The sequence below is a fragment of the Stenotrophomonas sp. YJH_SMC_131 genome (assembly GCF_059367975.1).
Window position 1 is genome coordinate 57672 of record NZ_JCAFRJ010000001.1, and the last position, 57671, is coordinate 115342.

Genomic DNA, 57671 nt, shown 5'->3' on the forward strand with positions numbered 1-57671 from the left:
CTCTACTGATATCAGCTTGCGGATTCCGGCGCATCGATAGAGGGACGGTCTACCGTCTTCACCCATCAGGCGGCCGCTCGGATCCTCATACCCGCGAGCAAGCGCGTTTGCATTCTCAAGAGCGCGCTCGCCGTTATCGGCACTGATCAGGTACACGTTCTCATGCACCAGGAACGAGTCCTGCCCTTGGCTCTCGTAATAGAGGATGGCGTGTGTGCAGTCCCACATGCATTACCTCAACAGCACTCTGGTCAATCAACCTCATCGACCTTTGATATGCGCGATATGAAAGGCGCCCTCAGTTCGCCCACGCAGGCACCGTTCACTGCCCCCCCGCGCAATACATCCCCTGGACCATGACAAAGTACAGGCCTGGCTCGATGCCACGCACGGAGTCCTCGTACTCCGCGCCACTCAGATCGACCGCGGTACATCCCCTATGAAGTCGATTCTGCGTAGCGTATCGGCGGAGGGGCCGAGGGCATCACTGCTCCCACCCTCATGGAGCAGGTAGCCGAACGCAGCAACGTGCCCGCCATCATAGCCGCCCGAGTTCGCAAGAAGCGCCTGCAGCGGTGTCCGGCAGGACTGCACATCATTGGGCGACCCACTCATTCCTTGGCAGATGCCTGGATGCTTGTCTCTGGCAAAGGCGGGAACCAGACCCGTCCCACCCGCTGCCAGCAGCAGGGATATACCAAGTGCTCTATTCAAACCGTTGCACGTCGACCACTTTCCGTTGTGATGGGCAGACCCCTTTGACAGCCATCAGCCACCGACGGATTGATGACCATATGACCCTTCAGAGCTGAGCCGACTCTCGATCACCGATCTGACATAGGCAGCCCTCGCTGTGCCAGACCCGGAGTACTCAGCCAGGAGCTCCATCGCCTCAGACCTCATCTCAGCGCCGCCAGTGGCCACGAACACAGAAAATGCTGGCTCCAGGTAGCCAGCTGCCTCACAGATGAACCGCTTGCGTTCATCAAGCGGGAAATCGATGGCGTAGTCCGCCCACTCGATGTAGCGCTTCCAGAACGCTGGCGCCGCGCGCTGCTGATCCTGCTGATCCTCCATCCGCATCAGCAGGGATAGCTGATCAGCGCACGCGTCCACAACGTCCCCAGGCAAGTCCAATGCGGCGACGCGCCCGGGATCAACGGCCTGCCAACAGAACACCATGAAGTCGGCGACGAACGCCGCATCGCTTCGTTCAAGCATCAAGCGCTGATACATCGCAAGCGCTTCCGCGACATCCACTGGCTCTTCGAGGCTGGCATTCCGCACATTGCCCTTGTCGTCACCAGAATCCTTCTTCGCCACCTCATGCATAGCAGACCAAGCTCTCGATCTGCGGAGATATCAGCTCGGCACCGTCCCAGCGGATGATCTCCAGCTCCAGCAGACGGCCACTTGCGTCCGCATGAAGAATCGGCGTGAGTTCAGCACCATCTGCGTCCTGCATCTGCAGCTCGACGGGATATGCGTGCTGCCCTTGATACGGCGGACGCTCATATCCAGAAATGACGAATCCCACCCGAGCTCCACCCAGACTGGTTTCCACAGCGCTTGCGGAAGCCAGGTCGGCTTGAAGCTGCGAAGCAGAGGCCGCAGGCAGACAGACTGCCACAGCTTCAATCAGCGCTCTTTCAACGCTGGAAACGGTACGCATTGGGTTGCTCATTTCGTTCTGTTGCCAGCTTCCAAACTCAGCGACGCCATCTACCCCTCAAGGCATCAACAGAATACGACAACAGCGGCCTAGCTAGGCCATGCCCGACGAGGCCGACTGCGGAACACGCATGTCGGCATTGGCCCGACTACACGGCCGAGCGATCGCCGAAAACGCTGTGCCTTACATTACGCTGCAAAGATCACTGCAGAGTGGCCAGTAGCGCTATTCGCGTGTGCCACCGCCAATTGCGACATTTTGATGCGCCGTCGTCAGTACTTTTGCGCAAGTGCGTCTTCCCGCGTCGCGTGAGGCCTGGGGGTCGCATGCAACAATAGCGCCACGCTCTCGAATCACGCGTTCTCTTTGCAATGTTCAATTGGAATTCGAGGCGAAGACGTAACCACCATGGCGCGCCACCGATAACGGGTGGCCGGGCGTCCAAACCCGAGATGAAGTTCGCGCTAGTTGTTTACGCTTGCCCGCCGGTATCACCAATACGTGGTGCCGGCGGGCAATCCGTTGGCCTCTATGGCGGGCGGTGCGTGGGGGCTTTCGGGCCCGCCGGTCAATGGCGCTACTTCATCCCGGTTTGGAACCCGCACCGTCCGCCACCTCGCTCTGCGCGGTGGCGCTGCCCAGCATTGCCACGGAAGCCATCGCCATGAATGAATCCGACGCGTTCTCCTCGTACGTTGCCACCGCCACCAATGACGGCACTCAACGTCCAGACCTCAGTACCTTCTTCGGTATCCTCAAATACCTCCGCGCTGGCGAGGCCGCCGACGGCCATCCATGGTCGGAGCACGACCTCTCTCCTGGCCGTGGCATCAGTCTGGCGCGCACCGAGCGCGCGCTGGTTGGGCTGCAGACCGTGTTGGAAATGCTGCACGCCGCCGAGCGCTGCCGCGTGGCGGCGCAGCCGGAGCAACACCTCGACGAGGGCGTTGTTGAAGGCATGTTCCTGGCCTGCCGCGGCTTGGCGGAATGGGCCTGCCATGAGATCCGGCCGGAGTGATGGCCCGGTCGAGCCGGGCTATGCCCGGCCGTACGGACACTATTCGCGATCTGCCGGGGGATCGCAAACCTGGCCGACTTGGGCAGTCGGCAAGATTCCACCGGAGTAGACGATGATGCAGTCGTCGTACTCTGCGCAAAAACCGCGCATGTCTGTGAGCGTCCGCAATCGCTCCGTCTTGAACTCCGCAAATCGTCCACCCAGCACCTGTGCGGGTACGACACCATCACCCACAATGATCTGCTGTGAGCGCTCAAATGTGGCCTAGATACGATAATGCCACTCTTCAATCTACGGCTCCCGCTGGCCCGCAACCTTGGAGAAAAATATGGCTGAGCCATACTTGTCTACAGACATCAAGCTCGCTGAGCCCTGTAATCAGTCGCGCCGAAGCGATCTCGTACAGGGCTTGCTCCATGCCCGGACCTTTGAAGGTGTAGCACTGATGCAGCAAGTGGATGTACGGCGTCGTTTCCACTGAGTGCGGCGGCCACCCACCCGCCAGGGCCGGTGGTAGGGCATGTAGCACGACTAAATCTCAGCCAGCAGCACCTTCCACTGAAGTACCTGCTCGAGTTGGACAAGGATACCTTGAGCCGGGTTCGCTCGCGTCTACCCCGGCCCTAGCATCACCAAATGTCTGCGACGTGGATAGCTTATCAACCTGTGCTTCGAGTTTCTCTCAGGTTGCAGACCAACGACTGGCAATTCCGACGCAGCTGTTCATAGCATCCCTCCATCACTCCAATGCCTTTTATTAAAGAACGAGACATACAAATCTACTGATCAGTCAATCGGCAACTGAGGCTTATCCCCGGGCAGTTCCTGCAGCCAGTAGTGTCGACCAATCACTTCAAGCTGCCCCAGCCCTCCATTTCCGGACCCTGCCCCCGGGGAATACAATCCCGCAACTGTCACCGTAGAATCAGCGCGCACCAGCCGCTTGAAACGCTTCTTCTCCGGCAAAGGAATTGCAAGAGCCACCCCCCCCTTCCCACCGGTATAAATGTACGCATCCCTGGAGGGGAACAAATAGGGCAATCCACCTATGTAAGCAACGTACCCCGAAACTTCGACGTACACGGAATCGCGACGATTCCGAAGGTCCTGAAATAGCAGCGTGCAGACACGAATAGGCTTGCCATCGCCGTCAACTTCTGAAACCGCGTAGCATTTGGCATGGTTCTCACGCACCTCAGCCATAGCACCACATGAAACAAGCAAGAGAAGGAAGGCGACCCCCCGTTCAATGATCACTGTAATAGGCCTCATTCAGGTACGATTTTCCACCGGACTCCAGATAGCTACTTGCCTTCCACTCCACCACCCTACCATTTGACAATGAAACAATGACGCTTTGATCGAACTTTCCATTATGGACCCATCCATTAGCCTTCCTATACTGACCAATGACATAGTTCAGGTCATTTCTACTGAACAGATTCGTACCCGGATGCGAGTGAACATACCCAGCAGTTATTGAATAGGGACTTGGCCCAGACGAAAAATCAGGATCAACCGAGTTCCGCAGGCCGTCACTGGTAGCGCTACCGATAACAATGCCATCCTTGCCATAGAACATTCTGGACGCTATTTCGGCGTCGAATCTATCTGCGATTCTACGAACGCGCTCGTGCCACGCTCTCCCGGCAGCCCCAGCCGTCTTGAACTCCTTCCCCCGTATTGAGCCTATTGCGCTATTGGCAGCCGCGGTCGCTGCTTTTCCCACAACCTGAGCTTGCTGTTCTGATCGCTCACTCCGCTCCCCATTGACCATTACCGCTCCACCACTGGCTCCCTGCTCCAGAGCACACGTTGTGTCCTTTCCGCACGCGCGACGTCCGTCGGGATCAATGAATTTATACGGGCCACTACTGGCATACCAGTATCGATTGAATGCCGAAAGCGGGCTGCCATATGCAGTTATCGGATCTACAGACTGGAATCGACCCATCTCAGGATCATAGTACCGCTGCTGCATGTACGTCAGACCCGTCGCCGAGTCCGACACATGCCCGGTGAACCCAGGCCGATCGCCCTTCGCGCCACCTACAACCGCACCATAGGGCTCATACACCGTGCGCTCGATGATCGCGCCGTTGGCATCAGAGATGGCGACCGGGGACCCCAGTGCGTCGGTATGCACATACTGGACGATCTCCTGCGCCGAGGCACTCACCGTCCCCAGCAACATTCCCGACAGGACAGCGACACCAACCAGAATCTTCTTGATCTTCATTTTCAGGTCACCAAGGGTTGGTCAGGTCGCCGTAATCCACGACGCTCTGCGGATACGGGTTGGACCAGGCTGAACAACCGCTGGCATTGCAGGCGCGCACAATCTGTACTTCCGCGCAGTAGACCGCGCCCTGGGCTTCGATTGAGCTCTCCGGACCGGAATACTCGAGCCTTCCGCCGTAGGCCATCATCTCGTAGTTGGTTGCACCCGGCATGCTGGTCCACTTCACCTCGCAGGAGATCTTGGTGGCGCGCCCCTCCTTCCATTGCGACTTGATGGAATGAATGAACTGCGGCGTACCCGGGGGCGGATTGGAAGCGACGACCACCGTGTTGGAGAAGTCACTGCAGCCAGAGATGTTGCATGCCCTTACGCGATAGGCGTAGTTGCCGAACACCAGACCATTGCGCTGCGACTGGGTCGAACCATCGTTCTGGACCGCCGTCCAGGTTCCGCCATTGACACTCTCATCCAGCAGGTAGCTGGCCGCCATGGCAACGCCCGTCCAATTCAACGTGACACTGCCCGACGAGGTTCCTGCGGGCGCACTCAGGCTGGGCGGTGCCGGTGGCCGGATCACTGAAACAACACTCGTCGCCGAGTACCCGCCCCACCCCGCATCGTTGCCGGCCCGGACGCGGTAGGCATAGTTGCCGGTCCCCTTGCCACCGAATGCCTGACTGGTGCTGGCCAGTGAGGCAACCTGTGCCCATGCACCATTGTTGAAGCTCTCCTCCAGTGCATAGCGCAATGCGCCGTCGACGCTGCTCCACGCAATCGTATAGTTGCCATCGAGACTCTGCCCCGGCACGTTGAGCGAAGGTGCCGCTGCAGGCGGATAGATCACCTGGGTCCGGGCAACATCTGATTCAGGACCACAGCCCGCTGGGTTACAGCCAAAGACCCGGTACCCATACGTCCCGGCCGGCTTGCCGGAGACCGCGAGACTGCGCGCCGCGCTCTCCTGCACCGTCTGCCAGGCGCCCGCTCCCACCTGCTCCTGCAGGCTATAGGTTGCCGCGCCCGCCGCTTCCGTCCAAGTAATGCTGTAGCTGCCATTGAATGCCGTTGCGGGCGCGCTTACAGCAGCCTTTGCCGCAGGAGGACGCTGCACCACGACACTGGCCGTCGCCGACCAGCCACTGCAGCTGTCCTGTTGGCAAGCGCGGACAGCATAGCCAAACGTTCCTTCCGCCTTCGCGGACGTGTTCCAGCTACGTTCGGCGCCGTTGTAGATCGTGGCCCAAGCTCCGCCAGCTGCCTGCTCTCGCAGTTCATAACGGCTGGCGTAAGACACCGCCGTCCACTGCAGTGCATAGGCACCGTTGTTGCTGAACGCGGGCGCGGTCAGGACCGGCGTAACCGGCGCGACGACCTGGATGGCCTGCGCCACCAGGCTGCCATTGAGGTGGATGTACTCGGTATTGCGGCCCTCCCGGGCATTTTCCTGCCGGCGCAGCACACCGTCGTTGCCGTACAGCGATCGAATGGTGGCACCGTCATTGGCGCCCGCCGACAGGATGCGCCGGCCATGTGCGTCGTATCGGTATCGCTCCGCGCTGGCCACACTGCGCAGGCGATTGCCGAAGTCGAAGCTGTAGCCGACGCCGTTGCGGCTGGAGAGGTTGCCCTGTGCGTCGTAGCTCAAGCCCAGAGTGGTGGCGCCTCCACTGTTCTGTACGTTGGTAAGCCGGTTATGGGTGTCGTACCAATAGACGTGATCCTTGACACCGGTCAGCGCGGCCGAACGCAGGTTGTCCACAGCATCGTAGGTGTAGCGGTACACGCCATCTCCGCCAAACGAAGGCGAGGTGGCCTGAATCAGACGATCCAGTCCGTCGTAGGCCATGGTGCGCGTGCGCTGCCCGTCCAGATTGTCGACGATACGCGCGACGTTGCCATTGGCGTCGTACTCATAGGTCGTGTCCAGCGCTCCGGCACTGTCGACCACCCGGGTAGGCAACTGGCGCTGGTTCTGCGCCATCGTGTGCACGATGCCATTGCCATAGGTGAATTGCTTCATGCCCCCATTGGCGTAGTAAGTCACCCCTGAGGCGTAGCCTCCCGCCTTGGTCGGCTGGCCCAGCGCGTTGGGCGCATAGTCAACGAAGCGCCCACTCGGATAGGTCAGGCCTGAAAGTGCGCCATTGGCGTTGTAGGCATATCCCAGCGACTGGATGCCGAGGGTACTGTCACTGGAGGTTTCGGCCGTCAACAACCCACGCTTGTTGTAGGTATAGGTGTTGATCGCCTGCGTCGTCCCCGCATCGTTTGCCGTGGTCACCGTGGCCGGCTTGCCGTCCCTTGTATACGTCCAGCCCTGGTTGCCATTCCCATCCGGGAACGCAAGTGTCGACAGCCGATTGCGCGCATCGTAGCCACGAACGATCCTGCGGGCCGCAACCGGTCCAGCATCAGCGTCGCATGCCGTGGTGCTGGAAAGGTCCAGGCCAGCTGCGCTCCAGGCAAGATTGCCCGCTGCGTCGTAACCCATCAGCGTTGCGCCGGTCTCCGGCTCCACACTCTTGCAGAGCTGCTGATGACCGTCATACACATAATTGCGGGCAATCCGGGCGCTGCCGTCCTGGTTGCGGCGCACGATCGAGCGCGGCTTGCCGAAGATGTCGCGATCGATATCGGTGAACGCGCCCGCCGGGTGAATGATCGACACCGGGGATTCCGTCGACGGCGCACCGAACGCCTGGAAAGTGGTCAGCGTCGTATTGCCCTTGGGGTCGACCACTTTCAAGCCGCCACCCGCCAGATAACTGGTCAGCGATGTCAGCAGACCGGCCTCGCTGTCGACGGACACCGAGGTCTGTCGCCCCAGCGCGTCGTAGCCGGTCCATGTACCTGTACTCAGCACAGCAGACTCGCCAGGGTGCGAGGCGAACACCTGCCGACCCGCTTCGTCGTAGGCAAACCTCTGGTAGCGCTGGGTCACGCCACGCGAGGACTCGTCATATTCCTCAGTCAGCAGCGGACGCCAGAAGGCATCGAAATAGACGTTGCGCCGCGCGTTTCCGGTTGCGACGGTCTGCCGCCAATGACCCGCTCCGATACCGTACTCGTCGCCGTTGATGGCGGTGAAACTCTGTGTCGTACGTGCCCAAGCCACACTGTCGCCCGCCGGCCAGTCGATGGTGGCCATGCGTCCCATTGCGTCATAGCCGTACTGGGTGGTTGCACCGTTCTCATCGGTAACGCTGCTGACCCAGCCATTGTCGTCCACCACCGCCGACTGCACAGCGCCGTCGGCAAACTGGATCTGCTGTGGCGTGCCGCGCTTCCAGCCGGAAAGCGTAGTGCGATTGCCACGACCGTCATCCACCATGGCCACGGTTCCGTCAGGGTTGTAGCCCAGTACCTGCTTCAACAACCCATACGAACGCACTTCCGTGGGCCGCATCAGGCCATCGAACGTCGTCTGCTCGACCACCACGCCGGTATTCTCGTTGGTGACCTTCGCGATCGCGCCCAGAATCCATCTGCTTCGGTCGTCCGCATACTGAGTGGCATCGGTGCGGCTGCCTAAAGGACTGGCGCTATTGACACGCAACGGGCGAGCCAGATCATCGAACAACAATATGCTGGTCTGGTAGGTCACGCCATCCTGCTGGATGGCCTCGGCCACGACCGGCCGCACCTGAGCTGTGCTCGGCTCGTCGCCACTGTAGATCATCCCGTGAAGCGGGGCGAATGGCTGTGATTTCACTTCGTCTTCGGTCATGTAGACCGAGGTGCTGCTCTTGACCACATTCCCGGCCGCGTCAATGACGCTGCTACCCAGCAGCCGCCCTTCATTCAGCGCGTACTGCGAGCCATAGCGGTAGGCCGTGCGGGTTCCGTCGGGATTTGAGATCGTGACCTGCTTTTCCTTCTTGCAGGTCGTGCAGGGGTAGATGGCTGCACCGCCCACGCCGCCCCAGAGCGGCTCGTAGCCGCTGCCATAGTCATAGCTCCACTGCAGCACCTTCGGCAGGCCCGGTCCCCAGATCTTCTTGGCTCTCAGCGAGACTACGTCGTAGAAAAACGGGGTGACGATTTCGTAGTAGTACGCCGACTGTGCGATCCGGCGGATGCACTCGCTGGCATGGACGCCACTGCGGTACTGGCGACCATTCGAAAACTGGAACTCACCCATCGCACCGGACGGATGCTTGATGGTCATGACCAGCGTACCGTCACGCTCCGGCGGCTGCTCCTGACAGGTCTCGTTGCTGTTGCCGTCCCAGTTCACCTTCTCCCAGGCGCGCAGCGCGCTGGAGTAGGCGTAGGACCAAGTGCTTCCATCGGGCTGGGTAACTGCGGTGAGGCGGTTCTGGCCTTCGACCTGACCGTAGCCATAGTTCCAGGTACGGCCCGCGGCAGTCACCGACACCAGAAGCGTGCCGCTGTAGGCCAGCGTGATCTCGCGGCCATCGCTGGACCAGATCCGGGTCGGGTGACCGTTGCCGTTGTACTCGTACTGTACCCAGTTGCCCGACCGGTCCTCTACACGGCTGGCCATGAGGTAGATGCGCGTGCGAGCGATCTTGGTCCTGTCTCCTTCGCCGCCCGAGCGCTCCAGCGTGCCGCCAAAGCGCGTGAACGCGGTATCGAAGAAGTACGACTCGCCCGAGGTGGTCCTGACCCGATAGCCCTCGCCAGCCAGACCCGACTTCATTGGAATACAGTCGATGGCATCGCGATGCGAGGTGCTCCACTTGCGTGCAACGCCGTCTGTCGGCATCGGCGTGTTGTTCCAGGCCCCCAACATGGTGCGATCACCACCACCCGGGACATGGATCATGTTGCCCTGCCAGACTTCGTTGAGCCGGAAGGAAATGGGCCACTGAGGCACCATGTCGCCACTGCAACGATTGTTCAGCCAGGCGCTCGCGCCGGGGAACATGCCGGTGATGTACGGCGTGTCGACCTCCCAGCCGCCCACACCATCGAGACTGGCGTTGAAGCTGCCACTCCCGACCAGGTCCATCTCGACACTGAACCGGCGCCGCATCTGCACCGGCAGGGCGTTGTTGCCTGGCAGGCTGACGTCGGTGACGGCAAACTCAGTCTTGCCGTTGTAGAGGCTGACGCTCTCGCCGAAAAGATCATCCTTCAGCGCCGTCAGGTTCTGGGCGGACTCAATGAGCTTGCGGTATTCCTGGTAGGGCTCGACTGCCGAGACCGAACCTGCGACCACGCACAGCGTCAGTGCCGTAGCAACGCGGCACTGCCAAGCAGCAACTCGCTTCACAATTTTCCCCTCGCGTCCGCATGCGTAGCCGCGCCAGGACGGCGCGACGTTGCTTCCATGCGACTCTCTCGTTCCTGATTCTAGGCGAGCGCTGCGAACAGATGGAAGGGGTCGTCAACGGCAATCATCTGGCACTTGCACGCGACCATTGAATTGCTTAATGCACCCACGCATGGCGTGGATCTACCGGTACGCCTGCACCTGCTTCCTCAGCAGATGCGGCACGATAAGCCGATGCACGGGTGCAACCGGCAGCATGTACACGCGCCCGAACGCGTTGTGCGTATGGACCACCGTCGCCACTTCCAGCACATCGCCCTGCCACTGCAGGGCCAGCTGCACACGCAGGTGGCGGTCGTCGTCTTCCAGCACGATGGCATCGTCATCCAGCGACTGCAGGGTGAAGATGCCCAGCCGTTGCCCCGGACGCGGCTGCGCGATGTCCTGTACCGCACGCAACGAGCCCAGGTGCTTCATGCCGAGCAGGCGCATGCCGCGATTGCGCAGTGCCATCAGCCCATCGAACCAGCCGGGAATGGTCGCCGCCATGTCGCGATAGGCCTGCAAGGCCGAGCGCCCATCACGACGGGTCGTCGCCTGGCAGGCGTGCACGAAGTCGGCGCCAGCCAGCTGTGGGCGCAGGATGCTGCCTGCACTCGGCGGGCCGGTCACCACCTGCGTACGGCTCACGGCTTCGGCCCCTGCCCCTCGTTGTCTTCCCAATGCAGGATGCGGCGGGTGACGAAGCGGTAGACCGGCTTGCCGGTGGCGAACCACAGCTCGCGCACCCAGGAGGTGCGCTTGAGCACCCGCTTTTCCACCGGGGTGAGCGACTCGCGGCAGTACATGCGCTTGTGCTTGAGCAGGTGGCGCAGGTCCTCACGGGCCAGCAGGCGCATCCAGCGCGAGCGCGGGTTGCCGATCACCGCCAGCTGGAAGTCGATCAGCGCCGGGCGGCCATCGTCGGTGACCAGCCAGTTGGCTTCCTTGGCCAGATCGTTGTGGGCCACGCCATTGCGATGCAGCTGCTGCAGCAGGCGACGCGCGGCGCGGAACCAGGCCAGGTCACCGCGAGGCGGACGCTGGTACATGGCGTCGCCGGCCATGAAGCTGCGGTCGAGATGACGTCCATCCCACGCCAGCAGCTGCGGCACATCGGCCATGCCGTGGATGTGGCGCAGTGCGCGTGCTTCACGGCGGGCCAGCCACCAGGCCGGCAGCCGCAACCACAGTGGTGTGGCGCCCAGATCACGGCGTACAAAGGAGCCGGCCGGCCCTTCCACAAGGAGGATGCGACCGAAGCTGTCGGCCTTCAGGGCGTGCGAGGGCGTGTCTGACGAATGCGGCATGTGCCCATTCTAGGCGATGGCGCCCGTTGCAAACGGTCACCAAGCGGCTGGGAACCAGTCACCTTCACGCCCCTATAATCGGGCAATGGACTCTTCATGGATCGACGCCACCCTCGCGTGGATTGCCGCTCACCCCGTGCTGGCGGGTGCCGTTATCTTCCTCATCGCCTTCTGCGATGCGGTGATCATTCTCGGCGCCATCGTGCCGGCCCTGCCGCTGCTGTTCGCGGTGGGCGTGTTCATCGGGCTGGGCCAGATCTCCGGGCCGTATGCGGTGGCGGCAGCCGCACTGGGCGCATTCGCCGGTGATGGCATCAGTTACTGGATCGGGCGCCGCTGGGGTGACCGCCTGCGTGGCGTGTGGCCCTTCAGCCGTTACCCGCAGCTGCTCGACCGCGGCGAAAACCTGTTCCGCCGCAATGCTTTCAAGAGCATCCTGGTAGCACGCTACGTGGGCGCGATCCGGCCGTTCGTGCCGGCCATCGCCGGCATGATGAAAATGCCGGCCAGCCGCTACATGCAGGCCAGTGGCATCGCCAGCATTTCGTGGGCGGTGCTGTTCCTGGCACCGGGCTGGGTGCTCGGCGAGGCCTACGACGCGGTAGCCGCCGTCGCAGGGCGCCTGGTGGTGGTGGTCGGCCTGCTGGCAGTGATCCTCGGCCTGGTCTGGGCCATCGTGCTGTACGGCTACCGCTGGTCGGCCGCGCGCATGGACAACTGGCTGGCGCGGCTGCTGGACTGGTCCAACCGACACCCGACGCTGGGCCGCTACACCGTCGGTGTGCTGGACCCGAAGCGCCGCGAGTCGGTGCCGCTGGCGATGCTGGCGCTGATGCTGCTGGTGCTGGGCTGGGGCTGGTTCGCGCTGCTGACCGTGGTGGTCGCCCATGGCGAGCCGCTGGCGATCGACCTGCTGGTGCACCAGGCCATGCTGGCGCTGCGCAATCCGCTGGCCGATTACCCGATGGCCGCGCTGGCATCGCTGGGCGCCTGGCAGGTGTTGTTGCCGGCCACCGCTGCAGCGATGGGCTACCTGATCTGGCGCCGCCGCTGGATGGCAGCCGCGCACTGGCTGGCCGCGCTTGCCTTCGGCCTGGCGTTGACCATGCTGCTCGGCGCAACGGTGGATGTGGTGCGACCGGTCGATGCCAGCAGTGGCTTTGGCTTCCCGTCGGTGTCGGTGACCATGGCCACCATCACCTTCGGCTTCTTCGCGGTGCTGATCGCCCGCGAGATGCCTGGCCGCACCCGTGTCTGGCCGTACCTGGTGTCGGGCATCGTGGTCAGCCTGATCGGCTTCTCGCGCCTGTACCTGGGCGCGCACTGGCTGAGCGATGTGATCGGCGGCATGCTGTTCGGTACGTTCTGGCTGCTGGTGCTGGGCATCGCCTACCGCCGCCGCTTCAACCGCTCGTTCTGGGTGAAGCCGGTGGCGTGGCTGTTCTACGGTGTCTTCGCCGTGGCGGCGATGTGGTACGCGCCGCGCCACATTCCGGTGAAGCTGGAACGCTTCGAGCCGACCCTGCCGGCGGCGCAGGCGATGGACATGCAGGCCTGGTGGCAGCACGACTGGGCGACACTGCCGGCGCGCCGCAACGAGTTCGACGACGACCAGCGCTGGCCGCTGGACGTGCAGGTGGCGGGCCCGCTGGCCCCGCTGCAGGCGCAGCTGGAAGCACGCGGCTGGAAGCGGCAGGAACAGGCCGGCTGGCAGGAGGCGCTGCTGATGCTGGACAAGAACACGGGTGCCGACGAACTGCCGGTGCTGCCAGCCACGCTGGACACGCGCGTGGAAGCGCTGTTGATGGTGCGCCCGGGTACACACCGCGATGAGCGCTACGTACTGCGCCTGTGGCCAGCCCCTGCGCAGTTGCAACCGGGCAATACGCCGCTATGGCTGGGCAGTGCGCAGACCCTGCGCTACGAGCGTCATTTCGAGTGGATCGGCATGTGGCACCCGCTGCGTGGCGTCGACCCGGCGCTCAACGCAGTGAAGGACGCCGTGCAGGACCTGCCGCAGCGCGAGGATGTGCACAGCGAAACCGGGTTGCCGGTGCTGCGGTTGAAGACCACGGCGCCCTGACCGGCACCGGTGCGCGATCACCCACTGTAGAGCCGAGCCCATGCTCGGCTGCTCTTCGCGGGAACCATCAAGCCGAGCATAGGCTCGGCTCTACAGTAGATCAGTAGATCCACGCCGTGCGTGGATGGCATTCCACGCATGCCCCAGCGTGTGCACCAAGGTGCACACCCACCCAAGGCAGGCTGCTACGGCATCCAGCCCAGCAACTGCTGCAATCGCTGGTGCGGGTCGTCCATCTGCAGCAGCTGCAGGCGCTGCTGCTCGCTCAGCGGCAACAGCTCGGCCAGCCGCCAGCCGACCCAGCTGGCCTGGTCCAGCAACGCCGGGTTGGACGGCGCATAAGCCTCGCCGGCCTGTTCGATGATGTGCCCCAGCACCGTGGCCAGCAGCGCGTGCTGTGGTCGCAGTTCGTCGTCCGGGTCTTCCTCGCACCAGCGCACGTCGGCCACCACCAGGCCGTTGTCGCGCACGCGGGTACGCTCCACATGGAAACGGCGGGTGCCGCGCAGGCGAAGCTGCAGCACGCCATCGGCACCGACATCGAAGTCTTCGATGCGCACCTGCACACCGTAGGCCGCCGGCGTCGCCGGTGCGCCGACTTCCTCGCCATCGAGGATCAGGCAGACACCGAACCCCTCACCACTGCGGCCGCTGTCGCGGACCAGGTCCAGATAGCGGCGCTCGAAAACACGCAGGCCCACCGCCGCACCCGGCACCAGCGTGGTGTGCAGCGGAAACAGCGGCAGCGGGCTGTCGACGCTCATCGGGCCTGCAACGCGGCGAGGAAGCGGCGCGGGGCGCCGTCGAAGCCACCGTTGGACATGAACACCACGTGGTCGCCGCTACGCACGCTGGACTGCAGCTGCGCCAGCAATGCGTCGGTATCCGGCACCGCGTGGGCGTCACCACGTACCGCAGCGATCACCGCAGCGGCATCCCAGGCCAGTTCCGGGCGATGCAGGAACACCACTTCATCAGCCAGCGCCAGCGACGGTGCCAGTGCCTGCGCATGTGCGCCCAACCGCATCGAGTTGCTGCGCGGTTCCATCGCAACCACGATGCGCGCATCGCCGACCCTGGCACGCAGGCCCTCCAGCGTGGTGGCGATCGCGGTGGGGTGATGGGCGAAATCGTCGTAGACGGTGATGCCGCCATGGCTGCCGATCACTTCCATGCGGCGCTTGACGCTGCGGAAGCGCGCCAGCGCCGGGATCACCGTGGCCGGCGCCACGCCCACTGCATGCGCAGCGGCCAGCGCGGCCAGCCCGTTGAGCACGTTGTGGCGGCCCAGCAGCGACCACTGCACGTCGCCCAGCGCCTGCCCACGATGGTGCACGCGGAACGCGCTGCCATCGGCGGCCAGCAGCTCGGCATGCCACTCCAGCGACGGATCGAAACCAAACCGCTCGACCGGGGTCCAGCAGCCCATCGCCAGCACTTCGGCCAGGCGCTGATCCTCGCCGTTGACGATCAGCCGCCCACGTGCGGGCACGGTACGCACCAGGTGGTGGAACTGGCGCTGGATCGCCGCCACGTCCGGGAAGATGTCGGCGTGGTCGTATTCAAGATTGTTGAGGATGGCCACCAGCGGCCGGTAGTGCACGAACTTGCTGCGCTTGTCGAAGAAGGCCGTGTCGTACTCATCGGCTTCGACCACGAACTCGCGGCCCTGGCCCAGGCGCGCGGAGACCCCGAAATCCTCGGCGACGCCGCCGATCAGGAAGCCGGGCGAGCGCCCTGCACTTTCCAGCAGCCAGGTGAGGATGGTGGTGGTGGTGGTCTTGCCATGGGTACCGGCCACGGCCAGCGTGTCGCGGCCCGGCAGCACCTGCTCGGACAGCCACTGCGCGCCGGATATATAGCGCTGGCCGGCATCGAGCACGGCTTCCACGGCGGCATTGCCGCGCGACAGCGCGTTGCCGATCACCACCTCGTCGGTGCCGGCCGGCACGCTGTCGGCACGGTAGCCCTGGTCCAGGGTGATGCCCAGCTGTTCGAGCTGGGTCGACATCGGCGGGTAGATGGCCTGGTCGCTGCCGCTGACGGAATGCCCGAGTTCCCGCGCCAGGGCGGCCACGCCGCCCATGAAGGTGCCGGCAATTGCAAGGATATGTACGCTGCTCATGACCGAGGATTGTGACCGATGACGGCTGTATAGGGCCAATGTCCGCTATCGGGTAAGACAACCCCTACACGGGATGTGAGAAAACTCCAATCAGCTGTCAGGGAATTCCCGATAGCGATGTTCTGTGAACCCGGACACAATTCGAACTGCCAGCCGCAGTACCCGAACCGGTCCTACTCCCCAAGAGGCCATCCCCAAGGGAGCTCATGCTGCGGGGCCCTGAGCAAGCCCTTCGCTGGCGCCTGTCAAACGACACAGGCCTGATCCTCGCGGACCAGGCCTGTGTTTTTTTGCGCCCGGGGAGCCGGCAATTCGCGCCGGCCCGGCCGGATCAGGCCTTGATTGCCGCCAGGATGCGGGCTTCGATCTCGTCCAGCTCACCGACGCCATCGACGCGGGCCAGGGTGCCACGGCCGGCGTAGAAATCGACCACCGGGGCGGTCTGCTCGTTGTAGACCTGCAGGCGCTGGCGCACCGCTTCCGGATTGTCGTCGGCGCGGCCCTGCTCCTTGGCACGACCGGCGATGCGATCCACCAGCAGCTCGGTGGCCACGTCCAGCTGCACCACGGCGTCCAGCGGCTGGCCGATCTTGGCCAGCAGGCCGTCCATCGCATTGGCCTGGGCCACGTTGCGCGGGTAGCCATCGAGGATGAAGCCCTTGGCGACATCAGCCTGGGTCAGGCGCGACTCCAGCATGCCCAGCAGGATGTCGTCCGACACCAGGTTGCCGGCATCCATCACCGTCTTGGCCTGCTTGCCCAGCTCGGTGCCGGCGGCGATTTCCGCGCGCAGCATGTCACCGGTCGAAATGTGGGCGATGCCCAGCTTTTCCTTCAGGCGCGTCGCCTGTGTCCCCTTGCCCGAACCGGGCGGTCCCAACAGAACCAATCGCATTTGACCTGACTCCAACGTGTTGAAAACAAAGAAGGTTCGCGTCCCGGACGGTCCGGTATCGCTGCACCGCAATAGCGCCACTTTACCGCATCCGGGTAATGTCCCTGCAATGTCCCCTCCCCCGAGCAGGTAGAAGCATGCGCAACGGTACTCTCCTTTATGCCCAGTCCGGCGGTGTCACCGCCGTCATCAACGCCACGGCGGCGGCGGTGATCGAGCAGGCGCGGGCCAAGGGCATCAAGGTCCTGGCCGCCCGCAACGGCATCCTCGGCGCCCTGCGCGAGGAGCTGATCGACACCAGCAAGGAGAGTGCCGCGGCCATCCGCGCGCTGGCCCATACCCCGGGCGGTGCCTTCGGCTCGTGCCGGGTCAAGCTGAAATCGCTGGACGCCGACCGCGCCCGCTACGACCGCCTGCTGGAGGTGCTGCGCGCGCACGACGTGCGCTGGTTCCTCTACAACGGCGGCAACGACTCGGCCGATACCGCGCTGAAGGTCTCGCAGCTGGCCAAGGCCTCCGGCTACGACCTGACCTGCATTGGCGTGCCCAAGACCATCGACAACGATCTGGCGGTGACCGACACCTGCCCCGGCTTCGGCTCGGCGGCCAAGTACACCGCCGTCTCGGTGCGCGAGGCGGCGCTGGACGTTGCGGCGATGGCCGAGACCTCCACCCGCGTCTTCATCTACGAGGCGATGGGCCGCCACGCCGGCTGGCTGGCCGCGGCCGCCGGTCTGGCTGGCAACGGTGATGACGACGCACCGCACATCATCCTGCTGCCCGAGCGCGCCTACGACGAGGCTGCATTCCTGGCCAAGGTGAAGGCCGTGGTCGAGCGCGTCGGCTACTGCGTGGTGGTGGCGTCGGAAGGTATCGCGACCGCAGATGGCCGCTTCGTCGCCGACGCAGGCGGCGGCAAGGACTCGTTCGGTCACTCGCAGCTGGGCGGCGTGGCGGCGCACCTTGCTGCACGGGTCAAGGACCAGCTGGGCCTGAAGGTGCACTGGGCGCTGCCCGACTACCTGCAGCGCTCGGCCCGCCACCTGGCCAGCAGGACCGACTGGGAGCAGGCACAGGCGGTCGGCAAGGCCGCCGTGCAGCTGGCACTGAAGGGCCAGAACGGCGTGATGCCGGTGATCGTGCGCAGCAGCGATGCGCCCTATCGCTGGAAGATCGAAGCGGCCCCGCTGTCGAAGATCGCCAACCACGAGAAGAAGATGCCAGCCGGCTTCATCCGCCGCGATGGCTTCGGCATCACCGCCAAGGCGCGCGCCTACCTGTCGCCGCTGATCAAGGGCGAAGCGCCGCTTCCCTATGGCACCGACGGCCTGCCGAAGTACGTGACACTGAAGAACGTGGCGGTGAAGCAGAAGCTGCCGGCCTTCGAGGGCTGAAGTGTGCCTGCGTCCTGTGCGGCGCACAGGGCGCATTGCGGCGGCCGCCGAAGCGCCCCACAATCGGGCTCCGGCCCGGGGCAAAGGGGCCGCTGCAAGCCAGATTCGACGCTGCCCGGCCCTCAAGGCCCGGGCCCGTGCTGCCATTCCACAAGGACTGTAACCATGAAGCACCCGATCCTGATCGCCGCGCTGCTGTGCGGTGCTGCCGCGCCGGCCTTCGCTGCGACCTGCGAAAGCAACTTCCAGAAGAAGGGCAATCCCTTCGTCGGCACTACCTTCACTTCATCGGTCACCCATCCGGACCTGACCGTGGCCAGCGCCATCGGCCAGATGCGGGTGATCGCCAAGAACGCCAACATGGACGTCCTCAGCGAGGACGTGGAAGGCGGCTCGATGCTGATCGAAGAGCCGGAATCCATGGCCCACAAGCCGATTCCGATGATCATCAGTGCCACCTCCGAAGGCGGCCAGGGCACCGTCGGCATGGTGGTGAAGGTCAACAAGGGCGCCATCGCCCCGGCCGACGGCGTGCGCGAAGAAATGTGCAAGCTGCTCAACCAGATCAAGCCAGGCAAGGCGGGCGAACAGGCGGCCAAGGCCACTCCGCAGGCCTCGGTGGTGACCATTGCCGCCGACCGCTTCGGCTTCCAGCTGCGCAACCAGAACAAGGACAACCCGGCCGCGGTCGAGCCGCGCTACAAGGGCAAGACCTACGCCATCACCGGTCGCATCACCACCGTGCTGCGCAGTGGCGGCACCTACAACACCAGCTTCGACCTGCCCAGCGATGGCAGCATCGATTTTGAGCGTGTGGCCATTTCCTGCTCGTTCGCAGCCAACCAGGCCGCGTATGCGCTGGCCCTGCGCCCGCGCGAGAAAGTAACGCTGACCGGCGTGGTCGACAGCTACGACCAGATCGGTCGGGTGTTGTGGCTGAAGGACTGCCGCGGCAACTGACCGCTGCCGGCATGGGAAAAGGCCCGGGTGCGCAGGCGCCCGGGCCTTTTCGTTTCCCCAGCGGTTCACGCCTGGCGCACGTGCATCGCAGGATGATGGACGCCCCGCCTGGAGGTCATCATGGCACTGCGTGTTGTTCGTCTCGGCAGCCCGCGCCAACCCGGTGAGGGCCTGCGCATCGGCACCGTGCGGCGACCACCGCGCGGCGTGCCCCGCAGCGAATTCGCGAAACGGGACTGGTACGACGTCTGGTTCCCGACTCTGTCACCCAGCGCGGAGCTGGTGAAACAGGCCCATGAGGCGAAGACCGCCGCCGACTGGACTGCGTTCTTCCGCCACTACAAGGCCGAGATGAAAGCGCCCGATGCCGCGCACGCGCTGGACCTGCTGGCCGCGATGTCGCAGCACAGCGACCTCAGCGTGGGCTGCTACTGCGAGGACGAAGCGCATTGCCATCGCAGGGCGTTGCGCGAGCTGCTGGTGGCGCGCGGGGCGACGCTGGCGGAGTGAGATCAGCCGGATGCCGGCCAGCGGCCGGCACTACCACCCGTGGACGACTGCGTGGGCGCAGCGCACGCATCATCTCAATTGCAGGCCTTGCCTTCCATCTGCAGCTGCGCGGCGAACATCGTCACCTGCGGAATCTGGCCGGCTGCCGCCTGCTTCTTGGCCTCTTCCAGATAGATGCGCGACTGGCCCTGCCCATCCAGCTCGACCTTGTTGCTCGACGGCAGGCGCCACACCCGCACCACCGCCTGCTGCGCCGGGCATGCCGCGTTGGGCACGCGGATCACATCGTTGAGCTTCCAGCCCTTGTCGGCACTCGGCTGTGCCTTGGTGTAGTCGACGAAGCGCGCACGTGGCTGGCACTGCTCGCTGGTACGCACGGCGGAGAAGCGGTACGGGGCGGCGGCATCGCCGGTGAACGCACCTTCCAGGCGTGCGCAGGCCTCGGGAATCTGCCGCAGCGTATGCACCGCGCCCACCGCCTGGGGTGCGCCCACGGCACGCTGCAGCTCCGGGGTTTCCGCAGCGAGTGCCGGCACGGCCGGGGCCAGGGCGGCGAGCATCAACAGGGACAGGCGCATGAGGGATCTCCATCGGGACTCCGCGCAGGCTTGCAGAGGCTGGCTTAACGGGGTGCAAAGGCCGGTGGCTCGCAAATCATGCCCTTGCCTGGCGGCGGGTCCGCGCGCATGTCGACGCGTTCATTGGCAGGGCGCCCACGGGTCATGCGGCGCGGCTCCCACGGGCCAGTCGAGCATGGCTCGACTCTACAAAGAGCGGCACGCATACTGCGGGCACCAGGGAATGCTGAACACCGCCATACGTCGGACGACCACCAAGGTCGGTACGGGTTGGTTCCAGGCTGCAGCCCGTCGTCCCCCTCGTGGTGCCGTTCATCGCCACTGGATGCCTACATCCATTCTGCGGAGGGGTCTAATGCTGGAACGTCACGGGCTGTCACTGGCGCTGGGCTGCGCCATTCTCGCGATCCTGTTCGGAATCGTCTCGGCGCGCTGGATCCTGCGCCAACCCACCGGCAATGAGCGCATGGTTGCGATCGCCACCGCGATCCAGGAAGGTGCGCGTGCCTACCTCAACCGTCAGTACCTGACCATCGGCATCGCCGGCGTGGTGCTGTTCGTGCTGGTCGGGGTGTTCCTCAGCTGGTACACCGCGATTGGTTTCGCGGTCGGTGCGGTGCTGTCCGGCGCCGCCGGCTACATCGGCATGAACGTGTCGGTGCGCGCCAACGTGCGCACCGCGGAGGCGGCGCGCCAGGGCATCAGCGCGGCGATGGACGTCGCCTTCCGCGGCGGCGCGATCACCGGCATGCTGGTGGTCGGGCTGGGCCTGCTGGGCGTGGCAGGCTACTACGCACTGCTGCTGCGCATGGGCCTGCCGATGGAGCAGGCGCTGCACGCGCTGGTCGGGCTGGCGTTCGGTTCGTCGCTGATCTCGATCTTCGCGCGGTTGGGCGGCGGCATCTTCACCAAAGGAGCCGACGTCGGCGCCGACCTGGTCGGCAAGGTCGAAGCCGGTATTCCCGAAGATGATCCGCGCAACCCGGCGGTGATCGCCGACAACGTCGGTGACAACGTCGGTGACTGCGCCGGCATGGCCGCCGACCTGTTCGAGACCTACGCGGTGACCGTGATCGCCACCATGCTGCTGGGCAGCCTGATGCTGGCCGAGGCCGGCGCCAACGCGGTGCTCTACCCGCTGGTGCTGGGCGGCGTATCGATCATCGCCTCGATCATCGGTGCGCTGTTCGTCAAGGTGAAGCCGGGCGGCTCGATCATGGGTGCGCTGTACAAGGGCGTGATCGTCTCCGGCGTGCTGGCGGCGATTGCGTTCTATCCGATCACCACCGGGCTGATGTCCGACAACGTGCATGGGCCGATGGCGCTGTATGGCTGCGCGTTGATCGGGTTGGTGCTGACCGGGCTGATCGTGTGGATCACCGAGTACTACACCGGCACCCAGTACAAGCCGGTGCAGCACGTGGCGCAGGCCTCGACCACCGGCCATGGCACCAACATCATCGCCGGCCTAGGCATTTCGATGAAGTCCACCGCGCTGCCGGTGGTGGCGGTGTGTGCGGCGATCTGGGGAGCCTTCGCGCTGGGCGGCCTGTACGGCATCGCCATCGCCGCTACTGCGATGCTGTCGATGGCCGGCATGATTGTCGCCCTCGATGCCTACGGCCCGATCACCGACAACGCCGGTGGCATCGCCGAAATGGCCGAGCTGCCCTCGGAGATCCGCGACATCACCGATCCGCTGGATGCAGTGGGCAACACCACCAAGGCAGTGACCAAGGGCTATGCGATCGGATCGGCGGCGCTGGCCGCACTGGTGCTGTTCGCCGACTACACCCACAACCTGCAGGCGGCCAATCCCGGCCAGGAGTTCCGCTTCGATCTCAGCGACCACACGGTGATCATCGGCCTGCTGATCGGCGGCCTGATTCCCTACCTGTTCGGTGCGATGGCGATGGAAGCGGTCGGCCGCGCCGCCGGTGCGGTGGTGGAGGAAGTGCGCCGCCAGTTCCGCGAGATCCCCGGCATCATGCAGGGCACCGGCAAGCCCCAGTACGACAAGGCGGTGGACATGCTGACCCGCTCGGCGATCCGCGAAATGATCGTGCCGTCATTGCTGCCGGTGGCGGTGCCGGTGGTGGTCGGCTTGCTGCTGGGGCCACGCGCGCTGGGCGGCCTGCTGATCGGCACCATCGTGACCGGCCTGTTCGTGGCCATTTCGATGACCACCGGCGGCGGTGCCTGGGACAACGCCAAGAAGTACATCGAGGACGGCCACTTCGGCGGCAAGGGCAGCGAGGCGCACAAGGCCGCGGTGACCGGCGATACCGTCGGTGACCCGTACAAGGACACCGCCGGCCCGGCGATCAATCCGCTGATCAAGATCATCAACATCGTGGCGCTGCTGCTGGTGCCGCTGCTGTAGATCCGCGCCATGGGTGGATGACGGCCTCGATGGGGTCAGAGCCCTTTCCTGCGGAAAGGGATCCGACCCCACCGTCAATCACCGCCCACGCAGGAAGAACGACACCGGCACCATCACTTCCACCGGGTCGCCGGCCATTTCGGCCGGCGGCGCCGGCAGCGGGCTGGCCCGCTGCACGGTGTCCAGCGTCTCCTGGTCGAGCAGCGCGAAGCCACTGCTGCGGCCCAGTTTCAACCCCGAGACCGCGCCATCGCGGGCCACGGCAAAGCGCACGTAGACCACGCCCTGCTGGCGCAGCCGCTCGGCCTGGCGTGGATAGCGCCGGTGCTGCTGCAGGTGCCCGAGCAGGCGTCCTTCCCAGGTCGCCTCGGCACGACTGCGCTCACCCGCCGTGGTCTGCGGCGCGGTGTAGCGTGCGGCAGCGTCGGCGGCCACCTGCGGCGGTGCGCTGGTCTGCGCGACGTTGGCATCGGCGCTGTCCGGCGCGGGCGCTGGTTCCGGCGCTTCTGGCGGAGGCAGCTCACCCTGCGGCTGCACGGGTGCCTTGGGTTGCTCACGCACGGCTGGCGCTGGCGCCTGCTGCCGCTGCTGTTGCTGCTGCAGCGGCCCGGTGGCGACCTCGCGCGGCGGCGCCGGCGGTGCCTGCGCCATCGGCGCCAGCTCCAGCGTCAGCGCTGCCGGGGGAGCGGTTGCAGCCTGCACCGGTGCGCGCGCCACCCACCAGCAGGCCGCGCCGATCAACAGCGCGTGCACCAGCAGTACGATCGCCAGGCTGGTCGCCCAGCGCCGCAGTCCGCTCATTGCGTGCGCTGCTCCAGGCCGACCAGTGCCACCTTCAGGTAACCGGCCGCACGCAATGCATCCAGCGTGGCCATCAGTTCGCCGTAGGGCACGTGGGTATCGGCGCGCAGGAAGATACGCTGCGCGGTGTCACTGTGGGTGGCCGCCTGCAATGCAGCCGCCAGCCCGTCGCGCGCTACGGCCTGTTCGCCAACGCGAAGCGACAGATCGGCCTGCACAATCACATACACCGGCGCCTGTTCGGGCGGCGTGGCACTGGCGCTGCTGGCCGGCAGCTGCACCGGCACCGACACCGTGGCCAGCGGTGCGGCCACCATGAAGATGATCAACAGCACCAGCATCACGTCGATGAAGGGCGTGACATTGATCTCGTGCGCTTCTTCGGGGGCATCGTCGCGGTCGGACGCGGTCCTGATCGCCATCGTCGCGCCTCAGTGCACCGCGCGCAGCGGCGCCGCAGCGGCACGCGGGACGGCACGATCAAGATCGCGCGACACCAGCTGCTGCACGGCGGCCGACAGATCGCCGAGCAGCCCCCGCAGGCCGGCCAGCACGCGGCTGAAATGGTTGTAGACCAGCACCGCGGGAATCGCCGCGACCAGGCCGAGCGCTGTCGCCAACAGGGCCTCGGCGATGCCGGGCGCAACCACCGCCAGGCTGGTGGTGTTGCTGTGGGCGATGCCGATGAAACTGTTCATGATCCCCCACACCGTACCGAACAGGCCGACGAACGGCGCCACCGCGCCGATGCTGGCGAGCGCGCCGATACCGCGCCGCTGCACGCGCGCGGTTTCCAGCTCGATGCGTTCCAGGCGCGAGGCGACGCGCTCCTTGATGCCGTCGTGGCTGTCCAGCTCCTGCGACAGGCGCAGTTCGGTGCGTGCAGCGTCCAGCATCGTCAGTGCAGCGCCCTGTTGCAGGGTCGCTTCTTCGCTCTGCGTCGGCAGCTGTGCGGACTGCAGCAACAGCGCGCGTGCCGCACGCAGCTGCCGGGCCTGCCGCGCCAGCTCCCAGCCCTTGGCCAGCAGCACGGTCCAGGTGGCCAGCGACGCCAGTGCCAGCGCGATCATCACGGCCTTCACCACTACGTCGGCGGCCAGGTACATGCCCCACGGGGTCAATGCGGGGGCGGCCACAGGGGCCAGGTCAGCAGGCAGCATCGTCTCGGTTTCCATCAGCATCAGGGGTCGCTGCGCGACGGCGGGTCGCACGCGGATCATTGGCGTCGTCCACTTCCACGACCGGATGGGGCTGCAGCCGCGGCGCGGGTCGGCTGAGCACGTAGCCGGCGCTGACCGCGAAGAACAGGCCCACGCCCAGCAGCAGGCGCCACGACGGGTGCGCTCCCCAGCAGAACAGCGCAAAACCGACGGCCATGCCGGCACTGGCGAATGCCTTGCCCTTGCGCGACACCGCACCCTGCTCACGCCACAGCCGCAGTGACGGGCCGTAGCGCGGATGCGCCAGCAGGCGCCGCTCGAACTTCGGCGAGCTGCGTGCGAAGCAGCCCACGGCGAGGATCAGGAAGATGGTGGTCGGCATCACCGGCAGCAACGCGCCGATCACCCCGAGGCCGACCATCAACCATCCCAGCGCGAACCAGAGCCAACGCATCAGCGCTGCATCCGCAGGCGGGCACCAGGCATCAGGCGAATTCCACTTCGACGTGGCCGTGCACGCTGCGGAACGCGGCGTCGGCCGCATCGATCACCTGCTGCTCCTGCCTGGCACTCAGCGGTACCGCGTCCAGCGCAGCGGTGAACTCGCGCCAGTGGCGCGCCGCGCCATCCGGATGCGCGGCCAGGTGGCGGGCGCCGAAATCACGATCCAGGCCGAGCCTGGCGGCCATCTTGTACAGCACGGTGCCGCCCAGGTTGGACCCTTCGGCCACATACAGCCACCCCAACGCGGCGGGCAGTTCCAGATCGGACGGCAACGCCGCGATGTCGGCCCCGGGCAGCGTCTGCTCCAGATCCTGCAGGTCGCGCGCCACCTGGGCCAGGCGGCGGCGCTCGCCCAGGTCCGGCAGCAGTGCGTCCAGCGCAGGGTTGGCATACAGCGCATCGATGCTGCGATGGAAGCGATACTGCACGCGCAGGAACCGGGCGAAGTTGCTGCGGTCAGCGAAGATGTCACCGGCCATGATGCGCTTGTCCAGGGCGCCATGGCTGTCGCGGGTGGCGGCCTTGAGCCGCAGGCTGCGGCTGTCTTCAGGGGCGATGTGTGCGTTCATGGGGGATGCCAAGGGGGTCGTCCTGCTGTAGACGTTCGCCACGGGGCTTTCCCCAAGGCTATGTGCGCCGATAATGGCGCATCCCTTCTTACCGCAGGAACCGACGATGATCACCACCGAACCGCGCATGACCAACCTGTTCCTGCAGCTGGGCCTGGACGCCAGCGCCGAGGGCATCGCCCGCTTCATCCGCGAGCACCAGCTGGCCACCGATGTGGAAGTGGTCGAGGCACCGTACTGGAACGATGCGCAGCGCCAGTTCCTGTCCGAGTCGCTGCAGGCCGATGCGGCATGGACCACCGTGGTGGATGAGCTGAACGAGTCGCTGCACGAGGACGCGGTGAAGGCGGCGACGGGGCTGTAAGTGTCCTGATGGGGGCGCCGGGCATGGCCCGGCCCCTCCCTGTAGATCCACACCATGTGGAGATGAATTCCCTTGCCAAGAGAATTCTAGACCTCAGTCGCAATCGGCCCTCGATGAAGCGCGTCATTTCCATCACCATGAGCGCGGTAGCAAGGCTGATCCATCCATGGCGAAAGCAGCGAACATCAACTACATCCATTACCTCTACTACCCGCTGTTGTCCATGTCGGACGATGAATTGGCGGCGTTCGAGATAAACGATGCGCAGGACAGAGCTTGGTTGTTCGGTGAGATGAGCAAAATTTTGGAGACATTTGGTCCCGCTGCCCGTGCTCATGTCCGCAGCGCTCTAGGCTTCGTTGCAGGGACGAATGGCGTTGAAGATCACTGGCGAAACCTGATTCCACACGAACTTCCGCTTGGCGAGGTCGAGAACAGGGCTTGCTACGTGAGCGAACTGTTTTTCGGCCTTTTCCATCGCCTCCCGGTTGAAGAAGACTGGACGGATGTCGAGCTCTCACTGGACGTTCCAGCCGACGGATTGAGAACCAATATGTAGCGCGGCGGCTCCGGGAAAGCGGAGTCTTCCCCACGTCAAAGGCGGTGCGGACCAAGGTCCGCACCCACCAAAGGCGCTCTGCGCTGGTGATCAGTACTTCCAGGTCAACGCCAGCCGGGCCGTACGGCCCGGTGCCGGCATCACGCCCAGGGCCAGCGGGTCCAGGTAGTAACGATCGGTCAGGTTGTCCACGCCGGCTTCCACCGAGAGCTGGTCGTTGAAGCTCCAGCTGGCGAACAGGTCGACCAGCGTGGTCGGCCGGTACAACTGCTGGATCGCCGACAGGCCCACGTTCCAGTCCTTGTCCAGCTTGCTGATCGGGCCGGCGTTGTGGACCACGCGGGTGCCGAAGGCCAGGCGCTCGTCGAACAGGCGCGAGCCCAGGGTCAGGTTGACCATGTAGCGCGGCGGGTTCTGCGTGTTGGTGTAGGAGCCTTCGAAGCCGCCGTCCACGCAGTCGGGCGTGTTGGCCAGCTCGCCGTTCCTGCGCTGCGCCCCATAGGCACGGCGCTCGGCGGCGATGTCCGGCGCGCAGGTCTTGGCCTTGAAGTAGTAGTGCGCGGACAGATCGGCAAATACCTTGCCGCTGTCATAGCTGGACTGGAACTCCATGCCCGAAACCTTGAACTGGTCGACGTTGCGGATCAGGCCCGCCGACAGCGTGCGGTAGTCACGGGTGATCAGGTCGTCGATGCGGGTATCGAAATACGCCAGCTTCAGCGCCACGCGGTCGCCGGCAGTGAACAGGTCGTAGCGGAGGGTGCTGGCGCCGATTTCCCAGCTGCGCGCGCGCTCCGGCTTAAGCTCGCCCACCGGTTTGGCGGCGGTGAACAGGCCCAGCGTGGTCTCGAACAGGCTCGGCAGCTTGGTGCCTTCGGCGTACTTCACGTAGACCATGGTGTCTTCGCTGAAGCGATAGGCCACGCTGGCGGTCGGCGAGAACGCGCTGTCGCGGCGGCGGATCGGCTGCGACCAGTTCCAGCTGACCGGCACTTCCAGATCCTGCGCCTTGCCAGCGTCGTAGAAGTTCCAGCCACCGATGTCGGCCACCGTGCCCTTCTTGTACGGCGAGGCCAGCAGCGATTCCCGGGTGAAGTTGCCGTTGGCATCCGGGTACCAGTTCAGCAGCGCGATGCGCTTGGCCCGCCACGACGGCAGCGCCGGATTGCCATTGAGCAGCTCGGTGTAGCGGTACTGGCCCTGCACCTCATAGGCATCAGGCGTGGCCAGGCGGTTGCGGTCATGCACATCCACGCGGTTCCAGCGGCCACCGGCCAGCAGCTCCCAGTGCTCATCGGGCTGCCACTTCAGCGAGGCCACCGCGCTGTATTCCTTGCGCTCGGCGTTGCGCAGGAAACGGTTGTTGACCAGATCGTCGTGCATGACCGGCCCCGAACTGCCCGGCGCGATGTCTTCGTCGCTGTAGGACAGGCCGTAGTCCAGCGTGAACGCGCCGGCCCGGGTGTCGAACTTCGAGGTATTGCTGACATCCAGGCCGAAGCGCTTCTGTCGCAGCGGATTGCGGTAGGCATCCTTGTAGCCGGGGTCGCCACTGAAGCTGGGCGCGTCGTACCACTCGGTGCGGCGGTCGAAGTACCACGGGGTGATGCCGGTCAGGCTGTTGTACATCACGCTGTCGGTGTCGGTGTACGCGGCGTTGACGCGCAGGTCGATCAGCTCGCTGTCCGGATTGAAGCGGTAGCGCAGGCTGTAGCTGTCCATGTCGACGTGGCCCGGATCCCACTGTGGAATGCGGTCACGATCCACGCGGATGATCTGCGAGGCCATGATCTCGCCGGCAGTGCCTTCATAGCGGCGATAGCCGGCTTCCAGCGTCTGCGTGTCGTCGATGCGCCAGGTACCCTTGAGCAGCGCCGACTTCGAGCGCGAAGAGGTATTGAAAACCTCGGTGCGCGGCGGATTCAGCGGCGCCAGCGTGCGCCGATCCTGCGGGAAGTCGTCGTAGCCGTGGCGGCCGGAGAAGTAGTTGCCGTTGTCACGGTAGGCGTAAGCGGCGACCAGATCGAAGCGGTCCCAGTGCCCTGCGGCGGCCACGTTGAAGAACTGGCTGCCGGTGGCGCTGCGATCGGTGCGCGGTGCCGCACTGTAGGACGGCAGGCTGTTGGCACTGCCATTGGCCAGGCCGCCGCGCACGCGCACGCCGACGTCGCGGCCCTCGCGCAGCACGTCACCGATCTTCAACGTCTCCATCTCGACCACGCCGCCGATGCCACCGGACGCGTTGGGCTGCAGGCTCGGCCCCTTGGTGATGGTCAGGCTGGAGATCAGGTCCGGGTCGAGGTAGGTGCGCTGCGACTGGCCGGCGTAGCCACGGTAGGTATCCATGCTGGACTGGCCACCGTCGATGATCACCGGCACGCGGCCCTGGCCCTGGATACCGCGGATGTTGACGTCGAAGCCGTTGCCCACGCGCGGATCACCGGCGGTGACACCGGCCACACCCTTGACGATGTCGCCGTTGGAGGTGCCGCGGAAACGCTCCAGATGCGTGCGATTGAGCGTGGTGGTCGAACCCACGCTGCGATAGCTGTCGAGCAGGCGTGCTTCATCACTGGTCGCGCCGCTCCCGACGCGGTCGCCGGCCACACTCAGCGTGTCGGTGACGATCACACCACTGTCGGCCTGCAACGGCGTTGCCGCTTCCAGGGTGACCGCATCGGCGCTGACCCGGCGCACTGCCAGGCCACTGCCCTGCAGCAGCTGCTGCAGCGCCTCGTTGGCCGACAGGCTGCCGCCGACCGCGCGAGAAGTTACGCCACGTGCCAGCGATGCGGGATAGACCACCTGCACACCGGACTGGCGCATGTAGCTGCGCAGCGCGTCATCCAGCGGTTGCGCCGGAATATCGAAGCGCAGCACGGCCGCGTGGTCGCTGCTGGCGCTCTGCGCCAGTACGGACGGCGCGGCACTGGCCAGGCCGGCGGCGAGCAACGCGATGCACAGGCGGGACGGGCGCAGCACGCGGCCCGGGCGATGGAAGTCGAACATGGGGGAACCTGTCAGGTAATCGGTGCCGCGAACGCGGCGTCATCCGCAACACGGGCGGACACGGCGACGTACGTGGCGGCGGCGGGTACGTTCGCGGAGTAAGACGGATGAAAGCGTGGCAACCCCAAGGGGATTTGCAGTCGAAGCAGGTGCCGACGGTTGCGCGCCCGGTTGCAGTGGTGGGTGCCGACGGTTGCGTGGCTGGTTGCAGTGGTGGGTGCCGACCGTTGGTCGGCACCGGGGCAATGGCGTGGATCTACCGATGGACGATGGCGACGCCGAGCGGCAGCCGGGTCACCTGCAATCTAGCCGTCGCGGCCAGCGCATCCAGCGCCTGTTCCGGGCGGTCGATGCGCAACGCCGCGCTTACCGCCGGCAGCTGCGATAGATCACCACGCACGAAGGTCGGGCCAGCGCGATAGCGCCCCACCCATTGCACCGCGTCAGCGACGCGGGCCTGTTCCAACAGCAGCTCGCCCTGACGCCAGGCGCCGACGCTGTCGGCCGCAACGTCCCCCAATCGCCTCACACCACTGTGTTCACCGTAGGCCGCGCGCTGGCCCTGCTGCAGGTAGGTCCAGCCACCGTCAACCGGGCTGGCCATCCGTACCCTGCCCTGCCCGACCTGGGTTTCCACCTGGTCGTGGCCCCGCGCCACGGTGAAGGCGGTCGAGATGTCCTCGACCACGCCATTGCCGGCGCGCACGCTGAAACGTCGCTGCGCATCCGGACTGACCTCGAACCAGGCACGCCCGCGCAACAGCTCGACCTGGCGGGCGTTCGCATCAAAGTGCACGGCAATCGCACTGTCGGCGTCCAGCACCGCACGGCTGCCATCAGGCAGCAGTACGTTCTGCACCTGGTGCGTGCTGCGGTGATCGGACTGCAGGCGCAGCCACGCCTCCGGCCATGCCACCAGCATCGCCAGCATTGCCGCCGCAGCCATGGCCCAACGCCGTCGGCGCGGGCGTCGACCAGCCACGCGGGCCGGCTGCGCTCGCGGCCCGACGCTGCGCCACAGCGCGCGCTCGTGTTCGAAGGCCCTGCGGTGCCCCGGCTGTTGCAGCCAGTGTTCGAACGCCTGCATGCGCGCGTCGCTGATATCGCCCGAGGCCAGCCACGCGATCCAGTCCCGGGCCTGCTCGGCCAGGGCATCGTCATTGGCGGCAGGCAGCATGTTCGGCGGGCTCATCGGCTGGCGGACAGGCGCATTCAAGCGCGGGGCGGAGAAACTGGACCGCATCCACGGTCCAATGATCAAGACGTTTGCGCGAAGGCCAGCCCCAAGGCGGCGCGATCATCGGCCGCTGCGGGCCCAGGCCAGGCGCTGCAGCGCGGTGCGTACGTGATTCTCCACCGTGGTCACCGATACCCCAAGGCGGCGTGCGATCTCGGCCTGGGTCAGGCCCTGAAGGCGGTTGAGCCGGAAGATGGTGCGGGTCGGCTCCGGCAGATGGCCGGCCGCGTCGAGTACCCGCTGCAGCTCGTCCTGCGCCATGGCCTGCTCTTCGGTCGAGATCACCTCGTCCGGCCCCCACAGGTAGTGATCGGCCAGCAGGCGGTTGCGCCGGGTCGACTCGCGGCCGTGGTCGGTGGCGAGGTTGGCGGCCAATCGATACAGATAGGCGCGTGGGTTGTCGATGGCTTGGCTGTCATCGACCCCACGGGCCTTGAACCACACCGCCTGGATCACGTCCTCGGCGCCGTTGTCGCCCCCCAGAATACGTTGCACCCGGCGCAGCAGCGCTGGCCGCTCGCGGATCAGCAGTTCGGTGAGGGAGGCAGCATTGGAGGACATGCGCGGAGCCGGGACGACAGACGGGAGGCGCCGCGCATGCTACTCCGCAAATGCGAATCAGTCACGTTTGCATTGTCGAAATGGTCACAGGCAATCAGTCAGCCCCTCGTAAACGTGGGTGCTGGTTCCGGGCAGGGTGGCATGCAGGGCTTCATGCCCGGCGCGCTCCCACGCTGCCAGCAGCTCGTCCAAGTGGGTTCCCGCCGCCAGTGGCAGCATGCAGGCATAGCGTCCCTGGTCAACATCGATCTGCCCGGTCTTCTGGACCCAGGTGTAGCTCCCGGCGAACGTCCAGACACAACGGGCCACGACACCGGTGGCCCGCTGCACTGAGCAACGCAAGCGCATCGCCCGCAGGTTGTAATACTGCCCTTCGCAGAAGGTATCCCCACAGATATCGTCAAAGCCGCGCACCAACAGACGTTCGGCCGCCAGGAAGCGCTCGCGCCCGGTCGCCGGATTCGGGTAGTCACGGGCATCGACAAATTGAGGGGTCGCCTGGGCGTTGGCTGCCATCAGCAGCGCGCAGACCAGCCATCGTGCCGGGAAGACGCGCATCACCCCACCCTCCCGGTCTTCCGGAGGCAGTCCGGCAGCGCGTCGAACAGGCCATGGTCAAGTCCAGGCAGGTTCGCCGTCAGGCCATCTGGTGCTTCCAGTGAAGCATGGAAGGCGTCAACAGGTACCCCTGGCCCCAACTCCAACGGACAGACCCAGCGGCCATTGTCGACCTGCACCTCCCCGGTATCGGCCTGCACGGCCAGCTCGCTGGCCACCACCACCCAGGCACAGCGCTGCACCGTTCCGCGATGGGCCAGCACCGCGCAGCGGACCTCCATCACCCGGTAGTTGCTGTACTCACCTTCGCACCAGGTATCGGCACAAAGCCGGTCGAACTCCCTTGCCAGGGCGGCCTGCAGCCCGTAGGCGCGCTCCCAGTTGGCCTCGGGCCGGGGGTAATCGATCAGGTCCACGTGCAGACCGCGGGCGGAGACAGGCAGGGACGCCAGCAACAGCACGACCCCCATGCATCGGGCATACCAGGACATCGACGGAACTCCTCGGGAATGAGCGTTCAGCCTGCGCCGGCAGACCCTCCTGGCCCATCGGCCAAGGGCGGCGCCCCCCGTCAGGCCTTGCCGCGTCGGCAGGTCGGCCCCCCACCCCCTGCACAGCGCCCGGCAAAGGCATAAAATGGTGAGCTATCCGTCTATATCCCCCCACCTGGAGCACACCATGGGTCTGGAACTCGTCTCGCCCGGCAAGAACCCGCCGGAAGAAATCAACGTCATCATCGAGATCCCGAAGGACTCGGAGCCGGTGAAGTACGAAGTGGACAAGGAAACCGGCGCGATCTTCGTCGACCGCATCCTCTCCACCCCGATGCGCTACCCGTGCAACTACGGCTACGTGCCGAGCACGCTGTGTGGCGACGGCGATCCGGCCGACGTGCTGGTGGTGCTGCCGCTGCCGCTGGTGCCGGGCTCGGTCGTGCGCTGCCGTCCGGTCGGCGTGCTGAAGATGAGCGATGAGGCGGGCAGCGACGAGAAGATCCTGGCCGTGCCGGTCTCGAAGATCTTCAGCGGCTACGCCCACGTCGAAGACATCGCCCAGGTCTCGAGCCACTGGCTGGAGCGCATCGGCCACTTCTTCGAGCACTACAAGGACCTGGAGAAGGGCAAGTGGGTCAAGCTGGACGGTTGGGGCGGCGCCGCTGAGGCCAAGCAGATCCTGATCGAGGCGCACCAGCGCCATCTCGACAGCAAGGCCTGAGCCTGAACCGGATCGCTCCGGCGGTACCCTGCCGGAGCGATGCGGGTCACGTTTCATGACGACGGCACATCACTCTTGCTGCCGTATTAGGTAAATTGCGTCACTTCACACGTCATCGACATCCATCGTCGAGACAGCCAGGGGAATGTGTCGTGCGTATTCTGCTTGTTGGGGATGCAGCCAGCCTGCCGGCCGAGCTGACCGAATTCATTGCCGATCTTGGGGAAGACTGGCAGCCGTTGACCGCCACCGATGGCCAGGCCGCGATGACCGCGGTGGCCACGCAGGGCGTGGACGCGGTGATCGTCTGCCCGCAATTGCCGGATCTCAATGCCACCACGCTGCTGGGGCAGATCCGGACCTTGCGCCCGGAGACCATCCGCATCGCGCTGGTCGATGCGCAGCATGGCAACCGGCCGCCGCCGGCGCGCCTCATTGGTGTCGCCCACCGCTTCCTGCCGCTGCCGCTGGCGCCGGAAGTGCTGCTGGAGGCACTGACCAGCCTGGAAGAACTGCGCGAAGTGCTGGACAGCCCGCGCCTGCGCGATGCCATCGGCCGTATCGAGAAACTGCCCTCGCCGCCGCACCTGTACCTGAGCCTGACCCAGGCCCTGGAACATGACGACGACGCCGACAGTGCCGATGTCGCCAAGCTGGTCGCCGCCGATCCGGCGATCGCCGCCAAGGTGCTGCAACTGTCGAACTCGGCCTTCTTCAGCCAGGGCCGCACCATTGCCGACCTGCGCACCGCCGTGACCCGGCTGGGCCTGGCCACGCTGCGTGACCTGGTGCTGGCCAGCGAAGTGTTCTCCGCACCGACGCTGTCGGCCGCCGAGCGCAACTCGCTGCAACAGCGCGCACTGCTGGCCTCGCGGCTCGCCGCACGCCTGCTGCCCGAATCCAGTGCCGAACTGGGAGCGACTGCCGCGCTGCTGGCCGACATCGGCCTGCTGCTGCCGGGTGTGCGCAACGAGCGCAGCGAGCCCTCGCTGGCCGGCGACACCCGCCCTGGCCATGCCGAGGCCGGCGCCTACCTGCTGGGCCTGTGGGGCCTGCCGATGCCGATCATCGAAGCGGTGGCCTTCCACCTGCAGCCGCAGCGCGCCAACACCCGCAGCTTCTGGGTGACCGGTGCGGTGCACGTGGCCCTGGCGCTGGTCAATGGCGATCCGGTGGACGAGGACTACCTGCAGCGCGCAGGCGTGCTGAACAAACTGCCGCAATGGCGCGAACACGCCAATGCGCTGATGGGACTGGTGCCCAGCGACGCCTGAGCGCGTTGCATGATGTCCGGATGACAGAGGGCGCACCCACAAGGTGCGCCCCTTCCATATCAGCGGGTACCGCAGGCGTCCTGCACGCAGCGACGGTACTGCGACTCGCAGATGACCGGTGACTTGCCACTGGCCAGGCACTGCTGGCGGAACTCCTCACAGTAGAGCCCACCGCCGCAGACCCCGAGGCCCTGCGCGAACACTGCGCCCACCAGCGTTGCGTAGATCAATGCAGCGGCGGATGCCTGCCGCAGCAACGTGTTCTTCATATCCCTCTCCACATGCAAGCGTCCGGTAGTGGACCTCCTGACTGTGTTGATTACGACACGACGGGACCGTGACTGCGCTCACCTTCCAACAATTTCCGGAATTCCCCTACAAGAAAAAGGGCGGACCTTGCGGTCCGCCCTCCTTCTGTTGCTACCGCACTTCGATGGATCAGAAGCGCTGGGTGTACTTCATGTACAGGAAGCGACCCACGTCGAAGCCGCCGTAGTAGGCGAACGCCGAGTTCGGAGCCGAGTACTGCAGGGCACCCTTGTGGTCGAACACATTGTTCGCGCCCAGGGCGATGGTCGCATCCCACGGCGCCTTCCAGCTGACCTGCAGGTCGTGGAAGGTGTTGGAACCGGTGTGACGCAGCGGATCGGTCTCACCGTTGGCCATGTGGTTCGGAGCATCGCACCAGCCGTCAGCCAGCGAGATGCAGCTTTCCTTCATGCCCGAGTAGTAGCGCGCGGTGTAGTTCACACCGAAATCGCCGTACTGCCAGTTGACGCCCAGGTTCGAACGCACGCGGAACAGGCCCGGCTCGCTGACGCGGCCGACCATGATGTTGTCGCCCGCGCTGTTCTGGCGCTGCTCGTCGTACTTGGCGGTGTAGCTGGTCTGCCAGTCGATGCTGAACTGACCAATGGCCAGTTCCGGCAGGCGGTACTTGATGCCCAGATCGTAGCCCTGGGTTTCCATCTTGCCGAGGTTGGCGGTGCCGTAGGTGATCGCACTGACGTGGCCGTCAGCCGCACGGGTCACGCTCGAGCAGCGCGAAGCGTTACCCAGCACGTAGCAGTCACGCAGGATGCGGTCGACGCTGTCAGCGATGATCATGTCGCTGATTTCGTACTTGTACCAATCCAGCGACACGTCCAGGCCCTGCACCCAACGCGGGCTCCACACCAGGCCGAAGGTGGTGCTCTTGGAGGTTTCCGGCTTCAGGTTCGGATTGGCACCCGAGATGAACTGGTCACCCGACTGGCACGGCAGGGTCGAACATTCCTTGCCTGCCTGGCCCAGCTGCACGTAGTTGGCCGGCACGCCTGCGCCGGAGCACGCGGCATTGCCTGCAACGCTGCCCGGAGCCTTCACGCCGCACGGATCGATGTAGGACTCGAAGCTCGAGCTCAGGCCACCGTACAGGTCGCTGATGGTCGGAGCGCGGAAGCCCTCGGCGTAGGTGCCGCGGACCAGCAGTTCATCCAGCGGACGCCAGGTCAGGCCGAACTTGCTGTTGGTGGTGCCACCGAAGTTGCTGTAGTCCGAATAACGGCTGGCAACGTTCAGGGTCAGTTCCTTGGCGAAGGCCATGTCGGCCAGCAGCGGCACGTTCAGTTCGAGGTAGACCTCGTTCAGATCGTACTGGCCGCGGGTCGGCTTCTGGCCCAGGCCGGTGGACTGGCCCGACTGTGCGAAGGCGTCCGGCACGTAGCTGCCTTCTTCCTTGCGGTGCTCGACACCCAGGGCGAAGCCCAGGTCGCCGGCCGGCAGGGTCACGATGGCGCCCGACAGGTTGGCGGTGAAGCTGGTGGTCTTGGTGACGCCACGGGTGGTGAAGGTCGGGAACAGGAAGTCCTGCAGCTCCTGGTTCGCCAGCGAGCCCTGACCCTCAACGCCGTACGGCAGCAGCGGGTTCCACGGACGGCAATCGCCCAGGATCGGGTTGGCGGCGGTGCCGCAGCGGGCAACGCCACCGGCATCGATGAACGACGGGCCCAGCGCCTGACGCGCGCCGATCAGGCTCATGTCACCGCGGTTGCTCTTGATCGACTCGTTGCGGTTCCACAGCGCGCCGACATCCCAGTCGAAGGTCTTGCCACCCAGCTCGAAGAAGCCGGTCAGGGTCGGAGCGAAGCGCAGGGTCTTCAGCTGGCTGTCAGTGGTACGCGGCACTTCCCACAGGCGGCGGCGGAAGCTGACGTCCTGGCCAACCGGGTTGAAGGCGCTGTCTGCCGACAGCGGGGTGTTGATCGACTTGGAAGCGGACTGGTACGGATAGCCGGCGATCTGCTGGAACGTCTGGCGCTCGTTGTAGAGCACGTCGGTGTTCAGGCTGATCGAATCGGTGAAGTCGTAGGTGCCGTTGATGTAGACCGACTTGCGCTTCACACCGGTCAGCAGGGTCATCTGCTCGTTCGAGTTGGCGAACTCGTCTTCGGTGATCGCGTGGTAGTCGTTCGGGTTCTTCGGATTGCCACCCGGGTTCAGGGTCTGCCACACCGCGCTCGACTTGCTGCAGTCGTACAGCTTCGGGTTGCACCAACTGCCGTTCTGGCTGATCGGGCTCCAATCAGCCGAGGTGGAGTTCGGACCCAGCGAGCCGTCACGGCTGTACCAGCGGTCCTTGGCCCACACCGGATCCTGCTTCGAGTACTCGGCCGACAGGGTCAGGCTGCCGCGCTCACCGCGGGCACCGAGGGTCATCGAATAGGTTTCGCTGTCGCCGTCGCCCTTGCCGTACTGGCCGACGTAGACATTGGCTTCGCCGCCGTCGAAGTTCTTGCGGGTGATCACGTTGACCACGCCGGCAATGGCGTCGGAACCGTAGATCGACGAGGCGCCGTCCTTCAGGATCTCGATACGCTCAACGGCCGACATCGGGATCTGGCTCAGGTCCTGCAGACCCGAGGTCGAAGCGCCCAGGCGCTTGCCGTTCATCAGCACCAGGGTGCGCTCGGCGCCCAGGTTGCGGATGTCGACGTAGTAGCCGCCCACGTTCTCGCCCGAAGCCAGCGACTCCGAACGCGAAATGGCCGGGGAACCGGCCGAGGTCAGGTTGTTCAGCACGTCGGCGACGCTCGAGAAGCCCTGCTTTTCCAGGGATTCGCGGGTCATCGTCAGGATCGGCTGCTGGGTCTCCACCGAGGCGCCGCGGATGCGCGAGCCGGTGACCGAAATGCGGTCCAGGTCGGTGGTGCCCTTTGCTTCCTGAGCCGAAGCAAAGGCCGGCGCCAGCGCCAGCGCAATGCCGGCCGGCAGCAAGCCGAACCGCACTGCGGGATTACGAACGTTCATCTATCTCTCCAAGGTACGTGTTAGCAGCGTGTTAAAACACCCCAGCACGTTACGATTGCGTTGCAGCGCTGTATTTGCGCGAACCAACCGGAGACTTTGCGGATTGTGGCGGGAGCAAGCCGCCGTTCTCCCTGAAGCGCGACGCGGACTGGCCGTAGCGGGCGCGGAACGCACGCGCGAAGCTGCAGCAGTTGTCGAAACCGCTGGCGGCAGCGACCTCGCCCACCATCATGTCGGTGTCGCGCAGCAGATCAGCGGCGCGTTCGAGGCGCAGTCGTGCCGAAAGCGACTGCGGGCTTTCCTCGTACAGGCTCTGGAAGGTCTTGGAGAGGTACCAGCTGGAGAAGTTGGTCAGTTCGGCCAGTTCGCCGATGCGCACCACCCGGTGGCTGTTGCCTTCCAGATAGAGGCGCGCACGCTGCATGCGGCCGAACACCTGGCGCTTGCGGCTGCGCGAGCGGCCTGGGCAGCGCTGCACGTTGTCGGCCAGGCCACGCTGCAGGCCAGCAAGGTGCAGCAGCAGCGGACGCAAGGCCTGGGCCGGCTGGCCGCTGGCCAGCGCATCGCGCCACAAGCGCAGCGCAACGCGGGCGTCACTGCGGTTCATGCGGCCACGACCGGCATACAGGCCACAGTCGGCCATCTCGGTCAGCACGCGAAGCGCTTCAACGTTCAGGTTCAGGCCAACGCACAACCCGTTGCGACCGGCCTGCACCAACGGCCGCGATTCCTTTTCGAAGGCGATCCACTCGCCCTGGCGCAGGCGGAATCGTCCTTCCTTGGCCTCCACCCACGAACTGCCACGCACCTGCATCCAGACAGTGAAGCTGGAGCCGGCGGTCTGCAGGCTGCCCAGCCGGGCCACGCCCAGGCAGGTCGGCGTGACATCGTCGAGCGACCGGTCCAGGGAGACGGTTTGGCCGCGATCGGCCAGCGAGAGTTGACGCATGGGGGCACCACGGATTTGCCTAGTACAGGACTCCGTTTTGCCTAATCAGGCGGCACCGCGTCAGGAAAGTCCGACGAGATCGCCACGAATTCGCGACGAGATCCAGACGAAGAAATTACGAAGGCCCATTTCCACTGAAAAACAATAACTTGGAGAACGCCGGAAACAGCGCGGGGGGGCGTTCGGGCAACCGCATCACACCGATGTCGGCACCATCGCTGACCGCCATCGCCACGAACAGGTCACGCCCGTCAGCGCTGGCGCTGAGTCCGTTGCCGGCGCTGAGCCGTTCCGCATCCAGGCAGCGTTCCGGCTCCGCGCGGCCGGGCAGGATGCGCACGAAGGTGGTGCCACACGTGCTCGAAGTGCCGAGGTAACCGACGCCAGTGTTGCCGGCCACGGTCCAGGCCCGGTATCGCCAGCGGCTGGGCCGGTCATCGCTGATCTGCTGCACGCTGCCTGACGACAACGCGGCGTCGGCCGACCACAGGCCACCTGCGGCCAGGCGGGTGAACAACACGCGGCCACTGCTGCGGTCGAAGCGCGCCTGCGACACCCCTTCGATGCTGGCCAACCGGCGCCAGGGCTGGGTGCTGCGGTCGAACAGACTCAACCGGGTGCGCTGGTCGGCATCGCGCTCGACCACAAACAACTGCTCCGGCGACGCGCCATACAGGGCCTGCAGCGGCTGTTCGGCCGGGACCGGCAAAGGTTGCAGGCGTTCATCGCGTGGCGCGATCTCGTAGACCACCGTGCGCCCATGCGCGTCGCGGCCGACCACGAGCAGCTGGCGGCTGTCGGCCGACCAGTCCGGTGCCTGCCGCGCTTCCGGCCGCAGCCCTTCAATGGGGCGCAGCGAATCCGGCCGCTGCATGTCCGCCCACCACAGGGCGAAGCTGCCGGAGCGATCCGAGGTGAAGACCAGCTGGCGGCCATCCGGCGCTGCCATCGGCTGCCCATCGCGGCCACTGGATGCAAACAGGCGTTCGGGCGCGCCGCTGCCCTGCACCGGCACCTTGAACACGCCGAACTGCGCGCGCCGGTGGACGAAGGCCAGCATCCCGCCACGTCGCGACACGGCGGGCCACTGCGCATCATCCAGGCCGGCATCGCGCAGCGTGTGCCGCTCGACGTCCAGATAATAGAGCCGCGCCTCGCTGTCGACGCGGCGACCGAACACGATGGTGCGGCCATCGTCCAGCCAGGCCCATCCGCGCAGCTCTGCCGCCTCGTTGGTCAGCTGCTCGGGCTTACCGCCCGCGGCCGGCACCCGCCACAGATCGCCCAGCTGCGGATTGCGCACGAACACCAGCCATTGCCCATCGGGCGAGTAGCGCGGTGCGTAGTCGAAGTCGTCCTGGTCGACGCTGTACGCCAGCGCGCGCCACTGACCACTGGCCAGGTCCAGCACGCGGATGCCACGGTGCGCGTAGCGCCCGACCATGCTGCCGAACACCAGGCCGCGACCATCGGGCGTCCAGTCGAAGCTGAGCAGCTCGGTGCCATCGCAGCGCGTGGCCTGGCGCAGTGCGCCACCGGTAGCGCTGGCGATCAGCACCTGGCAGCCACCGTCGGCAGAGAACCGTGCGAAGGCAATTTCGCGACCATCCGGCGACCAGTTCGGGAATCGATCGACGGCACCGGCCGGCGGCGCCAGCAACTGGCGCGCCGGCGCGTTGCCGGAGGTCTGTACCTTGATCGCACCACCGCCGTTGCCATCTTCGTTGGCGCCTTCATAGGCCACCAGCGAACCATCCGGTGACAGCGTGGGATAGGTTTCAAAGCCGCTGGTTGCGGTGATCAACCGATAGGGACGCTGGGGGCTGCCGATCACCCGCGTGCCGTTCTCCACGGCGGCCTCCACCGGCGAACTGCTGGCCGGTGCGCGGCGCAGCAGCAGCGTGGTCATCACCAGCAGCGTGGCCAGCATCAACACGCCCAGCGCCAGCAGCACGCGGCGGCGGACATGGCGCCAGCGGCGGCGCGATTCCTGCGCGCGCGCGGGCAGCGCCGCAGCGGCGGCGAGTGCGGGCTGCACGTCCACATCTTCGTCGTCAGGCAAGCCCGCAGCCGACGGCTCCGCATCGTCCAGCGCCTGTACCGGTACCAGAAGCCGATAGCCGGTCTTGGCAATGGTCTCGATGTAGGCCTGGCCGCTGTCGTCGTCGTTGCTGAACGCCTTGCGCAGCTGGGTAACGGCCTGGGTCAGCACATCGTTGGTCGGCAGCGTGTCCGGCCACACCTCGGCGAACAACTCGTCGCGGGTGACCACACGGCCCGGCTGCCGCAGCAGCACGCGCAGCACGCCCAGCGCCTTCGGCGTCAGCCGGCGCGGACGACGCGCACCGACGACCTCGACTTCGCGCGAGGACAGAGTGACGATGCACTCTCCTATCCGTATCCGATCGGACACGGGTGGCTGTATTTCGCTGCTGTTCATTTTCTGCTACACAGTAGAGACAGGTCCCGGGCAGTGTTTGCCTTCGTTACGGTCCCGTCCTGGGAACAGCGAAAAGCCAGACTCCGCACAAAGCATCGGCGCATACCGCAAAAACAATCGAGCGCGCGAATACTAGCCTATGCAAGTTACCTCGCCTATCGCGTGGTCGACATCAGGCTCTCTCTCGCCGACGCATTCACATAATTCGCGACATCATTCGCGCCCTCTTGGGCGCGAAATTTTTATCTGGCGTTCATTTTCACATGCGCCGCAGCATGGTCAATCCGACCAGCCGCGAAACCACCAAAGCCACGTACATCACGCCGGAAAACTGCTCCAGCATGACCAGTGCTCGTGCCTGTGGATGAAGCGGCACGACGTCACTCAAGCCGACTCCAGACAGCAAGCTGAAGCTGAGATAAAGCAGCTCCATCCAACTGCGCTGCGCCTGCCCGCCGGTGCCCTGGAAACTGCCCGGATACCACTGCTGGCACACCGCGAACGCGAAGGCGAACGCCCACGCCAGCAGGGTGAAGGTTGCGCCAGCGGCGAACAGTTCGTCGCGGGTGACCTTGTGATCCTGGAGCATGTAGGCAATCAGGGCGCCAGCCGTGTAGAAGTACAGCAGGCTCTCCAGCACCTGCGCGGTGGTCAGCAATGCGGTGCGCTCGAGCAATGCGCCTGCCAACGAGAACACCACCGAGGGAATGGCCAGCAACAGCGCCAGCCAGGTGCCCAGCGGGCTGCGCTGGACCACCCACAGCGCCAGGCCGAGTACCGCCATGCCGAACATGCCCAGTGCCGCGCGGCCGGCGGCGGTGTCATCCAGCGCGGGATACAGCAGCACCGCCAGCAGCTGCGCGCCCAGCAACCAGGCCGAAGGATGCCGGCGGGCAATGGCCAGCCAACGGGTGGTCATGGCAACAGGCATGGTGTCCTTTCCCCGGGATGATGGGCGGAGGATAGCCGGGAGCGGCGTGATGAGCGGTAGTGCCGGCGACTGGCCGGCACCACCGTCTGCGCATCACCCCTGGTGGTAGACCTCGGCACCCGCGGCGCGGAACTCCTCCGACTTCTCCTTCATGCCGGCCTCGGCGTAGTCGCGCACATCCTGGGTGATCTTCATCGAACAGAAGTGCGGGCCGCACATCGAGCAGAAGTGCGACAGCTTGTGCGCATCCTTCGGCAGCGTTTCGTCATGGAACTCCCTGGCCTTCTCCGGATCCAGGCCAAGGTGGAACTGGTCTTCCCAGCGGAACTCGAAGCGCGCCTTGCTCAGTGCGTTGTCGCGTACCTGCGCGCCCGGATGGCCCTTGGCCAGGTCGGCCGCATGCGCGGCGATGCGGTAGGCCATGATGCCGTCACGCACGTCCTGGCGATTGGGCAGGCCGAGGTGTTCCTTCGGCGTCACGTAGCAGAGCATCGCCGTGCCGAACCAACCGATCATCGCCGCACCGATCGCGCTGGTGATGTGGTCGTAGCCCGGCGCGATGTCGGTGGTCAGCGGCCCCAGCGTGTAGAACGGCGCTTCGCCGCATTCACGCAGCTGCTTGTCCATGTTCTCCTTGATCAGCTGCATCGGCACGTGGCCGGGGCCTTCGATCATGGTCTGCACATCATGCTTCCAGGCGATCTTGGTCAGCTCACCCAGCGTCTCCAGCTCACCGAACTGCGCCGCGTCGTTGGCATCGGCGATGCAGCCCGGGCGCAGGCCGTCACCCAGCGAGAAGGTCACGTCATAGGCCTTCATGATCTCGCAGATATCTTCGAAGTGCGTGTAGAGGAAATTCTCCCTGTGGTGCGCCAGGCACCACTTGGCCATGATCGAACCACCACGGCTGACGATCCCGGTCACGCGCTTGGCGGTGAGCGGCACGTAGCGCAGCAGCACGCCGGCGTGGATGGTGAAGTAGTCCACGCCCTGCTCGGCCTGCTCGATCAGCGTGTCGCGGAAGATCTCCCAGGTGAGCGCTTCGGCGCGGCCGTCGACCTTCTCCAGCGCCTGGTAGATCGGCACGGTACCGATCGCCACCGGCGAATTGCGGATGATCCACTCGCGGGTTTCGTGGATGTGCTTGCCGGTGGACAGGTCCATCACGGTGTCACCACCCCAGCGGATCGCCCACACCAGTTTCTCCACCTCTTCGGCAATGCCCGAGGACACCGCGCTGTTGCCGATGTTGGCGTTGATCTTGGTCAGGAAGTTGCGGCCGATGATCATCGGCTCGCTTTCCGGGTGGTTGATGTTGTTGGGCAGCACCGCACGGCCACGGGCGATTTCATCGCGCACGAACTCCGGCGTGATGATCTTCTGGATCGAGGCGCCGAACGCCTCGCCCGGGTGCTGCTGCAGCAGGCCGGCATCGCGGATCGCGTCCAGCCGCTGGTTTTCGCGGATGGCGACGAATTCCATTTCCGGCGTGATGATGCCGCGGCGCGCATAGTGCATCTGGGTGACGTTCGCGCCTGCACGTGCACGTCGCGGCAGGCTGCGTGTGGGGAAGCGCACAGCATCGAGCTTCGGGTCGTGCTCGCGATCGCGGCCAAACGACGAACTCAGGCCGTCGAGCTGTTCGGTATCGCCGCGCTCCTCCACCCAGCCACGACGCAGCGCCGGCAGGCCCGCGGACAGATCGATACGCGCGTCCGGATCGGTGTACGGGCCCGACGTATCGTAGACCGTGACCGGTGCATTCTCCTCGCCGCCGAACAGCGTCGGCGTGCGGGTCAACGCGATCTCGCGCATCGGCACCTGCAGATCCGGACGCGAACCGGGTACGTGGATCTTGCGCGAGCCGGGAATGGGCCGGGTCACGGATTCGGAGAGTTGCTGGGCCTGTTGCTGCAGGGCGGAGAGCTGTGCGTTCATCGGGCATCGTCCAGGAAGGTCAGGGACGAAGCGGCGGCGCACTGCGACCGCGCACGGACGGTCCTTGGGCGGTGTCCGGGCACGGCTGCACTGCAAAGCTTCCCTACGCCGGTATGAGCCGGATCAGGTTCCAAGGGACTGTCTCAACCGTGGCCACATGGCCGCGGTACCCCCGCTTCTTGGCGTGCATTAGAGCATAGAGCGCCCGCTCCGGGAGTTGCCCCCGCGGTCAGTTCCGCTTTCCTGTGGAAAGCGGATCTGATCCGGATCGCTGTTCGTTAACAGAACCATGACGTCGCGTTCAGTAACGTGCACGTCCGTCGCCCTCCAGCGACCGATGCCTCCTTCGACGCCGACGCGGCCCCTGCCCGGTTCGCGCTGCATGCCGCCGGTCCTTCGCTGCAAGCTCTGCTCGCTCCCCTCAATCCCTTGATCGGAGAAGCTCCTTCATGGTGTTTCGCGTTTCCATCGCACTGGTTCTCCTGCTGGTGCTGCTTGCCGGTATTGCACCAGGCCCCTTCAATGCCGTGGTGCAGTCGATGCTGGCAGAAGTCATCCGCAGCGTCGGCTGGCTGTACCTGCTGGTGGTATTCCTGGCCCTGGTGTTCCTGATGTACCTGGCGTTCGGTCGCTTCGGCAACCTGCGCATCGGTGGCGAAGACGCCGAGCCCGAGTTCTCGCGAGCCAGCTGGATGTCGATGCTGTTCGCCGCCGGCATGGGCATCGGCCTGGTGTTCTGGGGCGCCGCCGAGCCCATTTCGCACTTCAGCAAGCCACCGGAAGGGCTTGCTCCGCAGAGCCTGGATGCGGCACGCGCCTCGATGCGCTATGCATTCTTCCACTGGGGCCTGCATCCGTGGGCCATCTATGCGCTGATCGGGCTGGCAATGGCCTGGTTCCAGTTCAACCGCAACGGCCGCGGCCTGGTCAGCGACATGCTGCAGCCGATCATCGGCCGCCACCATCGCGGCTGGATCGGTAGGGCGGTCAACATCGCTGCAGTGGTCGCCACCGCGATCGGTGTCGCGACTACGCTGGGCTTCGGCACCATCCAGATCGCCGCCGGCATCGAGCGCGTGTTCGGCGTGCAGGCTACCGTCGCTGTGCAGATGACCATCATTGCCGTCGCCTTCGTGCTGTATATGGCGTCCACCGCCAGTGGCGTGGAGCGAGGTGTGAAGTGGCTGTCCAATTTCAACCTGGCGTTGGCTGCCCTGCTGGCCGCCATCCTGCTGGTGCTGGGGCCGACCGGCTTCATCTTCGATACCTTCACCACCACGCTGGGCTCCTACCTCAACCAGCTGGTGACGATGAGCCTGCGCATGTCACCGTTCTCCGGCAGCACCTGGGTGGCGGACTGGACAATCTTCTACTGGGCCTGGTGGATCTCGTGGGCACCGTTCGTGGGGTCGTTCATCGCACGCATCTCGCGCGGCCGCAGCGTGCGCGAGTTCGTGATCGGCGTAGTGCTCGCGCCGACGCTGCTGGGCTTCTTCTGGTTCGCCGTATTCGGCGGCACCGCGCTGTGGGCACAGATCTTCGGCCATGCCGACCTGGTGCAGGCGCTGGGCAATGGCTACGAGACCGTGCTGTTCACGCTGTTCGACAGCATGCCGCTGCCGCTGCTGCTGTCGTGCATCGCACTGGTACTGCTGATGATCTTCTTCGTGACCTCGGCCGACTCGGCGGTACTGGTGCTGGCCAGCATGTCCACTGACGAAGCAGGCGATCCTCCGTTGAAGCGCAAGCTGGCCTGGGGCATTGCGGTGGCGTTGATCGCAGCGGCCTTGCTGCTGGCCGGTGGCCTGGATGCACTGCAGGGCATGATCACGATTGCGGCGTTGCCATTCGCGCTGCTGATGGTGCTGGTGATGGTGTCGCTGTACCGCGTGCTCGACCAGGAGTACACGCGTGAGCGGCGGCAGGCGCAGCGCCAGCGGCACATGATCGATGCGTGGATCGCGCGCGAGATGGCGGCGCAGGAGGAGACCCAGGCCGAGGCGGCGCGCGCGCAGGATCAAGATTGAGTGTGTTTTGCAGCCTGCGGCTGCACCGCTTTTCCAGGCAAGGGCCAAGGTCAAATTCAAAGGCGGCTCCGGGTTGCTGCTGGTTGGGTGGGGCGGTGTGGGTGGGCAGGACACGCCGTGAACCCATCCATGGGGGCTCGATGGCGCCATCCATGGCGCCAACGGTCCTGCCCACCCACACCGCCCCACGCCCGACAGATTTCCGGTGACGGTTGGTTTTCCACGCTTTGCGTGGAAGATGTGTATCGGAAAACAAGAAGGGGTCGGATCCGTTTTCCTGCGGAAAACGGATCCGACCCCAACCCAAAGCCCGCGGCTGTTGCCGTTGCCTTTGCTCTTGCTCTTCTTTTTCTTTTCCTGCGGTGACGGACACGGAAACTGTCCGTGGCCGGGCGGGTGGGTTGGCTGGGGGCGTGAGCCGCATGGATGCGGCGACCGAGCCTACAGGGACGTATTCACGGCGTCCCCCAGACAATCCATCCGCCCGGCCAAGCCAAGCATCGCTGAACCATCACCGCAGAGGGGGCTGCGCCCGGTGGCAGGGAAACCTCAATACCCCGCCGCCTGCCCGTCCTTGCGACTCTCCGAAGCTCCGTAATAAACCCCGCTCTCGGGGTCGCGCATGATCGCCTGGTACCCGCCATAAGGCCCATCGGCGAACACGATGCGATGCCCCTTGCGCATCAGCGCACGCACCGTCTCGTACGGGAAGCCGGTTTCCAGATTCACTTCACCACCGTCGGTCATCGCCGTGGCCTGTCCGGTCGGTTCGGTCGAGCCCTCGTGCTGGATGCGCGGTGCGTCACCGGCTTCCTGCAGGTTCATGCCGAAATCCACCAGGTTCATCACAATCTGCGCGTGGCCCTGCGGCTGCATCGCGCCGCCCATCACGCCGAAGCTGGCGTACGGCTTGCCGCCCTTGGTGATGAACGCCGGGATGATCGTCTGGAACGGCCGCTTGCCCGGTGCATAGCCGTTGGGATGGTTCTTCTGCAGCACGAACATCTCGCCACGATCCTGCAGGATGAAGCCCAGTCCCGGCGGCGCCATGCCGCTGCCCATGCCGCGGTAGTTGGACTGGATCAACGACACCATCATGCCGTCGGCGTCGGCCACGGTCATGTAGATCGTGTCGCCTTCTTCCAGCTGCTTCGGCGTGCCCGGCTGCACTTCCTTCAGCGCCTTGTCCATCGAGATCAGTGCGCGGCGCTGCGCGGCGTATTCCTTGGAGATCAGCTTCTGCACCGGCGCCGGCTGGAAGGCCATGTCGGCATAGAAGCGCGCACGGTCGGCGAAGGCCAGCTTCTTCGCTTCGACGAACAGGTGCACGTGCTCGGGTGAACCGAACGGGATCTTCGAGAAATCGTAGCCTTCCAGCACGTTGAGGATCTGCAGGGCGGCGATGCCCTGGCTGTTCGGCGGCAGCTCCCACACGTCGTAGCCACGGTAGTTGCTGCTGACCGGTTCGACCCACTCACCATGGTGGTCGGCCATGTCCTGGTAGCTCAGGTAGCCACCATTGGCCTTGAAGTAGTCGCCGATGGTGTGGGCAATGGCGCCCTTGTAGAAGGCATCGCGTCCGCCGTCGGCAATCTGCTGCAGGGTGCTGGCCAGGTTCGGGTTCTTCCACATCTCGCCCTTGCGCGGGGCGTGGCCGTTGATCGTGAACTGCTCCTTGAAGCCCGGGTACTGCGACAGCTTGGGCACCGAGCGGTCCCAGTAGTAGGCGATCACCTCGGCGACGGGATGGCCCTCGCGCGCGTAGCGGATGGCCGGCGCCAGGTTGTCGGCCATCGGCTTGCGGCCGAAGCGGTCGTGCAGCGCGAACCAGCCGTCGACCGCGCCGGGCACGGAGACCGGCAGCGGGCCGGTAGCCGGGATGTCCTTCAGGCCACGTCGCTGGAACTCGGCCAGGGTCAGCGACTTCGGCGAGCGCCCCGAACCGTTGTAGCCGTAGAGCTTCTGCGTCTTCGGGTCCCAGACGATGGCGAACAGGTCGCCACCGATGCCGTTGCCGGTCGGCTCCATCAGGCCAAGCGCGGCGTTGGCGGCGATCGCCGCGTCCACCGCCGAGCCTCCCCCTTTCATCACGTCCAGTGCAATCTGGGTGGCCAGCGGCTGCGAGGTAGCGGCCATCGCATGCGGGGCGATCACCTCCGAACGGGTGGCAAAGGTGTGGCCGGTGATGCGGTCGGCGGCCGAAGACAGTGCGGGCACAGCGGCCAGTACAGCGGCGGCCAGCAGGGAACGGGCAAGGCGTCGGGACACGGTCGGGTTCCGATGGAAGGGTGGTCCCCCGATCTTCGCCGCTGCGGCCATCCTGGGGTATCGGGCAGAGGTCATGGACGTTGATCCTGGGGCGGGTGTGCAAGGTCCGCACCCAGCAAGGCGAGGATCCGCCGGATTCCGCGCAAAAACCGCCCTGAAAGGAGTGAATTCCGGTTCACCGAAACACTTTCAGCGGCAACCATCCTTGTGCCACAGGCGATTGCGCCGGATGCAACGGAAACCAACAAGAATTCCGTCGCGAGGGTTGACATCGCCAAAACGGCTGTGTTTCTCTCGATCACATGTTGCATCACAACACGCCACCGCGAACCCACAACGAAGCCGCCGACATCGGCGCCGGCTCGCTGCGTTCGATTCTTGTGCTCGTACTTATTACCCAACCAACAGGTGCGGGACGAGCCAGCGTGTAAGCAACGAATACACCGGAACTCTTCAAAAACCCGCACCCGCCCCGGTGCGGGTTTTTTCATTTCAGAACCTGGTTTCAGACGCAACCACCATGCACAACGCCCAACGCAAAACCCGGACCCACACCGCCGCCACGCCTCGTGGTGGCTGTGCCTGCGCGGCGCATGGTGCCTCCTCCACCGCTTTCCCCTGACCGGCCGGTACGTCACCTCGACGACCGGCCGTTCTTTTTTTCTTCCCACCGCAAGGAACCTCCCCCATGAGCACCAACGACCTGCCCCAGACCAAGATCGCCGTCATCGGCTACGGCAGCCAGGGCCGCGCCCACGCACTGAACCTGCGCGAATCCGGCTTCGACGTGGTGGTAGGCCTGCGTCCGGGCGGCCCGACCGAAGTCAAGGCACAGGCCGACGGCTTCACCGTGAAAGCACCGGCCGACGCGGTGAAGGATGCGGACCTGGTCGCCGTGCTGACCCCGGACATGGTGCAGAAGAAGCTCTACGACGACGTGCTGGCGCCGAACATGAAGCAGGGTGCGGTGCTGCTGTTCGCGCACGGCCTGAACGTGCACTTCGACATGATCAGGCCGCGCGACGACCTGGACGTGGTGCTGGTTGCGCCCAAGGGCCCGGGCGCGCTGGTGCGCCGCGAGTACGAGATCGGCCGTGGCGTGCCCTGCATCTGGGCGGTCTACCAGGACAAGAGCGGCAAGGCGGCCGAGTACGCACTGGCCTATGCGGCCGGCCTCGGCGGTGCACGCGCCAACCTGATCCAGACCACCTTCAAGGAAGAGACCGAGACCGACCTGTTCGGCGAGCAGGCGGTGCTGTGCGGCGGTGCCTCGGCACTGGTGCAGGCCGGTTTCGAGACCCTGGTCGAAGCGGGCTACCAGCCGGAGATCGCCTACTACGAAGTGCTGCACGAACTGAAGCTGATCGTCGACCTGTTCTATGAAGGCGGTATCTCGCGCATGCTGGAATTCATCTCCGAGACCGCGCAGTACGGCGACTACGTCAGCGGCCCGCGGGTGATCGACGCCGGCACCAAGGCGCGCATGAAGGAAGTGCTGAAGGACATCCAGGACGGCACCTTCACCAAGAACTGGGTGGCCGAGTACGAAGCGGGCCTGCCGAACTACAACCGGTTCAAGCAGGCCGACCTGGAGCACCCGATCGAGAAGGTGGGCAAGGAACTGCGCGCCAAGATGGTCTGGTTGCAAGGACAGGCCGCGTAACCGCGCGGCCCTCCCCCACCCGCTTTGCAAGGTTCCCCCATGAACTCTTCCACACACCGCAGCGCGCCGCCCAACGGCGCGCGCTGGCTGACCCAGGCGCTGGAAGCCGAAGGCATCCGCACGCTGTTCGGCTATCCCGGCGGCACCATCATGCCGTTCTACGACGCGCTGGTGGATTCGTCGCTGAAGCACATCCTGGTGCGCCACGAGCAGGGTGCCGCACTGGCGGCGAATGGATTCGCCCGCGCCAGCGGCCAGGTCGGCGTCTGCGTGGCCACCTCCGGCCCGGGCGCCTCCAACCTGGTCACCGGCATTGCCGATGCGATGCTGGATTCGGTGCCGATGGTCTGCATCACCGGCCAGGTCGCCACGCCGCTGCTGGGTACTGACGCTTTCCAGGAACTGGATGTGTTCGGCCTGACCATGCCGATCGTCAAGCACAGCTGGCTGGTGCGCAGCGTCGACGACCTGCCGCGCGTGGTCGCCGATGCCTTCCGCGTCGCCCGCGAGGGCCGGCCCGGCCCGGTGCTGATCGACCTGCCCAAGGACGTGCAGCTGGCCGATGCCAGCCACCTGCCGGCGCACGTGCCGAGTAGCGTCGAGCCGCCACCTGCGCCGGCCGAAGCGGCCATCGCCGAAGCCATCGCCGCACTGGCGGCCGCCGAGAAGCCGGTGGTCTACGCCGGTGGCGGCATCGCGCTGGGCGATGCGGTGCAGGACCTGCGCGACTTCGTCGAAGCCAGCGCCATCCCCACCGTGATGACCCTGCGTGGCCTGGGCGCGCTGCCGGCCAGCCATCCGCAGTCACTGGGCATGCTGGGCATGCACGGTACCCGCGCGGCCAACATGGCGGTGCAGGAAAGCGACCTGCTGCTGGTGCTGGGTGCACGCTTCGACGACCGCGCCACCGGCAAGCTGGCCGAGTTCGCACCGTTCGCCCGCGTCGTCCATATCGATGCCGACGCCTACGAGATCTCCAAGCTGCGCAGCGCCGATGTCGCCGTGCCTGGCAACGTCGGCCATGCCATCCGTGCCCTGCGTGCGGCCTTCCCCTCCCCCAAGGCCCACCAGGACGCGTGGCGCAGGCGTTGCGCGCAGCACCGCGACCGCTTCTCTGCACGCTACGACGCACCGGGCCAGCACATCTACGCCCCGGCGCTGCTGAAGCGCCTGAGCGAGCTGGCCCCGGCCGATGCGGTGATCGCCTGCGATGTCGGCCAGCACCAGATGTGGGTGGCGCAGCACTGCCGCTTCAACCACCCGCGCAACCACCTGACCAGTGGCGCGCTGGGCACCATGGGCTTCGGCCTGCCGGCGGCGATGGGTGCGCAGTTCGCATGCCCGGAGCGCACCGTGGTGCTGGTGTCCGGCGACGGCAGCTTCATGATGAACGTGCAGGAGCTGGCGACCATCGCGCGTTGCCGCCTGCCGGTGAAGATCGTGCTGCTGGACAACAGTTCGCTGGGCATGGTGCGGCAGTGGCAGGAGCTGTTCTTCGCCGAGCGTTACAGCGAGATCGACCTGTCCGACAACCCGGACTTCGTGGCGCTGGCACAGGTGTTCGGCATCGCCGCCACCCGCATCGACAACCGCGACGACGTGGAAGGCGGCCTGGCCGCGCTGCTGGCCGAACCGGGCCCGGCCCTGCTGCACGTGGCCATCGATGCACGTGCCAACGTGTGGCCACTGGTGCCGCCGAACACCGCCAACAGCACGATGCTGGAAAGCAACCCCGCCCATGCCCGCCAGGAGACCCCCAATGCAATACCGGCTTGACCTGGTGCTGCACCCGGCCGAAGGCGCGCTGCTGCGCGTGATCGGCATGGCCGAACGCCGCGGCTTCGCACCGCGCGCGATCAGCGGTGCGCCGGTGGCCGACGACGATGGCCGCTGGCACCTGCAGCTGGTGGTGGATGGCCAGCGCCCGGCGGAAACGCTGTGCCGGCAGATCGAGAAGATCTACGACTGCGTGTCCGTGCAGGTCACTGCCGTGGAAGGAGCATCCGTATGAACACCCGTACCGTAGTGACCACGGTGCCGGTACGGAGGCGTCTTCTTCGCCGCCCGTGCCCGCATGCGGCGGTCGCCCGCACCGCGCTGGTGGCCCATGCCGGCCGCTGATGCCAGCCAGGAAAGCGATGTCGGCGACGTAAGCGTCGCCGACGTACTGGCGGCGCAGGCCCGGCTGCGCCGCTTCCTGCCGCCTACCCCGCTGCACCATGCCGAGCGCTTCGGCACCTGGCTGAAGCTGGAGAACCTGCAGCGCACCGGGTCCTACAAGGTCCGCGGCGCGTTGAACGCGCTGCTGGCCGGCCGCGAGCGCGGCGATACCCGGCCGGTGATCTGCGCCTCGGCCGGCAACCATGCCCAGGGCGTGGCGTGGGCGGCCTACCGCCTGGACGTGCCGGCCATCACCGTGATGCCACATGGCGCACCGGCCACCAAGATCGCCGGCGTCGCCCACTGGGGCGCGACCGTTCGCCAGCACGGCACCAGCTACGACGAGGCCTACGCCTTCGCGGTCGAACTGGCACAGCGACACGGCTACCGCTTCCTGTCCGCGTTCGACGACGCCGATGTGATCGCGGGCCAGGGCACGGTCGGCATCGAGCTGGCCGCACACGCGCCGGACGTGGTGATCGTGCCGATCGGCGGCGGTGGACTGGCCTCCGGCGTTGCACTGGCGCTGAAATCGCAGGGCGTTCGCGTGATTGGCGCGCAGGTGGAAGGCGTCGATTCGATGGCACGTGCGATCCGCGGCGACGTGCGCGAGATCGCCCCGGTTGCCTCTCTGGCCGACGGCGTGCGGGTGAAGATTCCCGGCTTCCTGACCCGCCGCCTGTGCACCTCGCTGCTGGACGATGTGGTGATCGTGCGCGAGGCCGAACTGCGCGAAACGCTGGTCCGGCTGGCGCTGGAGGAACACATCATCGCCGAGGGCGCGGGCGCGTTGGCGCTGGCGGCCGGCCGCCGCGTCGCCGGCCGCCGCAAGTGTGCGGTGGTGTCCGGCGGCAACATCGATGCCGGTGTCCTGGCCGGCCTGCTCACCGACATCCGTCCGCGCCCGCCACGCAAACCGCGGCGACGGCGCAGCGAAACCCCGCGCTCGCCGACCAAGGCCAGCGCCCTCGCCTCCCCCGCCTCTTCCCCTTCCCCCCTGCAAGCCGTCGCACCCGCTGTCGAGGAGATTTCCCTGTGACCACCATCGAACGAATTACCACCCCGCGCATCCGCATCTTCGACACCACCCTGCGTGACGGCGAGCAGTCCCCCGGCTGCAGCATGAGCCCGCCGCAGAAGCTGGTGATGGCGCGTGCGCTGGACGAACTGGGCGTGGACATCATCGAGACCGGCTTCCCGGCCAGCTCGCAATCCGACCGCGAGGCGATGGCGATGATCGGCCGCGAGCTGCGCCGCCCGAGCCTGAGCCTGGCGGTGCTGTCGCGCTGCCTGCAGGCCGATATCGAGACCTCCGCACGTGCACTGGAAGCGGCAGCCAACCCGCGCCTGCACGTGTTCCTGTCGACCAGCCCGCTGCACCGCGAGCACAAGCTGCGGATGACCCGCGAGCAGGTGCTGGAGTCGGTACGCAAGCACGTCTCGTTGGCCCGTTCCTACATCGACGACGTCGAGTTCTCGGCCGAGGATGCCACCCGCACCGAGCTGGACTACCTGATCGAGGTTTCGCGCGTGGCCATTGCCGCCGGCGCCACCACCATCAACCTGCCCGACACCGTCGGCTTCACCACGCCGGAAGAAATCCGCGCGATGTTCCAGCAGGTCATCGCCGGCGTCGCCGACGTGCCGAACGCGGCCAACGTGATCTTCAGCGCGCACTGCCACAACGACCTGGGCCTGGCGGTGGCCAACTCGCTGGCCGCCATCGAAGGCGGTGCACGCCAGGTCGAGTGCACCATCAACGGCATCGGCGAGCGCGCCGGCAACTGTTCGCTGGAAGAGATCGCGATGGTGCTGAAGGTCCGCCAGGCCTTCTACGAACAGGACAGTTCGATCAACACCCCACGCATCGTCGGCACTTCGCAGCTGCTGCAGCGTCTGGTCGGCATGCCGGTACAGCGCAACAAGGCCATCGTCGGTGCCAACGCGTTCGCCCATGAATCGGGCATCCACCAGCACGGCATGCTGCGCCATCGCGGCACCTACGAAATCATGCGTCCGGAAGACGTGGGCTGGGAAGATTCGCAGATGGTGCTGGGCCGCCACAGTGGCCGCGCCGCCGTCGAAGCGCGCCTGCGTGCGTTGGGCTTCTGGCTGGACGAAGACGAACTGAAGCTGGTGTTCGAGCAGTTCAAGGGCCTGTGCGAACAGCAGCGCGTGGTCACCGATGCCGACCTGCAGACGTTGATGCAGGGCGGCTCCAGCGCGCAGGGCTACCGCCTGGCCTCGATGACCATCAGCGACGTCGGCAGCCGCGCCAACGCGCTGGTCGAACTGTCCGACCCGGATGGCAACCGCGTGGCCGAGACCGCGCAGGGCGACGGCCCGGTCGATGCGCTGTTCGGCGCGCTGTCGGCCGCCACCGGCGTGCAGCTGATGCTGGACAGCTATCACGTGCACAGCGTCGGCATCGGTGCCGATGCGCGTGGCGAAGCCAACCTGAGTGTGCGCCATGACGGCGTGGAGTACGACGGCACCGGCACCAGCAAGGACATCATCGAAGCCTCCGCGCTGGCCTGGCTGGATGTGGCCAACCGCCTGCTGCGCCAGCGTCAGGCCGCCGTCCACAGCAGCACCGACGTTCCCGCTTCCGCCACCGCCTGAGGATCCCACCATGAGCGCCTTCGACACCCCCACCCCGGCCAGCGCCGCTGGCCAGCAGTGGAACGCCCAGGACTATGCGATCGATGCCGGCTTCGTGCCGCTGCTCGGCGGTGCGGTATCGCGCCTGCTCGACCCGCGCGCCGGTGAGCGCATCCTCGACCTGGGCTGTGGCGATGGCGTACTCAGCACCGAACTGGCCCTGAGCGGTGCGCGCATCCACGGCGTGGATGCCTCGCCGGAACTGGTGATCGCCGCCCGTGCGCGCGGCGTCGACGCCCAGCTGATGGACGGCCACGCACTGTCGTTCGACAGCGAGTTCGATGCGGTGTTCAGCAATGCGGCACTGCATTGGATGACGACTCCGGACCGCGTGCTGGAAGGCGTGCGCCGCGCCCTGCGCCCCGGTGGCCGCTTCGTCGCGGAGTTCGGCGGCCACGGCAACGTGGCCACGATCGTCGCGGCCGTGCAGGCCGCGCGCGTGGCCCACGGGCATGGCGCCAGCACCTTCCGGTGGTACTTCCCGACGGCCGATGCCTACGCCGATCGCCTGCGCCAGCATGGCTTCCAGGTGCAACTGATCGAGTGCACGCCGCGCCCGACCGCACTGCCGACCGGCGTGGCCGGCTGGCTGCGGGTATTCGCCGCACCGCTGCTGGACGACCTGCCGGCCGAGGCCCGCGCCACCGTGCGCGAGGCGGCCACCGCACTGCTGGCCGAGCTGCCGCGTGACGCATCTGGCCAGCCGCTGGCCGACTACGTGCGCCTGCGTGTGCTCGCCCGCCGTCGCTGACTTGACCGTTCCGCTTTCCTTACTGATGTTCGCTATTTCGTACTTCTGCCAGGCATACGCATGACTTCCGCACCCCGCACCCTGTACGACAAACTGTGGGACGCCCACGTGGTGGTTCCCGAATCCGACAGCGCGCCCGCCGTGCTGTACATCGACCTGCACCTGATCCACGAGGTGACCTCGCCGCAGGCCTTCACCGAACTGCGCGAACGCGGCTTGTCGCCGCGCCGGCCGGACCGCACCAAGGCGACGATGGACCACTCCACGCCGACCCTGCCGGCCGCCGCGGACGGCACGCTGCCCTATGCCAGCGCCGCCTCCGAGGCACAGGTCGCCACGCTGGCGCGCAACTGCGCCGAGCACGGCATCGAGCTGTTCGACATGGCCTCGGACAACCGCGGCATCGTCCACGTGATCGCGCCCGAGCAGGGCTTCACCCAGCCGGGCATGACCATCGTCTGCGGCGACAGCCACACCTCCACCCACGGTGCCTTCGGTTCGCTGGCGTTCGGCATCGGCACCAGCGAGGTCGGCCACGTGCTGGCCACGCAATGCCTGCTGCAGCGCAAGGCGAAGACGCTGGCGATCACCGTCGATGGGCCGCTGGCGCCGGGTGTCGGCGCCAAGGACGTGGTCCTGCACATCATCGGCGTGATCGGCGTCAATGGCGGCACCGGCCACGTGATCGAGTTCCGCGGCAGCACCATCGAAGCGATGGACATGGAACAGCGCATGACCCTGTGCAACATGTCGATCGAAGCGGGTGCGCGTGCCGGTATGGTGGCGCCGGACCAGGTCACCTTCGACTTCGTCGCCAACACCCCGCGCGGCCCAAAGGGCGCCGATTTCGAGGCTGCGGTGGCGCGCTGGCAGCAGCTGCGCAGTGATGACGGCGCGCGCTTCGACAGCGAAGTGCACATCGACGCCGCCGATATCCGCCCGACCCTGACCTGGGGCACCCACCCGGGTACCGCCATCGCGGTGGATGCGCCGATCCCGGCCGCCAACGATGCCGCCGCACAGAAGGGCCTGGACTACATGCATTTCCAGGCCGGCAAGGCGCTGGCCGGAACACCGGTGGACGTGGTGTTCGTCGGTTCCTGCACCAACGGCCGCCTGAGTGACATGCGTGAGGTGGCGCAGGTACTGCGCGGTCGTCGCGTGGCCGACCGGGTGCGCATGCTGGTGGTGCCGGGCTCGGAGATCGTCAAGCGAGAGGCCGAGGCCGAAGGCATCCATGACATCGTGCGCGCGGCCGGTGCCGAATGGCGCGAGCCGGGCTGCTCGATGTGCATCGCCATGAATGGTGATCTGGTCGCGCCCGGGCAACTGGCCGTGAGTACCAGCAACCGTAATTTCGAAGGCCGCCAGGGTCCCGGTTCGCGCACCCTGCTGGCCTCACCGATGAGCGCGGCGTGGGCCGCGGTGAACGGGCATGTCGCCGACACCCGCGAGCTGTTCGCACAGGAGGTGGCGTGATGGCCGGTTTCCGTACCTTGACCTCGGCCAGCGTGGTGCTGCGCCAGACCAACATCGACACCGACCAGATCATCCCGGCGCGGTTCCTGTCCACCACCGAACGCGCCGGCCTGGGCCGCAACGCCTTCAATGACTGGCGCTGGCAGGCCGACGGTTCACCGGTGGCCGACTTCGCCTTCAACCAGCCGCACAACGCCGGCCGCAGCATCCTGCTGGCGGGTCGCAACTTCGGCTGCGGCTCGTCGCGCGAACATGCACCGTGGGCGCTGACCGACCTGGGCCTGCGCGCCATCGTCAGCAGCGAGATCGCCGACATCTTCCGTGGCAACTCGCTGAAGAACGGCCTGCTGCCGATCGTGCTGGACGAGGCCGACGTGCAGGCGCTGATGCAGCGCCCGGATGATGAGCTGACCATCGACGTGGCCGCGCGCGAACTGCGCACGCCGGACGGCCGCGTCTATTCCTTCCCGCTGGACGGCTTCTCGCAGACCTGCCTGCTGGAAGGTGTCGACCAGTTGGGGTATCTGTTGGGCCGTGTCCCTGAAATCGAACGTTACGAGAGTGAGCATGCACGCTGAAATTGTTGTCCTGCCCGGTGATGGCATCGGCCCGGAAGTGGCCGCCGCGGCAGTCGCCGTCCTGAAGGCCGTCGCCGAACGCTTCAACCACACCTTCACCTTCAGCGAGCACGACATCGGTGGCATCGCCATCGACCGCCACGGCGAACCGCTGCCGGCGTCGACCCTGGCCGCCTGCCAGGCCGCCAGCGCGGTGCTGCTGGGCGCAGTCGGTGGCCCGAAGTGGTCCGACCCGAACGCCAAGGTGCGTCCGGAACAGGGCCTGCTGGCGATCCGCAG

48 protein-coding genes and 1 riboswitch (1 of these 49 only partly in view) are annotated in these 57671 nt (G+C 65.9%); of the genes, 20 read left to right on the forward strand and 28 right to left on the reverse strand.

Annotation, left to right across the window (positions count from 1 at the left end; translation table 11 throughout):
- Positions 1–768: 768 nt before the first annotated feature.
- Positions 769–1323 (reverse strand): hypothetical protein, encoded by a 555-nt coding sequence (locus AC5P56_RS00265; RefSeq protein ID WP_288496533.1) that lies wholly within the window; start codon positions 1321–1323, stop codon positions 769–771.
- A 1-nt stretch (position 1324) separates the two neighbouring features.
- Positions 1325–1672, reverse strand: coding sequence for a DUF6984 family protein (locus AC5P56_RS00270; RefSeq protein WP_241887085.1), 348 nt, complete (start codon positions 1670–1672; stop codon positions 1325–1327).
- Positions 1673–2336: 664 nt separating this feature from the next.
- Between AC5P56_RS00270 and AC5P56_RS00275 the strand changes: the two genes are divergently transcribed.
- Positions 2337–2690 (forward strand): hypothetical protein, encoded by a 354-nt coding sequence (locus tag AC5P56_RS00275; protein ID WP_241887086.1) that lies wholly within the window; start codon positions 2337–2339, stop codon positions 2688–2690.
- Between the two features lie 786 nt (positions 2691–3476).
- Here AC5P56_RS00275 and AC5P56_RS00280 read toward each other — a convergent pair.
- From AC5P56_RS00280 to AC5P56_RS00300, 5 genes are all read right to left on the reverse strand, one after another.
- On the reverse strand, positions 3477–3893 hold the full coding sequence (locus tag AC5P56_RS00280) for a hypothetical protein (protein ID WP_241887087.1): 417 nt from the start codon (positions 3891–3893) through the stop codon (positions 3477–3479).
- Positions 3894–3936: 43 nt separating this feature from the next.
- Entirely contained in the window at positions 3937–4929 is a 993-nt protein-coding gene (locus AC5P56_RS00285; protein WP_288496534.1) for an RHS repeat domain-containing protein, read from the reverse strand.
- Positions 4930–4936: 7 nt separating this feature from the next.
- Entirely contained in the window at positions 4937–10171 is a 5235-nt protein-coding gene (locus AC5P56_RS00290; RefSeq protein ID WP_495231381.1) for an RHS repeat protein, read from the reverse strand.
- Between the two features lie 183 nt (positions 10172–10354).
- Positions 10355–10861, reverse strand: coding sequence for a DUF2867 domain-containing protein (locus AC5P56_RS00295; RefSeq protein WP_041863783.1), 507 nt, complete (start codon positions 10859–10861; stop codon positions 10355–10357).
- A complete protein-coding gene (locus tag AC5P56_RS00300; RefSeq protein WP_014648307.1) occupies positions 10858–11520 on the reverse strand; it encodes a serine/threonine-protein kinase in 663 nt (220 codons plus the stop codon). Before AC5P56_RS00300 ends, AC5P56_RS00295 begins: the two co-directional genes overlap by 4 nt.
- An 85-nt stretch (positions 11521–11605) precedes the next feature.
- On the opposite strand from AC5P56_RS00300, the gene AC5P56_RS00305 reads away from it, so the two are divergent.
- Positions 11606–13603, forward strand: coding sequence for a bifunctional DedA family/phosphatase PAP2 family protein (locus AC5P56_RS00305; protein WP_046432354.1), 1998 nt, complete (start codon positions 11606–11608; stop codon positions 13601–13603).
- Between the two features lie 185 nt (positions 13604–13788).
- Here the strand turns inward: AC5P56_RS00305 and AC5P56_RS00310 are convergent, their stop codons facing one another.
- The 3 genes from AC5P56_RS00310 to AC5P56_RS00320 all read right to left on the reverse strand — a co-directional run bounded on the left by AC5P56_RS00310 (position 13789) and on the right by AC5P56_RS00320 (position 16623).
- Complete coding sequence (locus AC5P56_RS00310) at positions 13789–14367, reverse strand: LON peptidase substrate-binding domain-containing protein (protein ID WP_032956024.1); 579 nt, start codon at positions 14365–14367, stop codon at positions 13789–13791.
- The gene (mpl, locus tag AC5P56_RS00315) at positions 14364–15728 is read right to left on the reverse strand and encodes a UDP-N-acetylmuramate:L-alanyl-gamma-D-glutamyl-meso-diaminopimelate ligase (protein WP_014648310.1); all 1365 of its coding nucleotides are present in this window, start codon (positions 15726–15728) and stop codon (positions 14364–14366) included. Before mpl ends, AC5P56_RS00310 begins: the two co-directional genes overlap by 4 nt.
- A 331-nt stretch (positions 15729–16059) precedes the next feature.
- Positions 16060–16623, reverse strand: a complete 564-nt coding sequence (locus AC5P56_RS00320) for an adenylate kinase (RefSeq protein WP_032956019.1) — start codon at positions 16621–16623, stop codon at positions 16060–16062.
- 137 nt (positions 16624–16760) lie between these two features.
- On the opposite strand from AC5P56_RS00320, the gene AC5P56_RS00325 reads away from it, so the two are divergent.
- The 3 genes from AC5P56_RS00325 (at position 16761) to AC5P56_RS00335 (ending at position 19487) form a co-directional block, all read left to right on the forward strand.
- Entirely contained in the window at positions 16761–18017 is a 1257-nt protein-coding gene (locus tag AC5P56_RS00325) for a 6-phosphofructokinase (RefSeq protein WP_134809255.1), read from the forward strand.
- Between the two features lie 165 nt (positions 18018–18182).
- Positions 18183–18977 carry a hypothetical protein gene (locus tag AC5P56_RS00330; RefSeq protein WP_046432358.1) on the forward strand — a complete coding sequence of 265 codons (795 nt, stop codon included), beginning with the start codon at positions 18183–18185 and terminating at the stop codon, positions 18975–18977.
- A 120-nt stretch (positions 18978–19097) separates the two neighbouring features.
- Positions 19098–19487, forward strand: coding sequence for a DUF488 domain-containing protein (locus tag AC5P56_RS00335; protein WP_014648313.1), 390 nt, complete (start codon positions 19098–19100; stop codon positions 19485–19487).
- A 74-nt stretch (positions 19488–19561) separates the two neighbouring features.
- On the opposite strand, the gene AC5P56_RS00340 is transcribed toward AC5P56_RS00335, so the two are convergent.
- Positions 19562–20065, reverse strand: a complete 504-nt coding sequence (locus tag AC5P56_RS00340) for a hypothetical protein (RefSeq protein WP_014648314.1) — start codon at positions 20063–20065, stop codon at positions 19562–19564.
- Positions 20066–20420: 355 nt separating this feature from the next.
- Here AC5P56_RS00340 and AC5P56_RS00345 point away from each other — a divergent pair, with 355 nt between their 5' ends.
- Complete coding sequence (locus AC5P56_RS00345) at positions 20421–22448, forward strand: sodium-translocating pyrophosphatase (protein WP_032956016.1); 2028 nt, start codon at positions 20421–20423, stop codon at positions 22446–22448.
- A 78-nt stretch (positions 22449–22526) separates the two neighbouring features.
- Here the strand turns inward: AC5P56_RS00345 and AC5P56_RS00350 are convergent, their stop codons facing one another.
- From AC5P56_RS00350 to AC5P56_RS00370, 5 genes are read right to left on the reverse strand one after another with little or no spacing between them, the layout of a single operon-like run.
- The gene (locus AC5P56_RS00350) at positions 22527–23249 is read right to left on the reverse strand and encodes an energy transducer TonB (protein WP_046432361.1); all 723 of its coding nucleotides are present in this window, start codon (positions 23247–23249) and stop codon (positions 22527–22529) included.
- The gene (gene exbD, locus AC5P56_RS00355; RefSeq protein ID WP_197606365.1) at positions 23246–23671 is read right to left on the reverse strand and encodes a TonB system transport protein ExbD; all 426 of its coding nucleotides are present in this window, start codon (positions 23669–23671) and stop codon (positions 23246–23248) included. The genes AC5P56_RS00350 and exbD overlap by 4 nt, the downstream gene beginning before the upstream one ends.
- A 9-nt stretch (positions 23672–23680) precedes the next feature.
- Complete coding sequence (gene exbB, locus AC5P56_RS00360) at positions 23681–24409, reverse strand: tonB-system energizer ExbB (RefSeq protein ID WP_014648318.1); 729 nt, start codon at positions 24407–24409, stop codon at positions 23681–23683.
- Positions 24396–24863, reverse strand: coding sequence for a YbaN family protein (locus AC5P56_RS00365; protein WP_169412120.1), 468 nt, complete (start codon positions 24861–24863; stop codon positions 24396–24398). Before AC5P56_RS00365 ends, exbB begins: the two co-directional genes overlap by 14 nt.
- 31 nt (positions 24864–24894) lie before the next feature.
- A complete protein-coding gene (locus AC5P56_RS00370; RefSeq protein ID WP_075076023.1) occupies positions 24895–25482 on the reverse strand; it encodes a biliverdin-producing heme oxygenase in 588 nt (195 codons plus the stop codon).
- Between the two features lie 106 nt (positions 25483–25588).
- Here AC5P56_RS00370 and AC5P56_RS00375 point away from each other — a divergent pair, with 106 nt between their 5' ends.
- Both AC5P56_RS00375 and AC5P56_RS00380 read left to right on the forward strand, forming a co-directional pair.
- Complete coding sequence (locus AC5P56_RS00375) at positions 25589–25846, forward strand: DUF2789 domain-containing protein (RefSeq protein ID WP_006390068.1); 258 nt, start codon at positions 25589–25591, stop codon at positions 25844–25846.
- 166 nt (positions 25847–26012) lie between these two features.
- Entirely contained in the window at positions 26013–26405 is a 393-nt protein-coding gene (locus AC5P56_RS00380) for a hypothetical protein (RefSeq protein ID WP_227864227.1), read from the forward strand.
- Between the two features lie 90 nt (positions 26406–26495).
- Here AC5P56_RS00380 and AC5P56_RS00385 read toward each other — a convergent pair whose 3' ends face one another.
- The 5 genes from AC5P56_RS00385 to AC5P56_RS00405 all read right to left on the reverse strand — a co-directional run bounded on the left by AC5P56_RS00385 (position 26496) and on the right by AC5P56_RS00405 (position 32261).
- Positions 26496–29414, reverse strand: coding sequence for a TonB-dependent receptor (locus tag AC5P56_RS00385; protein WP_495231383.1), 2919 nt, complete (start codon positions 29412–29414; stop codon positions 26496–26498).
- A gap of 256 nt (positions 29415–29670) precedes the next feature.
- Entirely contained in the window at positions 29671–30606 is a 936-nt protein-coding gene (locus AC5P56_RS00390) for a FecR family protein (protein ID WP_346601646.1), read from the reverse strand.
- A gap of 105 nt (positions 30607–30711) precedes the next feature.
- On the reverse strand, positions 30712–31212 hold the full coding sequence (locus AC5P56_RS00395) for an RNA polymerase sigma factor (protein WP_014038389.1): 501 nt from the start codon (positions 31210–31212) through the stop codon (positions 30712–30714).
- 84 nt (positions 31213–31296) lie between these two features.
- Positions 31297–31770 carry a hypothetical protein gene (locus AC5P56_RS00400; RefSeq protein ID WP_227864224.1) on the reverse strand — a complete coding sequence of 158 codons (474 nt, stop codon included), beginning with the start codon at positions 31768–31770 and terminating at the stop codon, positions 31297–31299.
- On the reverse strand, positions 31770–32261 hold the full coding sequence (locus tag AC5P56_RS00405; RefSeq protein ID WP_126411341.1) for a hypothetical protein: 492 nt from the start codon (positions 32259–32261) through the stop codon (positions 31770–31772). Before AC5P56_RS00405 ends, AC5P56_RS00400 begins: the two co-directional genes overlap by 1 nt.
- 187 nt (positions 32262–32448) lie before the next feature.
- Between AC5P56_RS00405 and ppa the strand changes: the two genes are divergently transcribed.
- Both ppa and AC5P56_RS00415 read left to right on the forward strand, forming a co-directional pair.
- Positions 32449–32985: an inorganic diphosphatase gene (gene ppa / locus AC5P56_RS00410; RefSeq protein ID WP_005410935.1), complete on the forward strand. Its 537-nt coding sequence runs from the start codon at positions 32449–32451 to the stop codon at positions 32983–32985.
- 152 nt (positions 32986–33137) lie between these two features.
- Complete coding sequence (locus tag AC5P56_RS00415) at positions 33138–34259, forward strand: HDOD domain-containing protein (RefSeq protein WP_014038392.1); 1122 nt, start codon at positions 33138–33140, stop codon at positions 34257–34259.
- Between the two features lie 59 nt (positions 34260–34318).
- Here the strand turns inward: AC5P56_RS00415 and AC5P56_RS00420 are convergent, their stop codons facing one another.
- From AC5P56_RS00420 to thiC, 6 genes are all read right to left on the reverse strand, one after another.
- Positions 34319–34528, reverse strand: a complete 210-nt coding sequence (locus AC5P56_RS00420; RefSeq protein WP_014648325.1) for a hypothetical protein — start codon at positions 34526–34528, stop codon at positions 34319–34321.
- Between the two features lie 169 nt (positions 34529–34697).
- Positions 34698–37547 carry a TonB-dependent receptor plug domain-containing protein gene (locus AC5P56_RS00425; protein WP_014648326.1) on the reverse strand — a complete coding sequence of 950 codons (2850 nt, stop codon included), beginning with the start codon at positions 37545–37547 and terminating at the stop codon, positions 34698–34700.
- Positions 37548–37596: 49 nt separating this feature from the next.
- Entirely contained in the window at positions 37597–38496 is a 900-nt protein-coding gene (locus tag AC5P56_RS00430) for a helix-turn-helix transcriptional regulator (RefSeq protein WP_032955994.1), read from the reverse strand.
- Between the two features lie 115 nt (positions 38497–38611).
- Positions 38612–40936, reverse strand: coding sequence for a winged helix-turn-helix domain-containing protein (locus AC5P56_RS00435; RefSeq protein WP_197606357.1), 2325 nt, complete (start codon positions 40934–40936; stop codon positions 38612–38614).
- 259 nt (positions 40937–41195) lie between these two features.
- On the reverse strand, positions 41196–41867 hold the full coding sequence (locus AC5P56_RS00440; RefSeq protein WP_014648329.1) for an ion channel: 672 nt from the start codon (positions 41865–41867) through the stop codon (positions 41196–41198).
- Positions 41868–41960: 93 nt separating this feature from the next.
- A complete protein-coding gene (thiC, locus tag AC5P56_RS00445; protein WP_032955989.1) occupies positions 41961–43805 on the reverse strand; it encodes a phosphomethylpyrimidine synthase ThiC in 1845 nt (614 codons plus the stop codon).
- 82 nt (positions 43806–43887) lie between these two features.
- Positions 43888–43989: riboswitch (TPP riboswitch) on the reverse strand.
- A 265-nt stretch (positions 43990–44254) separates the two neighbouring features.
- On the opposite strand from thiC, the gene AC5P56_RS00450 reads away from it, so the two are divergent.
- Positions 44255–45832, forward strand: coding sequence for a BCCT family transporter (locus AC5P56_RS00450; RefSeq protein ID WP_049440587.1), 1578 nt, complete (start codon positions 44255–44257; stop codon positions 45830–45832).
- Between the two features lie 549 nt (positions 45833–46381).
- Here AC5P56_RS00450 and ggt read toward each other — a convergent pair.
- Complete coding sequence (ggt, locus tag AC5P56_RS00455) at positions 46382–48100, reverse strand: gamma-glutamyltransferase (RefSeq protein WP_046432417.1); 1719 nt, start codon at positions 48098–48100, stop codon at positions 46382–46384.
- Between the two features lie 688 nt (positions 48101–48788).
- On the opposite strand from ggt, the gene ilvC reads away from it, so the two are divergent.
- The 9 genes from ilvC to leuB form a co-directional block, all read left to right on the forward strand.
- A complete protein-coding gene (ilvC, locus tag AC5P56_RS00460) occupies positions 48789–49763 on the forward strand; it encodes a ketol-acid reductoisomerase (RefSeq protein ID WP_014648333.1) in 975 nt (324 codons plus the stop codon).
- 39 nt (positions 49764–49802) lie between these two features.
- Entirely contained in the window at positions 49803–51539 is a 1737-nt protein-coding gene (gene ilvG / locus AC5P56_RS00465; RefSeq protein ID WP_014648334.1) for an acetolactate synthase 2 catalytic subunit, read from the forward strand.
- The gene (locus AC5P56_RS00470; protein WP_014648335.1) at positions 51523–51774 is read left to right on the forward strand and encodes an ACT domain-containing protein; all 252 of its coding nucleotides are present in this window, start codon (positions 51523–51525) and stop codon (positions 51772–51774) included. Before ilvG ends, AC5P56_RS00470 begins: the two co-directional genes overlap by 17 nt.
- A gap of 96 nt (positions 51775–51870) precedes the next feature.
- A complete protein-coding gene (locus AC5P56_RS00475; RefSeq protein ID WP_049420878.1) occupies positions 51871–52962 on the forward strand; it encodes a threonine dehydratase in 1092 nt (363 codons plus the stop codon).
- Positions 52959–54545, forward strand: coding sequence for a 2-isopropylmalate synthase (locus AC5P56_RS00480; protein ID WP_049440612.1), 1587 nt, complete (start codon positions 52959–52961; stop codon positions 54543–54545). Before AC5P56_RS00475 ends, AC5P56_RS00480 begins: the two co-directional genes overlap by 4 nt.
- A gap of 10 nt (positions 54546–54555) precedes the next feature.
- Positions 54556–55335 (forward strand): class I SAM-dependent methyltransferase, encoded by a 780-nt coding sequence (locus AC5P56_RS00485; protein WP_032958187.1) that lies wholly within the window; start codon positions 54556–54558, stop codon positions 55333–55335.
- A 60-nt stretch (positions 55336–55395) separates the two neighbouring features.
- Positions 55396–56814, forward strand: a complete 1419-nt coding sequence (gene leuC / locus AC5P56_RS00490) for a 3-isopropylmalate dehydratase large subunit (protein WP_049440614.1) — start codon at positions 55396–55398, stop codon at positions 56812–56814.
- On the forward strand, positions 56814–57392 hold the full coding sequence (gene leuD, locus AC5P56_RS00495) for a 3-isopropylmalate dehydratase small subunit (RefSeq protein WP_005410953.1): 579 nt from the start codon (positions 56814–56816) through the stop codon (positions 57390–57392). Before leuC ends, leuD begins: the two co-directional genes overlap by 1 nt.
- Positions 57382–57671, forward strand: the 5' portion of a protein-coding gene (gene leuB, locus AC5P56_RS00500; RefSeq protein WP_049440616.1) for a 3-isopropylmalate dehydrogenase. Its footprint extends 772 nt past the window's final position; the window shows 290 of its 1062 coding nt (coding positions 1–290); its start codon is at positions 57382–57384; its stop codon lies off the right edge, out of view. Before leuD ends, leuB begins: the two co-directional genes overlap by 11 nt.

Bases quoted from the DNA above. Each gene is read 5' to 3' on its own strand.
- AC5P56_RS00475 (WP_049420878.1), top strand. From the start codon at position 51,871: ATGCCGGCCGCTGATGCCAGCCAGGAAAGCGATGTCGGCGACGTAAGC.
- ilvG (WP_014648334.1), top strand. From the start codon at position 49,803: ATGAACTCTTCCACACACCGCAGCGCGCCGCCCAACGGCGCGCGCTGG.
- AC5P56_RS00370 (WP_075076023.1), bottom strand. From the start codon at position 25,482: ATGAACGCACACATCGCCCCTGAAGACAGCCGCAGCCTGCGGCTCAAG.
- AC5P56_RS00350 (WP_046432361.1), bottom strand. From the start codon at position 23,249: ATGAGCGGACTGCGGCGCTGGGCGACCAGCCTGGCGATCGTACTGCTG.
- AC5P56_RS00435 (WP_197606357.1), bottom strand. From the start codon at position 40,936: ATGAACAGCAGCGAAATACAGCCACCCGTGTCCGATCGGATACGGATA.
- AC5P56_RS00305 (WP_046432354.1), top strand. From the start codon at position 11,606: ATGGACTCTTCATGGATCGACGCCACCCTCGCGTGGATTGCCGCTCAC.
- AC5P56_RS00320 (WP_032956019.1), bottom strand. From the start codon at position 16,623: ATGCGATTGGTTCTGTTGGGACCGCCCGGTTCGGGCAAGGGGACACAG.
- AC5P56_RS00335 (WP_014648313.1), top strand. From the start codon at position 19,098: ATGGCACTGCGTGTTGTTCGTCTCGGCAGCCCGCGCCAACCCGGTGAG.
- thiC (WP_032955989.1), bottom strand. From the start codon at position 43,805: ATGAACGCACAGCTCTCCGCCCTGCAGCAACAGGCCCAGCAACTCTCC.
- AC5P56_RS00310 (WP_032956024.1), bottom strand. From the start codon at position 14,367: ATGAGCGTCGACAGCCCGCTGCCGCTGTTTCCGCTGCACACCACGCTG.
- AC5P56_RS00385 (WP_495231383.1), bottom strand. From the start codon at position 29,414: ATGTTCGACTTCCATCGCCCGGGCCGCGTGCTGCGCCCGTCCCGCCTG.
- leuD (WP_005410953.1), top strand. From the start codon at position 56,814: ATGGCCGGTTTCCGTACCTTGACCTCGGCCAGCGTGGTGCTGCGCCAG.
- ppa (WP_005410935.1), top strand. From the start codon at position 32,449: ATGGGTCTGGAACTCGTCTCGCCCGGCAAGAACCCGCCGGAAGAAATC.
- AC5P56_RS00390 (WP_346601646.1), bottom strand. From the start codon at position 30,606: ATGAGCCCGCCGAACATGCTGCCTGCCGCCAATGACGATGCCCTGGCC.
- AC5P56_RS00375 (WP_006390068.1), top strand. From the start codon at position 25,589: ATGATCACCACCGAACCGCGCATGACCAACCTGTTCCTGCAGCTGGGC.
- AC5P56_RS00405 (WP_126411341.1), bottom strand. From the start codon at position 32,261: ATGTCCTGGTATGCCCGATGCATGGGGGTCGTGCTGTTGCTGGCGTCC.
- AC5P56_RS00485 (WP_032958187.1), top strand. From the start codon at position 54,556: ATGAGCGCCTTCGACACCCCCACCCCGGCCAGCGCCGCTGGCCAGCAG.
- AC5P56_RS00400 (WP_227864224.1), bottom strand. From the start codon at position 31,770: ATGCGCGTCTTCCCGGCACGATGGCTGGTCTGCGCGCTGCTGATGGCA.
- AC5P56_RS00450 (WP_049440587.1), top strand. From the start codon at position 44,255: ATGGTGTTTCGCGTTTCCATCGCACTGGTTCTCCTGCTGGTGCTGCTT.
- AC5P56_RS00285 (WP_288496534.1), bottom strand. From the start codon at position 4,929: ATGAAGATCAAGAAGATTCTGGTTGGTGTCGCTGTCCTGTCGGGAATG.
- AC5P56_RS00430 (WP_032955994.1), bottom strand. From the start codon at position 38,496: ATGCGTCAACTCTCGCTGGCCGATCGCGGCCAAACCGTCTCCCTGGAC.
- leuC (WP_049440614.1), top strand. From the start codon at position 55,396: ATGACTTCCGCACCCCGCACCCTGTACGACAAACTGTGGGACGCCCAC.
- AC5P56_RS00275 (WP_241887086.1), top strand. From the start codon at position 2,337: ATGAATGAATCCGACGCGTTCTCCTCGTACGTTGCCACCGCCACCAAT.
- AC5P56_RS00340 (WP_014648314.1), bottom strand. From the start codon at position 20,065: ATGCGCCTGTCCCTGTTGATGCTCGCCGCCCTGGCCCCGGCCGTGCCG.
- AC5P56_RS00330 (WP_046432358.1), top strand. From the start codon at position 18,183: ATGAAGCACCCGATCCTGATCGCCGCGCTGCTGTGCGGTGCTGCCGCG.
- AC5P56_RS00395 (WP_014038389.1), bottom strand. From the start codon at position 31,212: ATGTCCTCCAATGCTGCCTCCCTCACCGAACTGCTGATCCGCGAGCGG.
- AC5P56_RS00325 (WP_134809255.1), top strand. From the start codon at position 16,761: ATGCGCAACGGTACTCTCCTTTATGCCCAGTCCGGCGGTGTCACCGCC.
- AC5P56_RS00280 (WP_241887087.1), bottom strand. From the start codon at position 3,893: ATGGCTGAGGTGCGTGAGAACCATGCCAAATGCTACGCGGTTTCAGAA.
- mpl (WP_014648310.1), bottom strand. From the start codon at position 15,728: ATGAGCAGCGTACATATCCTTGCAATTGCCGGCACCTTCATGGGCGGC.
- AC5P56_RS00440 (WP_014648329.1), bottom strand. From the start codon at position 41,867: ATGCCTGTTGCCATGACCACCCGTTGGCTGGCCATTGCCCGCCGGCAT.
- AC5P56_RS00470 (WP_014648335.1), top strand. From the start codon at position 51,523: ATGCAATACCGGCTTGACCTGGTGCTGCACCCGGCCGAAGGCGCGCTG.
- AC5P56_RS00300 (WP_014648307.1), bottom strand. From the start codon at position 11,520: ATGCCGCATTCGTCAGACACGCCCTCGCACGCCCTGAAGGCCGACAGC.
- AC5P56_RS00425 (WP_014648326.1), bottom strand. From the start codon at position 37,547: ATGAACGTTCGTAATCCCGCAGTGCGGTTCGGCTTGCTGCCGGCCGGC.
- AC5P56_RS00345 (WP_032956016.1), top strand. From the start codon at position 20,421: ATGCTGGAACGTCACGGGCTGTCACTGGCGCTGGGCTGCGCCATTCTC.
- exbD (WP_197606365.1), bottom strand. From the start codon at position 23,671: ATGGCGATCAGGACCGCGTCCGACCGCGACGATGCCCCCGAAGAAGCG.
- AC5P56_RS00270 (WP_241887085.1), bottom strand. From the start codon at position 1,672: ATGCGTACCGTTTCCAGCGTTGAAAGAGCGCTGATTGAAGCTGTGGCA.
- AC5P56_RS00365 (WP_169412120.1), bottom strand. From the start codon at position 24,863: ATGCGTTGGCTCTGGTTCGCGCTGGGATGGTTGATGGTCGGCCTCGGG.
- exbB (WP_014648318.1), bottom strand. From the start codon at position 24,409: ATGCTGCCTGCTGACCTGGCCCCTGTGGCCGCCCCCGCATTGACCCCG.
- ilvC (WP_014648333.1), top strand. From the start codon at position 48,789: ATGAGCACCAACGACCTGCCCCAGACCAAGATCGCCGTCATCGGCTAC.
- AC5P56_RS00420 (WP_014648325.1), bottom strand. From the start codon at position 34,528: ATGAAGAACACGTTGCTGCGGCAGGCATCCGCCGCTGCATTGATCTAC.
- AC5P56_RS00380 (WP_227864227.1), top strand. From the start codon at position 26,013: ATGGCGAAAGCAGCGAACATCAACTACATCCATTACCTCTACTACCCG.